Here is a 57,671-nt window from a genome sequence, read left to right on the forward strand (position 1 = left end):
CCATTGCGTTGTTAGCCGTGGCTTTCAACATGAGTATTCACACAGATTGCATGATTAGATTGTTAAAGAACAGTGACTCAGTGGCTTTCGCTTCACCTCGTCAGGGCTGCGCATTCTACGCTAGCCGCTTTGAAAGTCAATCGTTAATTTTAAGAAATTTTCGATTTTTCTTTCTGGTTAGAAACCTCAGCTTCTGACTCCCTGATACTGCCTTGCGCCTTGCGCCTTGCGCTGTGCCGTGTCAGTGGATGCGCATTATAGGGAGATTCGATTTTGGCGCAAGGCTTTTATGAATTTATTTTATCAGGGGCTCAGCTTGAGGTGCTCATCGATACTAAGAGCACCACCGATTCGTTTATCGATCACTAGATTTTGGTCAGTGTGGCAGCAAAAGCGCGCAGATCTTTCTCTACAAAATCGGCTTGTTCAATACCTTCTTGTGTTAATGCCTTTCCAGTTTCAACCAAGACATTGGTTGCCACGCCAGCCGCCTTACCTGCCAAGATGTCAGCGGTTTTATCACCAACAAAGTAAGATTTTGCCATATCGACATTTAACTCTTTGGCAGCCGTCAAGAGCATTCCCGGTGCAGGCTTGCGACAATCACATTCTTGTTTAAATTCAGCCACCACTGCTTCAGGGTGGTGTGGGCAGTAATATATCCCATCCAAATCAACACCTCTGTCAGCTAAAGACCAATCCATCCACTCGGTTAGATTATGAAATTCATCTTCAGTGTAATAACCTCGACCAATACCCGATTGATTAGTCACCAATATTAATAAATAGCCTTTTTGCTTTATTTCTTGGCATGCTTCAATGGCGCCATCAATAAACTCAAAGTCATCCACTTCATAGACATAACCATGATCGACATTCAATACGCCATCTCGATCGATAAATACTGCTGGTTTACTCACGTTACATCCCTATTATTGTTTTGCTTTGATTTTATAGTAGTCACGATACCAAGCAACAAACTGACTGATTCCTTGTTCAATCGGCGTCGCAGGCTTGTAGCCTACATCTTCGATTAGCGCATCGATATCAGCATAAGTGGCTGGCACATCGCCTGGTTGTATCGGCATCATATTCTTTTCAGCCGTCATGCCTAAACTCTGCTCTATTTGTTCGATAAAGTAGCCAAGTTCGACAGGCTGATTATTACCTATATTGTATACCCGATAAGGCGCTGAACTTTGTGCTGGGCTAGCGTGCTCTGGCGTCCATGAGCTATTTGCTTCAGGTGTGGTGTAGAGTGAGCGCACGACACCTTCCACGATATCGTCAATATAGGTAAAGTCTCGCTGCATCTTACCGTAGTTGAATACATTGATGGGCTTGCCATCGATGATAGCCTTAGTAAATAAGAATAAGGCCATATCAGGCCGCCCCCATGGACCATATACGGTAAAAAATCGTAAGCCAGTGGTGGGTAAATTGAACAAGTGACTATAAGTATGGGCCATTAATTCATTGGATTTTTTAGTCGCGGCATAAAGGGATACCGGGTGGTCGACACTGTGCTCTACCGAAAATGGCATTTGCGTATTCAAGCCGTATACCGAACTCGATGAAGCATAGACAAGATGTTTAACTTGGTTATGACGACAGCCCTCCAATATATTGACGAACCCCACGACATTTGAATCTATATAAGAGTGGGGGTTTTCTAAGGAATAGCGAACGCCTGCTTGAGCCGCTAAGTTAATCACGCCATCAAATTGTTCATCAGCGAACAACTTAGCGATGCCAACTCGGTCTTCAAGGTCCATTTTTACAAAGTTAAAGCCATCTCGCCCTTCTAACCGCGCTAATCGGTCTCGCTTTAATTGGGGATCATAATAATCATTAAGGTTGTCTAAGCCTACCACCTCATGGCCATCGTCGAGTAAGCGTAAACTAGTATAACTGCCTATGAAGCCTGCGGCTCCGGTAACAAGCACTTTCATGGAGGTTCCTTATCAGCTTGTTCAAATTGAAAAATTAAATCTTATCTGGCTCTCATTCTAGCCATTTGTCACCTTGTTGCCTATTCCCTCTGCTTCTTTGTTTCTGCTATAAATAATTGTCGCTATCACAAAAGAGGTCAAACATGGATATTTCCGGATTAAAAACACTCTATCGTCATCAGCAACTCGCCGAAGCCAACATCATCCCAGCCACCCATGGCGAAGGTTGGATTTTAGATTGTAAAAACAACGAAGGTGAAGGCGTCATTTTGACCGACAGTTTGGGCCGCGAGACCTGCTTTAAAAGCCATGAAATGGCGCTTTCTCAAGCCAACGAAATTGGTTTCAGTCAAGTCAATGTGCCTGAGTATTAACTCAGGCTTTTCTTTCTAAGCCCTATAAGCAGGAAGTAATGAAATATCATAAGATCCCGCACAGCGCCCTCGAAGTCAGCAAAATTTGTTTAGGTACCATGACATGGGGGGAACAAAACAGTGAGCAACAGGCCCACCAACAGCTCGATTTCGCCCTTGCTCATGGTGTCAACTTTATTGATACGGCGGAAATGTATCCCGTTCCGCCAAAGCCCGACACCCAAGGCCTGACCGAAAAATACATAGGCACTTGGTTAGCTAAAACCGGGCAAAGAGAAAAAATCATCCTTGCGTCCAAAGTAGCAGGTCCATCGAGTGGCCGCGGGGTCAATATTCGCCCTAATATGGCACTTGACCGCAGAAATATTCATCTTGCGGTAGATGAAAGCTTAGCGCGCTTACAAACAGACTATATCGATCTGTATCAAATGCATTGGCCCGAACGACAAACCAATTTTTTTGGCCAACTCAATTACCAATATGCCAGCGAAGAAACCTACACTCCCGTGGTCGAGACCCTTGAAGCCCTGCAAGAGCTGGTCAAGGCAGGTAAAATCCGCTATATCGGTATCTCCAACGAAACGCCTTGGGGCATGTCGCAATACTTACGCCTAGCCGAAAAACACAATCTGCCACGCATTGTGACGATTCAAAACCCTTATAATTTGCTTAATCGCACCTTTGAACAAGGCCTTGCAGAGTTTGCCCAGCGAGAAGGAGTGGAATTACTGGCATATTCTCCACTGGGTTTTGGCGTGTTGTCTGGAAAATACCTCGATGGCCAGCGTCCAGCTAATGCGAGATTGTCATTATTTGAACGCTTCCAACGTTACACCAACCCACAAGCCGAAGCGGCAACCCAAGCTTATGTTGAGCTAGCTAAAACGCATCAGTTAGACCCAAGTCAGATGGCTCTGGCTTTTGTGAATCAGCAACCGTTTGTTGCCAGTAATATCATTGGTGCGACAGACATGACTCAGCTCGCTAGCAATATCGCCAGTGTTGATCTTCAGCTTACTGACGAAGTTATGTCGACAATTAACCATTTATTTCAACAGTACCCAAATCCATGCCCCTAATTTAATCAACAAATGAGCTGACACCTCGCCAGCTCATTTGTTGATGGAATCTCAGTGAGACGCTCCCACTCCTGATTTAACTTTGCTACACTCTTTGCCCTGTTCAACCGAGGCGTAATTCAATGCGTAAAACCACTCTACTATCCACCTGCATATTGGTCAGTTTCGTCAGCGGATGCAGTAACTACCGCTTTCATTCTAATGTCGACAAAGAAAACTTTGAGCAATACTTTAAGCCTTCCCAAGTCAAGGTATATGAAAAAGCGGAATTAGCTGAGCTCAACTACATCCCACTAACCACAGTGGAGGGGTCCGTATGTAAACAGCTAGAGCATGAAGCCAAGCCTACGTTTGCAGATGCAAGAACCCAAGCTCGCCTTGCCGCCGCAGATGCCGGTGCCAACGGCATTATTTTTTCAAGCTGTATCGAGACCCAAGATGAAGTGTGCATTGAAGCAACCCTTTGTTATGGGCAAGCAATCAAAGTCGCGCAATAACATGGCCAGTATTTCGCTATCTGAAATAGGCCTGGTGGAATCACCTTATAGGCAAAAATTTGGCATTCCCAGGCAACCCGGGTTAGCCCCTGCCGCCAAAGGGAGAATTAAACTACTCGGTGAAGTCAACTCACCCGATGCCTTTAAATCCATCGAGCAATACTCACATTTGTGGCTGATTTTCGTGTTCCATGAAACCATGGCTCAAGGCTGGAAACCGCTAGTCAGGCCCCCGCGCTTAGGTGGCAATGTCAAAGCCGGCGTGTTCGCAACGCGCTCTACTTTTCGTCCTAACCCGTTAGGGCTTTCGGTGGTCAAAAATGAGGGCATTGAAATAATTAAGCGCCAAGTTTATTTAAACATTAGTGAACTTGATTTACTCGATGGTACACCCATCGTTGACATTAAGCCTTATCTTCCGTTTGCCGATGCCCTGCCCCATGCCAGCAGTGATTTTGCCCCCACGCCCCCCTCTACTCAAGTTGAGGTACACTTTGCTGAGTTGGCAAAACAGCAATTAAGCATCATTGAAGTGCGCTATCCAAAACTGCAAGTACTGATAGAACAAGTATTATTACAAGATCCTCGTCCCGCTTATAAACGTAACAAAGCCGATGACAAGGTTTACGCTGTCTCACTTTATGAATTTAACATTCGCTGGCAAGTCAACCATCACATCATCACTGTGCTTGACATAACTTGATAGCAAGCTAACAAAAAGCCTTGCTGTATTCAGATAGCCCTTTGCTGACTTAGTCGGCACTGGTAAACTCAACCCATTAAGAACATAACCAAAACGACAGGAATAAGATGCGTACCAGTAACTATTTACTTTCAACGGTGAAAGAAACACCAAGCGACGCTGAGATCATCAGCCATCAACTTATGCTACGAGCAGGCATGGTGAGAAAGTTGGCCTCAGGCCTATACACTTGGTTACCCACTGGCTTGCGCGTATTACGCAAAGTTGAAAACATCGTACGTGAAGAGATGGACAGAGCTGGCGCTATCGAAGTGCTGATGCCTGTGGTACAACCCGCTGACCTATGGCATGAAACGGGCCGGTGGGAAAAATTTGGTCCAGAATTACTGCGCATTAAAGATCGCCATCAACGCGATTTTGTATTAGGCCCAACGCACGAAGAAGTCATTACCGAATTAGTGCGTAAAGAAGTCGCGAGTTACAAGCAACTGCCGCTAAATCTATACCAAGTTCAAACTAAATTCCGAGATGAAGTTCGCCCTCGTTTTGGTGTGATGCGCGCGCGTGAATTCACCATGAAAGACGCATATTCATTCCACACCTCACAAGAGTGTTTAGAAAAAACCTATCAAACGATGTTTGACGCTTATTGTCGCATCTTTGATCGTCTCGGCTTAGAGTATCGCCCTGTTATTGCCGACACTGGCAGCATCGGTGGCAGTGCATCACATGAATTCCATGTACTGGCACAAAGCGGTGAAGACGATATCGTATTCTCAGATGCCAGCGATTACGCCGCCAACATTGAAAAGGCCGAAGCATTAGCGCCAAGCGAGCCAAGAGCAGCGGCGACCCAAGAGCTGACACAAGTGGCCACACCTGATGCTAAAACCATCGAGGAGCTCGTCGCTCAATTTGACGTAGCCATTGAAAAAACTGTGAAAACCTTAATCGTTAAAGCCGATGAAGAATCTGAGCATGAGCTCATCGCTCTGTTGGTCCGAGGCGATCACGAACTAAACGAGATCAAGGCGGAGAAAATTGAAGGTATTGCTTCACCATTAACCTTCGCCACGGAAGAAGAAATCCGTGCAGCCATTGGCGCTGGCCCAGGCTCACTTGGCCCTGTTAACCTACCTATTCCTGTGATAGCTGATCGCACCGTTGCAGCCATGAACGATTTTTCTGCTGGCGCTAACATCGATGGCCAACACTTCTTCGGTATCAACTGGGGTCGTGATGCAAATGAGCCTCAAGTTGCCGATTTACGTAACGTGGTCGCGGGCGACCTTAGTCCTTGCGGTCAAGGTACCCTGTCTATTGCGCGCGGTATCGAAGTGGGCCATATCTTCCAACTCGGTGACAACTATTCTAAGTCGATGAACGCCGCCGTGCTTAACGAGCAAGGCAAAAACCAAATAATGACCATGGGTTGTTACGGCATTGGCGTATCACGCATTGTGGCAGCGGCAATTGAACAAAACAACGATGAGCATGGCATTATCTGGCCAGAAGCGATTGCACCTTTTACTGTCGCTATCATCCCAATGAACATGCATAAATCTGAGCGTGTGGCCGAGGTTGCCGAGCAACTCTATCAAGGCTTACGTGAGGCTGGCGTGGATGTGCTATTTGACGATCGTAAGGAGCGTCCAGGTGTGATGTTTAAAGACATGGAACTAACCGGTATTCCCCACACGATTGTCATTGGCGACCGCAGCCTAGATAACCAAGTGGTTGAGTACAAAAACCGTAAACTAGGCAGCAAAGAAGAAGTCGCGGTTGATGCTGTGTTAGGGCAAATCTTAGCGCAGCTCAACTAAGCACACGCCTCGCATTAATCCTAAAGCAGGGACCTTATGTCCCTGTTTCTTTTTATCCTTTCTAACTATAACGCCTACTCTAGCAACAAATTAATTTCCCAAAGCTGTATTGAATATGGCTAAACTTAACGCATGAAAACAAAATCTTGTGCGTTGATTTTAACCGGAGGTGGGGCGAGAGCGGCCTACCAAGTAGGGGTATTAAAAGCCATAGCCGAGCTTTATCCCAGAAATCACCACTCGCCGTTTAATATTTTATGCGGCACCTCGGCAGGCGGCATCAACATTACTGCCCTCGCCTGCTATGCCAGTTGTTTTCGTCTGGGCGTAAAAAAATTGGACTTTATGTGGCGCAACTTCCATACAAATCAGGTTTATCAAACCGATATGCTTAAGCTCACAGGCAAAATGTTGTCTAACGTGTTTTCTAGTTTTCAGGCTGATTATGCCTACAAACCAGGCTTCTCACTGCTTGATAATTCACCGCTGCGAGAAATGTTAAACCGCTACATGGATTTTGAGCGCATTGACAGAAATATACTCGCTGGTGCCATTAATGCGCTAGCGATCACGGCATCCGACTACTCCACCGGCGATTCAATTAGCTTTTATCAATCCGATGGCAAACAACCTTGTTGGCAACGAGCCAGACGTAAAGGAGTTAGCACAGTGATCAACGCAGAGCATTTACTGGCAACTTCTGCAATCCCACTGCTATTTCCTCCCTGTCAGATAGGCCAAGATTATTTCGGTGATGGCTCTATACACCAACTGTCACCGTTAAGCCCTGCTATTCACTTAGGTGCCAAAAAAATCTTAGTGATTAGCTTAGAGCAACCACGAGTGAAGGCCAATGCGCCGCGCCATATCCCGAATGTATCTGAGATTTCCGGCCACTTGTTAGACACGATTTTCACCGACACTCTAAATTCTGACATTGAGCGAATGAACCGGATCAATAGCACCTTAGCCTTATTAGCCCAACATCAGTCTCATCCTATGCAACTCAGTACCATTGAAAGTTTTGTCATTAAACCAAGCCAAGGTTTTAATCAACTGGCCGATAAACACTATGATGCACTGCCATTGAGTGTGAAATTACTCCTACGTAGTTTGGGCATTAAAAAAGGCAGCGAGTCAACGTTGGCATCCTATTTAATGTTTGAACAAAACTACACCCGAGAGCTGCTGCAATTGGGCTATCAAGACGCTCAAAACCAAGTGCAATCCATCCAAGATTTTTTATTCAATTAAGCCCTAATGCCCATAAAGTAGATGTGATTCTGCCACTTCGATGTCTTTACTTTCGCCCGATAAAAGTAAAATATCGCCCTGTTTGACCGTTTCATCGATGTCGGCCGTTTGCAATATGTCTTCACCATTTCGGCGCCATTCAATTATATCTACCCGGTCGAGTGACAGCTTTTGTAAACTCCGCCCAAGGGCGATACTACCTGCAACAATTTCAACAGCATGTAACCGTTCACTGACATGCTCGACTTTATTTTCACTCGTCTGGCCATGGAAAAAACTATGTAAATGCTGATATTGACTTTCTCGCTCATGTTGCATTTTTTTGATGATTTTAGAAATTGGCACACCCGACATAAGTAAAACATGGGAAACCAACATCAGGCTCCCCTCCAACACCTCAGGGACAACTTCGGTTGCTCCGTTGGCCTTTAATTCTACAATATCCTTATCATCCTTAGTCCGCACCAGCACCTTCGCATCGGGATTTAACTTCGAGATAGTATTGAGCATACTTATGGTTTTCTTATGGTTATTAAAAGTGATGATGACCAGCTTAGCTTTAGTCACACCTAACATCAGCAAAATTTCTCGCCGACAAGCATCACCGAAAGCCACGGCCTCCCCCCCACTGACCGCTTCTTTGATGCGCAAAGGATCGCGATCCAGCGCAACATAACTGATGCCTTCTGCCTTTAAAAATCGCGCGATGGTTTGGCCTACCCGGCCATAACCACAAATGATCACATGCTCTGCAAACTCACCCGGCAATGGCTTTCGTTTCTTTAATAACGCTTCAGAGCTATGCAGTAAGTCGACACTGAATTGGTGGCTGTATTTGACCAAGCTTGGGGTAAGCGACATCGACACCACCCCCACCGCCACCACAATCGACGCCTGACCGGGTGTGACCAGTTGGTGTTTGCTCGCTAACGCCATTAGCACAAAGCCAAACTCTCCGACTTGACTTAACATCATACCAGCGGCAATGGCATCGGTGTGACGTTGACGTAGCACCACAGCAAGCCCAGATACAATTAACATTTTGACCAACATTAAAATGAGCACTAAACCAACTAACGCTAACCAATGCTCAAGTAGCACAGTTAAATCAATCAGCATACCTATGGTGACAAAAAACAGTCCCATCAACACATCACGAAACGGCCTTATATCCGCCTCAAGCTGATGCTTATAATGACTTTCGCTCAGCATCATCCCTGCCAAAAAAGCGCCTAAAGCCATGGATAACCCCAACAAATGTGTTAACACACCCGTTAACAGCGCAACCAACAAGGTGGTGAGCACAAATAATTCATCACTGTGATCACTGGCAATTTCATGGAACAAACGAGGCAAGCACCACTTACCCATCGCCAAGATCACCATTACAGCTAAGCAGCCCTTTGCCAGTGCGATCATCAAGGTTGTAGCGATGGCAACCGGCTCCATGTCCGCAACCGCTAAAATCGGCACCACGATTAATAGAGGGACGACAGACAAATCTTGAAACAGCAGCACACTGACCGCTAACTGGCCACGCCGGGTATGGATCTTTTGCTGTTCAGCTAACTGTTTAATGATAATGGCCGTGGATGACATGGCGAGGGCGCCAGCGATAACAATGGCAGGTTGCCAAGAGATACCAAACAACAAAGCAACAATAAAAAACAACAAAGAAGAGCAAAACACCTGCGCCCCACCCAAACCAAACACTAAGGTGCGCATCGATAATAATTTACTTAAGGAAAATTCCAGGCCTAATGAAAACATTAAAAACACGATACCCAGCTCTGCAATCAGCTCCATATCGTGAAAATCAGCAAAAAACGATAAGCCACTAGGCCCAATAATCAGCCCCGTAAACAAATAAGCAATAATGGCTGGCAAGGCAAGGCGGCGGAAAATTGCCACATTTATCACGGCCAATAAGAGTAAAAGCACAAACTCAAGCAAGTCGATTCCCCCTATAAGTAACTGTTTTAAGGTTAGCCAATAACCCTAAATTTATCTTTCTGAATAACGAATAATTAATGGCATATAACCTGCATGATAAAAAGTGATATTGAGAAAGTAGCCAAAGTGAGGAAAACATGGATAACTTGAGCCGAGTAACTAGCCTAAATGAGCCAGCCACATTATCCATTGCGTGTAACAATGGATTCACTCTGAGTAGTGATGACAAACTTGAGGTAATGGAAGCACTGCAACAAAGCCTAGAGTTGAAAGAATTGATGCGCAACTTTGCCACCCAAGCGGCACGTTTTGTCCAGTTTATTGGCATTCGCTTCCAGTCTGAACAAGGCTTTTTCACTGCCGATTTTAGAAAAAGCAGCGACTATATAGAAAACTTTGCGCTCAATACGCACCATGAACATCAACTCGGTTACATCAGTTATCGCTGCGCCACCCCTTTAGATGAGGGGTCCCTGTCATTGCTTGATGATCTACACCGCTTATTGCTTTTGCCATTGCAACATTGCCTACGCATGTCAGAGTTAAAAGCGATTTCGTTAAAAGATCATCTCACCGGCATAGGTAACCGAGCGTATTACGAAGAAAGTATTTCTCGCTCAATAGAGCATTGCAGTCGTGCAGAGCAAGGCTTAGCGCTCATGTTGCTTGATTTGAATGATTTCAAATTGATCAATGATAATTTAGGACATCAGGTTGGAGACCAAGCGTTAACTGCATTTGCAAGCGTATTAACCAAAGCCATCCGTCATTCTGATATGGTATTTCGCCTTGGTGGAGACGAATTCGCCATAATTTTGACACCTACGACAGCCGACTCCGCCACTTTGGTAGAGCAAAGAATTCGTAAGATGATCGCGGCCGATCCAACGTTAGCCGATCTAAAACTCAGCTCCAGTATCGGCTGCCATAACTGGCATCGTGGGCTATCGACCACTGAGCTGTTTCGTAAAGCAGACGTTGCCCTATACAAAGATAAGAAAAGAAAATAATACCCCACCTACAGAGCTAGGTAGATTAAGGTAATAATAAAATGGCCCTTCGCATCGGGCCATTTTTAACTCAACTTATAAGCTCAATAACAGCTTAGCGATGGTGCGCACACCATGACCTTTACCGCCCGCAGCCCATAAGTCATTCGGCACTTTTTGGTAAGCGCCTGATAAATCAAAATGTAACCAGTTTTTTTCTGGGTTGGCCACAAACTTAGACAAAAAGGCCGCTGCGGTGCTCGCACCAGCTGTGCCTTCGCCACTGCCAACATTGGCAATATCTGCAAACGAAGAGCTGATTTGCTCACTATGCCAAGGCGCAAAAGGCAATGGCCAAGCTTGCTCATTCACTTCGCGAGCACAAGTCAATGCTCGGTGAACCAGCTCGTCGTCCATACTCAGTACGCTGTTGTAGTCTCGGCCCACCGCCATTTTAGCCGCGCCCGTCAGTGTCGCCGCATCAATAATCACTTTGGGGTTCAATTCTCCAGCGGCAATCAAGCCATCGGCCATCACTAACCGGCCTTCGGCGTCGGTGTTTAAGATCTCAACACGCACGCCATTTTTGTAGGTAATGATGTCGCCCAACTTGTAAGCATGGCCACTGACCAAGTTTTCTGCACAGCATAAGAACAGCTTGACGCGCTTTTTTAACCCTTGAGTAATGGCTAAGGCTAATGCCCCCGTTAAGGTGGCCGCACCGCCCATGTCACTTTTCATCACCGACATACCGTCGCTGGATTTTAGGCTATAGCCGCCTGAGTCAAAGGTGATCCCCTTACCAACAAGGGCGATATCATAAGGGGCATTGGCATCACCCGTAGGGTTGTAGTCAAGCTGTAACATGACCCCCTTGCGTTCACTGCCTCGACCCACTTGGTAGATCCCGACATATCCTTGCTCAAGTAGTTCATCACCTGTGACATAGCGATAACTAATATGCTGGCTGTCTAATTCCGATAGAAACTCGGCGGCTTGCAAAGCGAGTTGGCTTGGGCCTAGCTCTTCTGGGGTTTTGTTAATGGTTTCACGCACCCACTCCGTTGTCAGCTTAACGGTATTGAGCCAAGATGCATCTTCATCAGATACTTGGCCCCAATCAATATTCGCGCCGGTTTTAGCGTTATAAAAACCTTGGTTAAATAGCCAACGCCACTCGTTAGTCCAATGGTCACCTTTTAATATGACGCTTGGGATCCCCATATTGGCCAATTTACGAGCCGCTTTTTGTACTTGACGCGGCGTATCTTGAGCAGGGTCAAGGTGAATATACGCTTGCTCAGCTGCAAAGCTTAACAGCGCCCCTTCCCCCCACAGAGCTGGGGCGGGATCCAGACTAAGGTAAACAGCAAAAGACATGATCATGGTTCCTTAAAAATAAGTCAGACAATCAGCATACCTAAGCAGGGCCAACAGGTGAAGAGATATCTAAAGCAGAGACACAAAACAATAAAACACAGGGGAGCAAGATGAAAAAAGCGCCCACAAGGAGGCGCTTTAAAAAGAGTGGCTTAATGGCCTTCTGATACAATGTTGACGGTATATTTAGGAATATCCACAACTAAATCCTCGTCGGCTACTTCAATTTGGCAGCTCAAACGCGATTCGGCTTCTAATCCCCATGCCTTATCTAACATATCATCTTCAAGCTCATCACTTTCTTCAAGTGAATCAAAGCCTTCACGTATGATTACATGACAAGTGGTACAAGCGCATGACTTCTCACAAGCGTGCTCTATATGGATACCATTGCGCAACGCAATCTCTAACACGTTATCCCCTTGATTAGCATCAATTGCTAAGCCATCGGGACATAACTCTTCATGAGGTAAAAAAATAACCTTTGGCATACTACACCTTATCGACAGATTGTCCTTTCAGCGCATCACGAATGGACTGGTCCATCCGACGCGCGGCAAATTCAGAGGTGGCAATATCAAGCGCTTCAATTGCCAGCTTTATTTTCTTCTCGTCATCGCCTTCGCTGGCCTGTTTTAACTCAGCCATCGCTTGCTTGATTTGTGCTAATTCCGCGTCACTTAATAGGCTTTGCGCATCTTTACCTAAGGCTGCAGCAATAGACTCTAAGGCGCGCTCAGCTTCCACTTTTTGCTCAACCAACATACGAGCGCGTATATCTTCCTTGGCGTGCAACATCGACTCTTTCAGCATATCAGCAATTTGGGTATCCGCTAAACCATAAGAAGGCTTCACTTCTATCTGTGCTTGTACCCCTGAAGATTTTTCCATTGCTGTAACACTTAATAATCCATCGGCATCAACTTGGAAGGTAATGCGGATATGGGCCGCCCCGGCCGCCATGGGTGGAATACCAGTTAGCTCAAAACGCGCTAACGAGCGACAATCCCCCACCATCTCGCGCTCCCCCTGAGTCACGTGTACCGCCATGGCGGTTTGGCCATCTTTGAAGGTGGTAAATTCTTGAGCTCGAGCAACAGGGATTGTGGTATTGCGAGGAATAATTTTCTCTACCAAGCCCCCCATGGTTTCAATGCCAAGAGACAAGGGGATCACATCTAGCAGTAGCATTTCAGAATCGGGCTTATTGCCCACTAAAATATCCGCTTGGATCGCTGCACCGATGGCAACCACCTTATCGGGATCAATACTAGTAAGTGGCTCAGCGGAAAAATATTCACCCACTTGCTCACGCACATAAGGCACGCGGGTTGAACCGCCTACCATGACAACCTGCTGTACATCGGCAACAGATTGATCCGCATCTTTTAAGGCTCGGCGACACGCAATTAAGGTTTTTTTCACTAAGCCAGCAATCAGTTCATTGAAGTGCTCACGTGTCAGCTCGATATTTAAATCAAGAGACGCCACTGTGATGCTGACTTTATCTGCTGCTGATAACGCCACCTTTGCCTCACAGGCCGCTTGTTTGAGCTCTCGTTGCAGTGAATGAGAAAACGGTGCACTGATGTTAGCTTGCTCAGCTAACCAAGCGACCACTTTATCATCAAAATCATCACCACCTAAGGCAGAATCACCGCCGGTTGCCAGTACCTCAAACACGCCTTTATGTAAACGTAATATAGAGATATCAAAAGTACCGCCGCCTAAGTCATACACAGCGATAACGCCCTCTTGACCCGAATCTAAACCATATGCAATGGCCGCCGCTGTCGGTTCATTAAGTAAGCGCAATACATTTAAGTTGGCTAATTTGGCTGCATCTTTGGTTGCTTGGCGCTGAGCATCGTCAAAATAAGCAGGAACGGTGATCACTACACCTTGTAGCTCATCACCTAAGGTTTTAACCGCAGTGTGATTTAAACGCTTTAAAATCTCACTGCTCACTTGCACAGGATTCACTTCACCTGCACGCGTTTTAATCGCAATACTATCAAGCTCACCAAAATGATAAGGCATCTGTGCTTGATTAATATCGGCTAGAGATTTGCCCATCAGGCGTTTTACTGACACTAAGGTGTTTGCCGCATCTTTAACTGCAAAATCAAGAGCCTGTGCGCCAACTAGAATGTCACTGTCACCATAATGCACCACGGATGGGATAATATCTTGACCAGATTCATCCACTAAGGTTTGAGCTAAACCACTGCGAACACTGGCAACCAAAGAATTTGTTGTACCAAGATCTATCCCCACCGCCAATTTACGCTGATGAGGAGCCGCACTCTGACCAGGCTCAGCTATTTGAAGTAACGCCATATAAATTTATTCCAGGAGGGATTCTTCTAATAGTTCAAGCTCTTGCTGCAGCTTGAACATAAATTTTAACTTTCGTACCAATAAAGCCGCATCCTGATAGCTTTGTGCGGCCAATGTGGTGACGAGTTGTTGCTGTAGCGTATCTTGATGGCAAGCGAGCTGTTTAGCAAAAGCAGAAATTTCACTATCGGGATCACGACTTTGGGCAATCTCTTCAAGTTGCTCGCGCCATTCCATTTGCTGCATCAAAAACGCGGGATCACGCAGGGTTTGTTGTTCGTGCTGCAAGTCAACACCAGCGAGGCTAAGTAGGTACTCCGCTCTTCTTAATGGAGACTTCAAGGTTTGAAAGGCATCGTTGATTTGTGATGCCTTTTGCATGGCCGCGAGCTTGTCGCTTTGTGACGCTGTCGCAAACTTATCTGGATGGAACTGCATTTGCAGCTCCCGATAAGTTTTTGAAACAGAGGCGAGATCAACCGTGTAATCAGGCTTTAAGCCAAATAATTCAAAGTAATTCACAACGCCCCTTAAACACTAAAACTTTCGCCACATCCACATTCGCCTTCAACATTGGGGTTATTAAATTCAAACCCTTCATTTAGGCCTTCTTTTACAAAGTCTAATTGCGTACCGTCAAGAAAAGCCAGGCTTTTGGCATCAACGATAACTTTCACCCCATTTTGCTCAAACACTTCATCATCAGGATTAAGTTCGTCAACGAACTCAAGTACATAAGCCAAACCTGAACAACCTGACGTTTTGACGCCTAAACGTAGACCTATGCCTTTGCCACGGTTTGCTAGAAAGTCACGCACCCGAGATTCTGCCGGTGGAGTCATCGTTACTGCCATTATACTGCCTCGTTTTAATTACGCTTTTTTACTCTTGTAGTCATCAATAGCTGCTTTAATTGCATCTTCTGCAAGGATCGAGCAGTGAATTTTAACAGGTGGTAATGCTAATTCGGCAGAAATATCGGTATTTTTAATTGCCGCCGCTTCTTCAAGGGACTTACCTTTAACCCATTCAGTCACAAGTGAACTGGATGCGATGGCACTGCCACAACCGTATGTTTTGAACTTCGCATCTTCAATAATGCCGTCATCGCTGATTTTCAGCTGTAGCTTCATAACATCACCACATGCTGGTGCGCCCACTAACCCAGTGGCAACTTGTGGGTCATTTTTTTCAAAAGAACCAACGTTACGTGGGTTCTCGTAGTGATCAATTACTTTATCGCTGTAAGCCATACTCTATTACTCCCATGCTTAAGATTGTTTACTAAAGGTTATACCTAGACAATTAGTGGTGTGCCCACTCAACCTTGCTTAAGTCAATCCCTTCTTTGAACATGTCCCATAAAGGTGACATTTCACGTAAACGACCGATATTTTTATTTATAATTTCAATTGCATAATCAATCTCTTCAGCGGTAGTAAAACGACCAATACTGAAACGAATTGAGCTGTGCGCTAATTCATCATCACGACCTAAGGCACGCAGTACATATGAAGGCTCAAGGCTGGCTGAAGTACAAGCACTACCTGAAGAAACAGCTAAGTCTTTTAGCGCCATCACTAACGACTCACCTTCAACATAGTTGAAGCTGACGTTTAGGTTACCCGCTACACGCTGTTCCATGGAGCCATTAAGGTACACTTCTTCCATGTCTTTCACGCCGTTCCATAAACGCTCGCGCAGAGCCAAAATACGCTTAGACTCTTCAGCCATCTCAAGCTTAGCGATACGAAATGCTTCGCCCATGCCCACAATTTGGTGAGTAGGTAAGGTACCGCTGCGCATACCACGCTCATGGCCACCGCCGTGCATTTGCGCTTCTAAGCGAATACGAGGCTTACGACGAACGTAAAGTGCACCAATGCCTTTAGGGCCATATATCTTATGGGCAGAGAAGGACATAAGATCCACTTTCAATGTCTGTAAATCGATAGGCAGTTTACCTACACTTTGTACCGCATCAACGTGGAAATAGACTTTGTTTTCACGACATAATTCGCCGATGGCTTCAATATCTTGGATCACACCTATTTCGTTATTAACATGCATGATACTAACCAAGATAGTGTCTTCGCGCAGCGCTTGTTTCACTTGATCTGGGGAGATAATGCCATCGCTGTCCGGCTCAAGGTAGGTCACTTCAAAACCGTCGCGCTCTAATTGACGACAAGGATCTAGAACTGCTTTATGTTCCGTTTTTGCCGTTATAATGTGTTTGCCTTTTTTACCGTAAAATCCTGCAATCCCCTTGATTGCAAGGTTGTTAGCTTCCGTCGCACCAGAAGTGAACACAATTTCACGCGGGTCTGCATTGACCAGTTCTGCAATTTCATTACGTGCGATATCAACCGCTTCTTCAGCCTGCCAACCAAAACGGTGAGAGCGTGAGGCAGGGTTACCAAAATTGCCATCCAAGGTAAGGTATTGCATCATCTTTTGTGCAACCCGAGGGTCAACCGGTGTGGTTGCAGAATAATCGAGATAAATTGGCAACTTCATTTTGTTCTCCATAAAAGCACATCTTCGACAGTGCTTGACACATAGCTATAAGCGAAAATTCACTTCCAATTGTTCTAATTTATTAACCAGTGCGTTCTCTTTCACTGAAGGCGCACTGGCTGATTTCATCTTGTTATCTTGCGCGACGGCAATCTGTCTTACCTCGGCGTTATTCACTAACTCAAACAAGCTAATACCGTCTAAAAAATCACTGATACGATCACTGAGCTGATTCCACAGTGAATGGGTTAAACATTGTACCCCATCTTGACAAGTACCTGAGCCTAAACATTTACGCGCGTCAACCGACTCATTAACGGCATTAATGATCATTCCAATAGAGATATTTTCTCCATTTGTTCCCAGCAAATAGCCGCCACCTGGGCCTCTCACACTGGTCACTAATCCTTCTTTACGTAGCTTTGAAAACAGTTGCTCTAAGTAAGACAAAGAAATACCTTGTCGCTCAGAAATTTCTGCCAACGGCACTGGGCCTTTACCTGTGTGTAGGGCGACGTCTAGCATGGCTGTCACCGCATAGCGCCCTTTAGAAGTCAGTCTCATTGCATGTCTCAGTTGTGAACATGCGCACATTATCAAATACCAGACTAATTTAGTCAAGTATAAAACCAACCAATTTACTCAGGTATTATTCTGCTGGTTTTGAGCCTTTCTTTTGTGGCCGCTTAATGCCTTGAACAGCCTTATCGACGGAAGTTAACATCCCCCTCAGAATATTGAGCTCTTGAGATTCGGGTCTCGCACGATTAAAAAATCGACGCAACTTGTTCATGACCTGCCCTGGGTGAGAAGCAATAATAAATTCTACTTGGGTCAAAGTGGTTTCTAAATGCTGATAAAAACGCTCAAGCTCGGCCGTCAATGGATATTCTTGCTCGCGCTTTGGCCATTGCTTTTGTGCTAACAAAGTCATGCGCACTTCATAACACAAGGTTTGCACTGCCATGGCAAGGTTAAGGGATGAGTATTCTGGGTTAGCCGGAATATTGACATGAAAGTGACAACGTTGCAGTTCTTCATTGGTTAAACCGGTGCGTTCACGACCAAATACCATGGCCACGCGTTTATCTTGCCCTTCAATCACTAACTTTTCAGCCATTTCTCTGGGGCCAACCATGGGCCAATTTAGCGTACGTGAGCGCGCGCTAGCTCCCACCACCAATTGGCAGTCTGCAATAGCATCTTCTAAGCAATCATAGATAGTGATATTTTCAACGACATCAGCGGCCCCTGCCGATAGTGCCACAGCGTGGCTATCCACTTCACAGTCAGGTGTTACCAGTACGAGATCATGGATACCCATGGTTTTCATGGCCCTCGCGGCACTGCCTATGTTACCTGGATGGGAGGTACCAATTAATACAACGCGTACATTTTCTAACATCTTACTGCTCGACATTAATTCCAAAAACGCGGATTCTACCACAGCAACGAACGTAAAAAACGACTTTTATTTCTTTACTATCACAACATCGGTTGTTATCATCCGCCGCCGTAAATTTATACAACGTTCTTTAACATCTAGTGGTGAATCCGATATGCATCCTATGCTAAATATCGCGGTACGCGCAGCGCGTAACGCAGGTAATGTTATTGCAAAAGCTTATGAGCAACTTGAAAAAGTTGAAGTACAACAAAAAGGGTCTAACGACTTTGTGACTAATGTTGATAAAGAAGCTGAGCTAGCCATTATCAACACTATCCGTAAATCTTACCCTGAGCATTCTATCGTCGCTGAAGAAAGCGGAGAATTAGCAGGTAGCGACAACGACTACCAATGGATTATCGATCCACTAGATGGCACGACTAACTTTGTTCGTGGCGTCCCCCACTTTGCCGTCTCTATCGCACTGCGCGTAAAAGGCAAAACAGAACAAGCCGTTGTTTACGATCCCATCAACAACGAGTTATTTAGCGCAACGCGTGGCGCTGGCGCCCAATTAAACGGATACCGTATCCGTAGCACCCAGCCGAAAGAGCTCAAAGGCACCTTACTTGCCACTGGTTTCCCATTTAAGCAAAAGCACCACAGTGAAGCTTACTTCAATATCTTTGCTGACCTGTTCACCGATGTTGCCGACATGCGCCGCGCAGGCTCTGCAGCGTTAGATTTAGCCTATGTTGCAGCAGGCCGTTTTGATGGTTTCTGGGAGCTCGGCCTTAAGCCTTGGGATTTCGCCGCGGGTGAACTGATCGCAAAAGAAGCAGGCGCTATCGTGACTGACTTCGCTGGCAACCATGATTACCTAAAATCAGGAAACTTAGTGGTTGGTGGTCCTAAAGTGGTTAAGCAACTGCTTAGTAAAATTCGTCCTCACCTTACCGAGTCAATGAGCCGCTAAACGCAGCCTCAGGCAAAGGTTTTGGACATCAAAAAAGGCGATATTTCTATCGCCTTTTTTGACTGTAAATCAGGATCATCTACTCGGTAATCTCATAACCCGCTTCTTTCCAACCGCGAAAGCCGCCATCCATACTGATGACCTTGGTGTATCCCATTTGTTGTAGATTATCAACGGATAAAGCCGAGCGAAAACCACCGCCACAATAAACCACAATCTCGGTGTCTAAATCTGGGCAGCGCTGCTCAATATCACGCTCTAAAATACCTCGCCCCAGATAAATGGCACCTGGAATATGGCCTTTGGCCCATTCACTTTCTTCTCGGTTATCGATCAAGACAAAGTCGCGCTTGCTATCAAGCCACTGCTTTACCGTCTCGACATTGGTTTCTTGGATCCGCGCTCTGGATGCATCGACCAGCGCAAGAAAACGTGTACTGTGTTGCATAAATTCCTCGTGAATTGTTTTTAGTTATGCGTTTCATCTTACTCAGAATCTGCAGCAATAACCACCTAATGAACCAGGTAGTTTAGGTCAAAAAAAACCCGCTGACGCGGGTTTTAAAACAATTGCTGCCAATCAACCTTAAACAACAGGCTCTTGATCGGCGCCTTCCTTCTCTACTTCTACTGGGATCATATGCTCACGAGAAATGCCAAGCCTGATGGCTAATGCACTCGCAACGTAAACCGAAGAGTAAGTACCGACTAAGATCCCCACGAGTAATGCCGTTGCAAAGCCGTGGATCATCGCGCCGCCTTTCACAAACAAAGCGATTAATACAAACAAGGTCGTACCAGAAGTAATCAAGGTACGGCTTAGTGTTTGAGTCAATGAGATATCGACGATCTCTTCTGGCCCACCCTTACGCACTCGGCGAAAGTTTTCACGGATCCGGTCAAATACGACTATGGTATCGTTTAACGAGTAACCGACCACCGCGAGCACCGCAGCAAGTACCGTTAAGTCAAACTCAAGTTGAAATAACGAAAAGATACCTAAGGTTAAGACCACGTCGTGTCCCAGTGCAGCCACCGAGCCTAATGCGAGACGCCATTCAAAGCGCATACTGACGTATAACAAGATACAAGCCAGTGCCACAATAATGGCCAAGCCACCGTTTTCGGCCAGCTCCGCGCCCACGTTAGGTCCCACAAATTCAATCCGGCGCATATCCACGCCCGCTTCGATAGACTCTTGTAAAGCATGCAAAATTTGCTGGCCAATGACCTCGCCTTTCACCCCTTCACGAGGAGCCACGCGAACCATCACTTCTTTAGTACTGCCAAAATGTTGCACGATAGCATCATTAAAGCCTTTGCCCGCTAACACCTCACGCACTTGATTCAAGTCCGCAGGATGTTCAAAGCCCACCTCAATCAAGGTTCCGCCGGTAAAGTCCAGACCCCAGTTAAAACCTTTGACTGCAATCGTAGTGATTGAGGCCAAAACGAGGATCAGCGACAAAATAGACGCAGGCTTAGAGAAGCGCATGAAGCGGATAGTATCGCCAGGTTTTAATATTTGAAACATAGTTGATACTTCCCGTTAAATTGACAGCTTCTTGAGACGTTTGCCGCCCCAAAGCAAGTTAACAATGGCACGAGTACCTACGATAGAGGTAAACATGGACGTCGCAATACCTATCATCAGCGTCACCGCAAAGCCTTTCACGGGGCCGGTTCCCACAGCAAACAAGATGAAGGCCGTGATCAAGGTCGTGATGTTGGCATCGGCAATGGTTGAGAACGCATTACCATAACCTTCGTTAATAGCTTTTTGAATACTCTTACCTTCTAATAGCTCCTCACGGATACGTTCAAAGATAAGTACGTTAGCATCCACCGCCATACCCACCGTTAATACGATACCGGCGATGCCCGGTAAGGTTAAGGTTGCACCTGGTACCATCGACATAATACCGACGATCATGATGATGTTAACGAACAAAGCGGTATTAGCGACTAAACCAAATGCACGGTAGTAAATCGCCATAAAGATCACCACGGCTAGCATACCGTAGATCATCGCGGCCATACCGTTATCGACGTTCTGCTGACCCATGCTTGGGCCGATGGTACGCTCTTCAACAATTTGGATAGGTGCAATTAGGGCACCCGCGCGCAATAGCAAGGCAAGGTTGTGTGCTTCGGCTGGGTTATCAATCCCCGTGATACGGAAGCTGCGGCCAAGCTGTGCTTGAATGGTTGCGACGTTGATGATCTCTTCGTGTTTAACCAGTTTACGCTTACCGTTTTCATCTTCTTGGCCAGTGGGTAACCATTCAATAAACAAGGTCGCCATTGGCTTGCCTATGTTATTTTTGGTTACACGCGACATCTTCGAGCCACCTTGTGAATCCAAATCGATGTTCACTTGCGGACGGCTGTATTCATCCATACTAGAGCGAGCACCAACAATATGATCACCGGTCAACATGATTTGCTTTTGTAACACAAAAGGCTGGCCATCACGGTTTTGATAAACCTGAGATGTCGCAGGTAAACGGCCTTCGACAGCATCACGGACGTCGGTTTTCTCGTCAACTAAGCGAAATTCCAGCATGGCTGTTGCGCCCAAGATCTCTTTCGCTTGTGCCGTATCTTGTACACCCGGTAGTTCCACCACGATGCGATCTGCACCTTGGCGTTGTACTTGCGGCTCGGCAACACCTAGCTGGTTAACACGGTTACGAATGATGGTGATGTTTTGCTCTAAGGCGTAGTTTTTGGTCTCTTTGAGCTTATCTTCACTCATTGCGACTTTTAATAAATACACGCCTTCACTTTCATCATCATCGAACACAAAACCAGGGTATTTAGGTTTTAAGAAGGTTTCGGCATCGCTGCGGGTTTGCTCATCGGCAAAACGTATGATGACACCGTTGGTTTTAGCATCTTCACGCACCCCACGGTAACGGATTTTTTCCTCACGCAGCTCAGAACGAAAATCGCTGACCATTTGCTCTTTGGCTTTGGCTATCGCCGCATCCATGTCCACTTCCATTAGGAAATGAACCCCGCCACGTAAGTCTAAACCGAGTTTAAGCGGGCCTGCACCTATCGCCTCAAGCCAAGCAGGTGTTGCAGGCGCTAGGTTTAAAGCAGTGGTATATTGTGCGCCGAGTAAATCAGAAATCAGCTCTTTTGTTTTTAGTTGATCATCGCGATTAACAAGACGAACTAGGTAGCGACCTTCTTCTAAAGACGAACTTTTCACTTCGATATTGGCTTGCTCAAGGGCGTCGTTAATCTGGCCAGCAATGGCCAACTCAACTTCCGCACCGCGCTTACCGGATACTTGAACGGCAGGATCCTCGCCGTAAAGGTTAGGTGTTGCGTAAAGTAAACCTATGGTGATCACCGCGATCACCATAATGTACTTCCACAACGGATATTTGTTTAACACTGTAAACGTCCTTGTAGACTTATAAAGACTTTAGCGTACCTTTAGGCAGTACTGCGCTAACATAGTCTTTTTTAATAACAACTTGATTGCTCTCATTAAGTTCAATCGTGATGTAGTCGTTTTCGTCAGTTACTTTAACGATACGGCCAACTAGTCCACCCGATGTTAACACTTCATCTCCTTTTGCAAGTGATGACATCAGGTTTTTATGCTCTTTCACACGTTTGTTTTGTGGGCGAAAAATCATAAAGTAAAAAATGGCAGCAAAGACAACCAGCATGAAAATCATAGACATACCGCCACCTTCGGCGCCTGCTGCTGGAGTTGCATAAGCGTTAGCAATAAAAAAGCTCATTATTTTTCCTCGTACTTAACGTAAAAATTATTTTTCTTCTAAAGGCGGAACCGGCTTACCGATCTTGCCATAAAACTCAGTCACAAAGTCGTCTAATTTACCTTGCGCGATAGCATTGCGCAAACCTTCCATCAAACGCTGATAATAACGTAAGTTATGAATGGTGTTTAACCGCGCCCCCAAAATCTCATTACACTTGTCTAAATGGTATAAATAAGCCCGAGAATAATTTTTACAAGTGTAACAATCACATTCGGGATCCAGAGTATTCGTGTCTTCGCGATGCTTGGCGTTGCGGATTTTTATCACACCTTCCGATGTAAACAAATGACCATTACGTGCATTTCTCGTTGGCATCACGCAATCAAACATATCGACGCCGCGGCGCACGCCCTCAACTAGGTCTTCTGGTTTACCCACGCCCATTAAATAGCGCGGTTTGTCGGCAGGAATTTTGGGGGCGATGTGCTCAAGAATGCGGTGCATATCTTCTTTTGGCTCGCCCACAGCAAGGCCGCCAATAGCATAACCATCAAAACCAATATCGGTTAAGCCTACGAGAGATACATCACGTAAATGCTCATAGACCCCACCTTGGATAATGCCAAACAGTGCATTCGGATTTTGTTTGGCATCAAATTGCGCGCGGCTACGCTTAGCCCAGCGCAATGACAACTGCATTGATTTCTCAGCCTCGGCTTCGGTCGCTGGATAGGGCGTACATTCGTCAAATATCATCACGATATCTGAGCCTAAATCGTATTGAATATCCATCGAGCCTTCTGGGCTTAAAAAGATCTTCTCACCATTCACAGGGTTGCGAAAATGCACCCCTTCTTCGGTGATCTTGCGGATATCACCTAAGCTAAACACCTGAAAGCCGCCAGAATCCGTTAGGATTGGGCCTTGCCAGTTCATAAAGTCATGTAAATCACCGTGCTTGCGCATAACGGCTTGACCAGGGCGCAGCCACAAGTGAAAGGTGTTGCCCAATAAGATTTGCGCGCCCGTGTCAGCCACTTCTTCTGGCGTCATGCCTTTTACCGTGCCGTAGGTACCAACCGGCATAAAGGCGGGGGTTTCAACCGTACCACGTTCAAAGACAAGGCGGCCACGGCGGGCTCGACCATCGGTGTTTAATAGTTCGTATTTCATGATTACCTCTTCAAGTCAGAAAAACAGTCCAACCGAATTTGGGTGTAAAAAGGGTGACTTATTCAGCCACCGTGTTTATCGCATTAGCTTTTCGCGTCAAGAACATGGCATCACCGTAACTAAAAAAACGGTATTTATGCTCTATCGCACTCGCATAGGCAGGCATTATATGCTCATAACCGGAAAAAGCGGAAACCAGCATGATCAAAGTTGACTCAGGTAAATGGAAATTAGTGATCATGGCGTCCACTAATTGAAATTGGTAACCTGGGTAAATAAAGATTTGGGTGTCATCAAAAAAAGGCGCCAGTGGTTTACCCTGTGCAAGGGTTGCCTGAGCGGCACTTTCCAGTGAGCGCACCGACGTTGTCCCAACGGCAATAACACGGCCTCCACGTGCACGTGTTGCATTAATTTGGTCGACAACCTCTTGCGGCACTTCGGCATATTCAGAGTGCATTTGGTGTTCAAGTACATTATCCACCTTCACCGGTTGGAACGTACCTGCGCCAACATGTAAGGTGACAAACGCTTGGTCGATGCCTTTCGCCTTGAGTTTATCCAATAAGCCTTGATCAAAATGCAAACCCGCCGTAGGGGCGGCTACAGCTCCCGGCTTTTTGTTGTAAACCGTTTGATAACGCTCTTTATCTGAATCTTCATCCGGTCGGTCAATATATGGCGGCAATGGCATGTGACCAATGCTCTCCAGTACTTCAAGTACGGTTCGCGTATCATCTAGCTCAATTTCAAATAAGGCTTCATGGCGCTGTCGCATCACAGCATTGACCGTGCCTTCTAAAATCAATTTATTACCCGGTTTGGGTGACTTAGAACAACGAACATGGGCCAAAAAGCGCTTGTCATCTAAAATGCGCTCAACTAAAACTTCGAGTTTACCGCCCGACTCTTTTTGCCCAAACATTCTAGCTGGGATCACGCGGGTATCATTAAATACCAGCAAATCACCTGGCAATAATAAGTCAATAATATCGGTAAATTGCTTGTGTGCTATTTCACCTGTGTTGCCATCAAGGGTGAGTAATCGACTTGAAGTACGCTCAGGGTTGGGATAACGAGCGATCAACTCATTAGGTAGTTCAAAAGAAAAATCGGCTACTTTCATTACTGCATACCAAGATAAAAGAAGGCGGTTAGTCTAGGCTTGGGCCTTTTTAATATCAAGTTTTGTATCAGGGAAATCACCACATGAGCCGCAAAGTAAGTCCAGTAAGACACTTAGGTCACCCAATTGGACAAGTGCGTGTCATCACCTCATCGGCGGCCAGAACAATCAGATCGCAAGCATGAGATCAATAACAGACAGGCTAACCCCCACCAAACCATGACGCCGCCACCTCCCCTTGAGACAGGCGCAACCCGGTTATCAGCATGAGCTGCGATACTAAAAGCCAGACGAGCAACGGCACCATTATCACCAAAAGCGGCTAACTCGATTTGATGCACTTGTAAAATATCCCCCACCATAGCCAAATTAAGGGTGCAGCTTTGCTGTGGCATAAGCTCATGGCCAATGCACCCCTGCTCCGCTTCTAAAATGCCTTCCGGAGACAGCTGAACCTGCGTGATCACCACCGCTTGATCTGACGTGTTGGTTAATGTGATGGGTTGGCTCAGTCCCTTGTTAGGTTCATCAGCCTGCTGCTCAAATATCGGGGCATTGCCCCATAATAAAGGCGCTTGCTGCTGCGCAATCCAACTAAGGTATTCAGGAACATAAGTAAAGGCCGCTGGCAGCCCCGTTAAACCACATGCATCAGCAGCCCCAAAACTGACAATACCAAACTGCAGCCTCCCTTCGTTCGTTTCTGTCATCACTGGGCCGCCCGAGTCACCAAAGCAAGTATCCTGCAGGGCTTGCCCTCCGGCGCAAAATACCGCATTGGGCAATGGGCTATACGGACACGGTTGGTAATTGAGACTGACTTGCTTGAGGTAATTAGGGTAATGATCACCTGCTTGGTTATCCGCCCCCCAACCGTAGGCGGTAAAATCCGTATTTCCGAAACTGAATTGGCTCAAACTGCCCGAGCCTAAACGATTGTACTGGCTATTGATAGGATTAATTACATGCAGTAAAGCAATGTCATGGCTTAGGCTGACAGGATTAAACTGTGGGTGAATAATGACCCTGTTAACCTTAGCTCTGCGGTTATAATCCGTTGACCCACTAAGTTCAGTCGCATTAAAAAAAACTTCCAGTTGACTGTCCTCAACACCATCGCGATTATTGTCTTGGCCCTCTGCATTTACGCAGTGAGCGGCGGTTAATAACCAATGGGGAGATAACAAACTGGCACCGCAAAAGTGATAAAGGACATTTCCCCGCCAAACCTGCAAACTCGCTATCCCCACATTCAACTCGGTCACGGCGCTACCACCGACAATTCGCGGCTCAGCATGAGCGGCTTGGCTCACCAGCGTGATGCTTAACATAACCACATTAATGACACCGACACGGCTTAAACAGTTGAACACAGCCATAACCTCACTCCAACAAACCCAATGACCGCGTTGACAACAACGGCGATCACACAGTGATTGCTTAAGCTTAGGCTCTTCACCCTAAATGCTGGCGAATAAATGGTCATTTCCAAGTCAAAAATAGAGGCCGGTAAAGATGTAAAAAATAACTGATATAACAGTGATTAAGCTCATAAATATGATATTGATCAACAGCAAGTTACGCTTCCTTGACTAGATTTAAAGTAACTAAGTAGGAGGGTAAATCATGATTACTGTTGCCGATATTATGACGTCAAGTCTTTACACCCTGAGCCCCCAAGACACCCTTGCCCAAGCAGCCACCTTGATGGCCGAAAAGCGCATTCGCCACATCCCTATCCTCGAAAAGGAAAAATTGGTTGGCCTGATTTCTGAACGTGACTTACTGGCTGCTAAACAATCAACGGTGATTAAAGACACAGGTGAGCATTCACTTTGGTCAACTATCGCACTGCACAAGGTAATGACTAAAAACCTCACCACGGTTGATCCTAAAGCCAGTGTTAAAGCCGCCGCGCTGTATATACAGCAACATAAATTTGGCTGCTTACCCGTTGTCAAGCGAAACAAATTAATCGGCATTATTACCGACACCGATTTTGTTGCGGTAGCCATTAATCTGCTTGAATTGGAAGAATTACATGAACATGAGGAAATTTGAGTGTAATTTTATTTCATTAAAAAGCATGATATTTAAGCGAGTTAGGTAAAACATTAGGCTTATTTGATGGGGTTTTCATGTATTTAGTGATAAAACTACACTTTTACCTTGCATTGTGAGATCTATCACATTAATATTCGCCCCATCATTTATCGACGTATTGATTAGCAAGCCAATGCGGGCACTTCGGAAGTGCGGCAAGATAAACTCCATTAGGCAACATAGGATTTGATCGCTTGATGTAACAGGTTGAATGCCTGTTAGACTATTCCTTGTTTTTTAACCCTGCTTAGATAGCAGGGTTTTTTTTTGCCTACCTGAATGATGCGAAGCAGCCTTGCTCTAACCAATCTTGTTGCCGTTTGTTCACCTCTAGTTTTAGAATCTGGTCATAGTCACTGGCATGTTGTTCCATCAGCGCCTCCAATAAAGCGATCCGCTTGGCTATCCAACGGCAACTGGGGGACAAGTCTTGGTGTAAGGAAAACACCTTGTCTAAGTCAGCCGTTGGCTGATATAGCTCAGGCGCCTGCGTTGGTACTGGCTCTGACACAGTATCAATACTAATTTCAAACTCCATAAAACGCTTTTTCTGCCTGACTTCCGGGGCGGGGGGCTTATCGGTGTAATGGATCACCCCTTTTTCATCTATCCACGAAAATACCGTCTGCGCCGAAGCCATGCCGATCGTCAATATTAACCATCCAACCAACAGAACATGTTTTGCCATCTTACTCTCCAAGGGCAGCTATTTGGATTTCACTGCGCTTGCCAATTGCGTGGCTGTTTAGACATAAAATCAGTTATTTATACTATAGTTTAGAAACGGCATTGAAGAAACCAATCAGCTGACTTGGCAGCTTATTAGACAATTTAGTCGAAACGACCTTAGAATTGATGGGAGCTATCTATATGGGTAAATTATCAAAGAAGCATTACCTAAAGTCACTGCTTAAATTGCAAACCGAACTGGTCACCTTGCAACAATGGGTCGTTGCGAAACAATTAAAGGTCGTGGTCATTTTTGAAGGTCGCGATGCGGCTGGCAAAGGCGGTGTGATCAAACGTATTACCGAAAAACTCAACCCTAGGGTATGCCGTATCGCTGCCCTGCCCGCCCCCAATGACAGAGAAAAAAGCCAATGGTATTTTCAGCGCTATGTGACCCATTTACCCGCCGGGGGGGAAATCGTCTTGTTTGATCGCAGCTGGTATAACCGTGCAGGCGTTGAACGGGTGATGGGGTTTTGTACTGAAGATCAATACTTAGAGTTTTTGCATTCTTGCCCCAAGTTTGAACGCATGCTTACCCAATCGGGCATTATCTTAATTAAATATTGGTTTTCGGTTTCCGATGAGGAGCAAGAAAAGCGCTTTCTTGATCGTATCCACGATCCATTGAAACGTTGGAAGTTTAGCCCCATGGATCTTGAGTCACGTAGTCGCTGGGCCGCCTACTCCGAGGCAAAAGACGAAATGTTTGCTTACACTGACACCACATCAAACCCTTGGTGGGTGGTGAACTCAGACGATAAGAAGCGAGCTCGACTCAATTGTATCAGCCACCTACTCAATCAAATTGACTATCAAGCATTACCCGAGAAAGAAATCGTTTTACCCCCTTTAAATAAAAAGGCGCAAGAAAAGTACCTTCGTGCGCCTATAGATAGTCAAAATTTTGTCCCTGAAGTGTATTAGCTATTTCACTTCAAAGTATGGGTTAAGCAATGACTCTTGGTGGTTGTACAACAAGGCAGAGCCGTCAAGTTGACAAACGGTGGCCCCAGCTCGTTCAGCAACGCAATGTCCTGCACCGGTATCCCAATTCATGGTTGGTCCAAGACGCGGATACACATGGGCGATGCCTTCAGCCACCATACAAAACTTGAGCGAGCTGCCCACTGGCACCATTTCATAGTCACGAAAGCGTTCAAGGTAAGCGGCTAGATCTGGGCTTGGATGTGAGCGACTCCCCACCACTTTAATGGTTTCGCCCGCAACCGGTGCGACCACTTTCAGCGGTCGGGTTTCACCTTGATGGGTTAAAAATGCGCCTTGCTCATCAGCAAAATATAACTTATCTAAAACCGGTGCATAAACAACGCCTAGCACAGGTTTATTTTGGTGGATAAGCGCGATGTTAACGGTGAATTCGCCATTTTTCTTGATGAATTCCTTGGTGCCATCAAGGGGATCAACCAGCCAAAAGGTGGTCCACAGCTGACGCGTTTGCCAGTCGATGTCCGCTGCTTCTTCAGACAGAATTGGAATGGCTGGCGTTAGCGCTTGCAAGCCTTTCACTATGATTTTATGAGCGGCAAGGTCGGCTTCCGTCAACGGAGATTCATCTGATTTAGTCTGAACCGCAAAATCACGTTGATAAATGTCCATGATGGCAGCGCCGGCAGCTACTGCAATGTCGCATACATCCGCGATCGGTTTATCGATTAATGTAGCCATGTTGCTCCAAGTATTGAATGATTTGATCAACGGCTTCAGACAATGGACGTTCGCCATTCTCTACCTTAATTTCTGGATTTTGCGGCGCCTCGTAAACCGAGTCGATGCCGGTAAAGTTAGTGATCTCGCCCGCTCTGGCTTTCTTATACAAGCCTTTAGGATCCCGTTGCTCACAAATATCCAAAGGCACGTCAACGTACACTTCGTTAAACTCGCCCGCAGGTAATAATTGACGCACCATTTCGCGCTCGGCGCGATGCGGTGAAATAAATGCCGTTAACACGATTAAACCCGCATCCACCATTAGCTTAGCGACTTCACCGACACGGCGAATATTTTCTTTTCTATCGTCGTCAGAGAAACCTAAATCGCCACATAAGCCGTGACGGACATTATCACCATCGAGTAAGTAAGTATGAACACCTAATTGGTGTAAGCGTTGCTCTACAGCGCCAGCTACCGTTGACTTACCCGCGCCACTTAGACCGGTAAACCAAAGTACACAGGCTTTTTGCTTTTTCTGTTCGCTGCGCGCCTCTTTATCGATGGCATGTTCATGCCATACTACATTTTCATCTGCCATGGGCATCCTTGTATTAATTCGTTAAAACGGGAAAAGCCATATGATCATCGACAATGCGGTGACGGAGTACACCAAGGAGATCGGAATGCCGATACGTAAATAATCCTTCAGCTGATAATTACCCGCACTGTAAACCATTAAATTTGTTTGGTAGCCATAAGGGGAAACAAAGCTACAACTGGCCGCAAAAATCACTGCCATGATAAATGCTGTCGGATCAACGCCATAACCAACGGGGATGCTGTAAGCAACAGGAAAGGCTAACGCTGCCGCCGCATTATTCGTGATCAACTCGGTCAGTAACAAGGTAAATAGATACACCGCAATAAGCGCCCCTATTAACCCCCAATCCGCAAAATAGGTATGGACAAAGTTGCCCATCATTTGTGCTAAGCCGCTGCTGGTTAACAATTGTGCTAAGGTTAATGCCGACCCCACAACCACCCAAATATCAAACGGAAAGCGTCGCTTCACTTCATTCCAAGTAATCGAGCCAGAAAGTACACAGCCGATAAGCAGGACCAGTAACCCTTTTAAAAGGGGTACCATTTCAAGTACGGCGAGGCCAATCACAGCTGCAAAGCCTAACATCACCCCCGTGCTGCGATATTTATCTAATCGAGTGCTGGCATCCACACCACTGACCACTACAAACTCTCGATTTAGCCGCTTAACCTTATAAAAGTCGCGCCCAGGTGCCAGTACTAAGGTATCCCCTTCGCGTAAAATAATATTACCTAAACCACCTTGCAAAGGGGTATGGCCGCGACGAATAGCCACCACCACAGCGTCAAACTCCTCACGAAAATGACATTCCTTAATGCTTTTACCTTTTATCTCTGCACTGTGACTCACAATCACTTCTACCAAGTTTTGACCTTTCAACTGGTTTTCTGCAAATAAGTCTAAACCGGGGAAGTCTTGTAATATGCCCACACTATGTACGGCACCACAAAACAGTAATATGTCATTTTCTGCTAATACATCTTCCGGAGAGACCGGACAAATGCGTTTGCCATCACGGATTATTTCCGCCAAAAAGAGTTGTTGTAGGTTACGCAGATTGTTTTCGGCAACGGTGCGCCCTATCAAAGGCGAGCCAGCGTTGACTTTAGCTTCTAAGAAATAATCCGCTTCTTCGGGGGTATCGGCTTGTGTATCCGGCAGTGACGGACTCAAAAGCATGATCATGACCAATCCCACCACAAACACCACAATGCCGATCAGGGTGAAGTCGAAAAAGCCAATACTGGGTAACCCTGCGTCCATCACAAAACTATTGACGATCAAGTTAGTCGAGGTGCCAATTAAGGTTAAGGTGCCACCAAATATCGCAAAATAGGAAAGGGGAATTAACAAACGTGAAGGCGGATGATTGCCGTTGCGTTTGATGGCGCCAATTAATGAAGCCACCACCGCGGTATTATTGGTGAACGACGACAAAAAAGCCGTCGATACACCCATTTTCAATAACACTTGCAACATGCTACCCGTAGACAGCTGTTGGCTGATCCAAGAGATCAGCCGTGTTTTTTCTATTGCCGCTGATATCATCATCAGCAGCACCAACACCAATAGCGAGGAGTTGGAAAAGTTAGCCATCATGCTCGGTAATTCGATCATGCCGGCTAGGTAACAGACGATAACGGTGACGCCAAACAGCAGAGCTGGTTTTAACTTAGACGCTATCAATAGCGTGATCAGTACAGCTAAAACACCTAATATCCCTATCTGGTCTAGCGTCATGTTCCATTACTCCGCTAGCTTACTGATATCAAGCGCCTGCCAGTGTGGGAAGTGCTTGCGAACCAAGGCATTAAACTCCAGTTCAAATTCACTAAACTCATGATTAAGCGCTTTAGCATCTGCCGCCTTAGTGATCATACCCGCACCTACGGTAACGTTGGTTAAACGGTCGATAACAATAAAGCCACCGGTGTCACGTACATCTTGGTATAAATCGAATGCCACTTGCTCTTCTAACTGCACCACACAAGAGGCAATCTCGTTCAGTTCAAGTTGCGTCGCCTGTGATTGCTCTAGGGTATTCACGTCGACTTTGTAGCTGATGCTTTCAATAAAACCAGGGGTTTTCTTACTCGCTAATTTAAAGTCATATTGGCGACCCGGTACCATGGCATCGTCTGCCATCCATACCAAGTTGGCTTCAAACGCACTACTTAACTGCGCTTCTGCACCCGTTTTAACGATCACGTCGCCACGGCTGATATCGATTTCATCTTCAAGGGTGATCGTCACCGCTTGTCCGGCAAATGCACTGTCTAGTTCACCATCAAACGTGACAATGGATTTAACCGTTGATTTTTTACCTGAAGGCAGTGCCGTGATCGCATCGCCCTTAGCAATTGAACCGCTAGAAATCGTCCCTGCAAAACCACGGAAGTTAAGGTTTGGACGGTTAACGTATTGCACTGGGAAACGGAAATCTTGTTTTACTAGCTCACCTTGAACCTGAACCTGCTCTAAGATGTTCAGCAGTGGCTCACCTTGATACCAAGGCATGGCTGGGCTCTTAGAAACTACGTTGTCGCCTTTAAGGGCTGACAGCGGTACGAACTTAATATCGCGCTCACCCAAGCCTTTAGCGAACTCAAGGTAATCTTTCTTGATTTCTTCAAAACGAGCTTCAGAAAACTCAACCAAGTCCATCTTGTTAATGGCTACAACGAAATGCTTAATACCCAGTAACGAGGCGATAAAGCTGTGGCGTTTAGTTTGGGTTAATACGCCGTAACGCGCATCCACTAGAATAACCGCTAGCTCACAAGTAGAGGCACCTGTTGCCATGTTACGCGTGTATTGCTCATGCCCTGGGGTGTCAGCAATAATGAACTTACGCTTAGCCGTCGAGAAGTAACGATATGCTACGTCAATGGTAATACCTTGCTCGCGCTCGGCCGCTAGACCGTCCACTAATAGGGCAAGATCAAGCTCTTCGCCTGTGGTCCCCATTTTTTGGCTGTCAGAATGCAGTGATGCAAGCTGATCTTCATAAATTTGCGCACTGTCGTGTAGTAGACGACCAATGAGGGTACTTTTACCGTCATCCACGCTACCACACGTCAATAGACGTAATAAGCTTTTGTGTTGTTGTTGGTTTAGATATTCTTCAATACCAACGCTGCCAATTTCTTCTGCAATTACCGTATTCATGTTCTGTTCCCTTAGAAATAACCTTCGCGTTTCTTCAGCTCCATCGAGGCTGCTTGGTCACTGTCGATCAAACGACCTTGACGCTCACTGGTCTTGGCTAGCAACATTTCTTCGATGATTTCAGTTAACGAGCCCGCCTCTGATTCAATCGCGCCCGTTAGTGGGTAACAACCAAGGGTACGAAAACGCACTTTCTTCATTTCAGGTACTTCACCTGGCTCAAGTGGCATACGCTCATCATCAACCATGATCAAGGTGCCATCACGCTCAACAACAGGTCGCTCAGCAGCAAGGTACAGTGGAACAATTTCGATGTTTTCTAGGTAGATGTACTGCCAAATATCTAACTCGGTCCAGTTAGAAAGTGGGAAAACACGGATGCTTTCGCCTTTGTTCACTTGGCCGTTATAGGTGCGCCAAAGCTCAGGACGTTGGTTCTTTGGATCCCAACGGTGGTTTTTATCGCGGAAAGAGTAAACTCGCTCTTTAGCACGTGATTTTTCTTCATCACGACGCGCACCGCCAAAGGCTGCATCAAACTTGTGTTGGTTTAGCGCTTGCTTAAGGCCTTGGGTTTTCATGATATCGGTATGCTTTGAACTGCCGTGTACAAACGGGTTAATGTTCATGGCTAACCCTTCTGGGTTTTTATGAACAATCAGGTCAAAGCCGTATTTTTCTGCGGTGCGATCGCGAAATTCAATCATTTCTCTAAACTTCCACGTGGTATCCACATGCAGTAAAGGGAATGGGATCTTACCTGGATAAAATGCTTTACGGGCAAGATGCAGCATCACTGATGAATCTTTACCGATCGAGTACATCATCACAGGGTTGTCGAACTCGGCAGCCACTTCACGAATAATGTGGATACTCTCAGCTTCCAACTGTTTAAGGTGTGTTAACCTTTGTTGGTCCATTTTCTACTCCGTTAGGCAAGATTAACTAAAGATTGGGCATCGGTTTGCGATGATTGCTCACCAAACCAATTTAGCTTGTCAGCTAAACTCACAACTTCACCAACAATGATCAAAGCCGGTGGTTGCACCGTTTTCGCCATCTCTGGTAACTGTTCTAGTTGCCCGGTAGTTACATTTTGATCGGCCCGTGTCCCTTTTGACACGATCGCCACCGGCGTTGCGGGGCTACGACCGTTCAATGTTAAGTTTTGGTATATTTTTTCTGCTTGCAACAAGCCCATGTAAAACACGGTGGTTTGATGCTCGCGGGCAAGGCTAGACCAATCAATGGGCTCCCCCTGCTCTTTACAATGCCCAGTCACAAACGTCACCGACTGCGCATAATCTCTATGGGTTAAAGGAATACCAGCATAGCTAGCACACCCTGAAGCGGCGGTCACGCCCGGTACCACTTGAAAATCAATACCGTGCTCAACCAGTACTTCTAACTCTTCACCGCCGCGACCAAAAATAAACGGATCTCCGCCCTTTAAACGCACCACTTTGTTGCCTTGCTGGGCATACTTAACCAACAATTCGTTGGTCGTTTCTTGGATCACGCTATGACGACCCGCTTCTTTACCGACATTAACCAGTTGTGCATCTCGGCGCACTAAAGCCAACGTCTCTTGTGATACCAATTGGTCATACAGTACCACATCGGCTTGCTGCATTAATTGCAGTGCTTTTAGCGTAATTAATGAGGGATCGCCAGGGCCTGCGCCCACCAAGGCGACTTCGCCTTTGACATTAAAATCAGCTAATTGCTCATTCATTAGCTCACGAGCTTGCTGCTGTTTGCCCTTCTCGAGCAAACCAGCGACCGCGCCAGTATTAAAAATATGCTCCCAATAGCGACGGCGGCCTTCAACAGTCGGCAACGCTTGTTGAACTTTAGCTCTAAATTCACCTGCTAATCGAGCCAGTGGGCCAAGATAATTGGGTAGCAAGGCTTCAAGTTTAGCGCGGATCAAACGCGCTAACACTGGGGTATTGCCCCCACTGGATACCGCTACAACAATAGGCGACCTATCCACTACCGAAGGCAGAATAAAGCTGCCCGCCTCAGGCACATCGACCACGTTAGCAAAAATGCCCTTTTCATTGGCATCATTAGCCACCTGCAAATTGACTTTGGCATCATTGGTGGCGGCAATCACCAGCCAAGCCCCGATTAGGCTTTCGCTACTATAGGCTTGACGTATCAAGGTAAGATTAGGATCCTTGATGGCACTTAATTCAACACAAAACTCACTCGAATGGACGACGACATTGGCTTTTGCTTTCAATAAATACCGCACTTTTCTCAACGCAACGCTACCACCACCTATCACTAGGCATAAGCGCTGTTCAAGTTTTGTGAAAATGGGTAAATAATCCATGTAGACGTCCTTACTGCTTTGGTCTGCAACTATAATTTGAGATCTATATCCCGTAAAATAATATAAATGACTCTTTTATTCCTTAATGGAATAAAAAAACTATTTTTTATAATCTGATACCCATTAAGAACATAAGGATTTTACCTGTGACCGAGCTGCTACACCATGTAAATCAGTGGCATTGGCTGGCTTTTTCGTTATTAATGTTATTACTAGAGCTTAGCAGACTAAAAGGCTGGTCATTTGTGGTCGGCGCAGCGGCCTTTTTCGTTGGCTTAACCCTGCATTTTGAGGTGATGACATGGCCATTTCAATGGACGCTATTCTTCATTGGCGTACTGATTTTTGCCTTCATCCGAGCACTGGTCGTGAATATGAAGTCATCCGGTTAACATAAAAAAAGCGCCTTGCGGCGCTTGGTTGTGCTGGTTCAGGCTATATGCCACTGCCATCCACTTCGGTATCCGCTTCATGTAAACCACATTCGCGTTTAAGACCGAAGAAACGCGTTTCTTCTTCTGTCATGCCCGCTTCCAGTGGGCGTGAAGTTTGCACATCACCAACCGAGACATAACCTTGATCCCATAACGGGTGATAAGGCAGGTCAAAGTCTTTCAAGTAGTAGTGCACGTCTTTGTTGGTCCAATCTATGATTGGCAAAAACTTAAAACAACCATTTTGAATACTCAGTACTGGCAAGCCTTCACGACTAGAAGACTGACTGCGACGTAACCCCGAGAACCAAGTTTTGACCTTAAGCTCTTTAAGGGCACGTTTCATGGGCTCAACCTTGTTTATCTGGTTGTAGCGGGTGATCCCTTCTACGCCCTGCTCCCAAAGTTTGCCATAGCGTGCTTCTTGCCACGCAGGGCCTTGCTCGGCGCGGTAAACTTTCAAATTAAGGTTTAATCGCTCGGTTAACTCATCAATAAATTGATACGTTTCAGGGAATAAATACCCCGTGTCGGTCAAGATCACTGGTGTATCTTGACGTTCGCTGCTGATCATATGCAATAGCACTGCAGCTTGAATACCAAAGCTAGAAGACAGAGCGAACTCGCCATCTAGATTAGCGTAAGCCCACTTCACTCGCTCAACAGCCGTCATCTGCTCCAGTTCAGCATTGACCTCTGCCAGCGCTAACGCGCGCTCGGCAGAGTTTAGCTCAAGCAGTGCAGCTAAGTCTAAATTAGGCATAGAAATCCCGTGATGCAATTACAACTTCTTCGACAATGCCAGCACGGATAGTAAAGTCACCAAAGCCTTCGTTTGGTAGACGCTCCGTGGCCCAGCGACCAATTAAGCCATCAAGCTCATCCAGAATTTGTGCTTCGTCAGCATTCTCAATGTACATTTTTGGAATGCGGGTACCTTCACGGTTCCCCCCCAACAAAATGTTGTATTTACCCGGGCCCTTGCCCACCAAGCCAAACTCGGCCAGTGCGGCGCGGCCACAACCATTTGGACAGCCTGTCACACGGAGCACTAAGTGCTCATCGGCCACGCCATATTTATCTAACATGGCTTCCACTTCGGTCACAAGACCCGGAAGGTAGCGCTCGGCTTCAGCCATCGCCAATGGACAGGTTGGGAAAGACACACACGCCATCGAGTTTTCGCGTTGCTTGCTTAGCTCTTCGGTTTTTAAACCGTGCTCAACGGCTAATTGCTCAATTTGCGCTTTATCTTCTTCCGCCACACCCGCAATGATCAGGTTTTGGTTCGCGGTTAAACGAAAATCGCCTTTGTGCACCTTAGCTATCTCACGCATACCGGTTTTAAGCGGCTTGCCAGGGAAGTCTAAGATACGGCCATTTTCGATAAACAGAGTGAGGTGCCACTTGTTGTCGATACCCTTGATCCAACCGATGCGGTCACCACGGTATTCAAACTTGTAATCTTCACTTGGCGCAAATTGAATGCCACTGCGGCCTTCAACTTCGCCTTTAAACGCTTCAACGCCAACACGCTCGATAGTGTACTTAGTCTTAGACAGATGACGATCGCAGCGGTTACCCCAGTCGCGTTGTACCGTAACAATGGCTTCAGCAATGGCAATCACGTCTTTTTTGGCGATAAAACCAAAATCGTCCGCTTTACGAGGGTGAGTACGCTTGTCGCCATGAGTATGACCTAGACCTGCACCCACTAACACGTTGTAACCAATCAGCTCGCCGTCACGCACGATGGCCACAAAGCTAATGTCGTTAGCGTGTACGTCAATGTCATTTTGCGGCGGCATAACAAACGCAATTTTAAACTTACGCGGTAAGTAAACATTTGAATACAATGGCTCACTTTCAGCTTCGTTACTCGCTACTTTTTCGCCATTGAGCCAAAGATCAGCAAAACCTTTGGTGTTAGGTAAAAAGTGCTCGCTGGTTTGTTTGGCCAGCTCGTACATCTCGGCGTGGAATTCAGATTCCACCGGGTTAGAGGTACATAAGGTGTTACGGTTTACGTCACCCGCGGTAAAGATAGAGTCGATACCGACTTCATCCAGACCTTGGAAAATAGGACGTAAATTACGCTTTAAAATACCGTGGTATTGGAAGGTTTGACGCGTGGTCAAACGAATGCTGCCAACCATGGTGCGCTCTTGCGCGTATTTATCAATTTGTAGCCATTGCTCTGGGGTACAGATACCACCAGGCATACGGGCGCGCAGTAAGAAGCTATGACGTGGATCTAGCTTTTGCTTTTTACGCTCACCGCGCAAGTCACGGTCATCTTGTTGATACAGACCATGGAACTTGATCAGTTGAATATCATCTGGGCTGAAACCACCATAAACTTGATCATCTAGGGCTTCAGCTATGGTACCGCGTAAGAAATTACTTTCGGTTTTAATGCGTTCGTTGTCCGATAACGCGCGTCCATCTAGGCTATTGTCTGGACTTGGTTTAGGCTCATAGCTCATTAGTATACATCCCTCTGATAACGCTTAGCACGACGTAACTCACTTACGTATTCTTCGGCTTCTTCGAAGCTCTTATTAGCTTGCTCTTGTACAATTTTCACCAAAGCATCATTCACATCTTTGGCCATGCGGTTCGCGTCACCACAAATATAGAAGTGCGCGCCTTCTTCAAGCCATTGATACACTTCTTTGGCATTTTCTAATAAACGATGCTGAACATAGACTTTCTCTTCTTGGTCACGTGAGAAAGCCACATCCATCTTAGTTAACAAACCCGAATCTAGGTAGCTACGCCACTCGACTTGGTATAGGAAGTCTTCGGTAAAGGTTTGGTCACCAAAGAACATCCAGTTTTTACCATTAGCGCCTTGGGCATCACGCTCTTGCATAAAGGCTCTGAACGGTGCCACCCCTGTACCTGGGCCAACCATGATCACCGGCGTTTCAGGATTCGCTGGTAGGCGGAAATTATCATTGTGTTCAACAAAGACTTTCACTTCCCCGCCTTCTTCTAGGCGTTTTAGGAAGCCCGTAGCACCACCGCTGCGAGGCTCGCCTTGGCTGTTTTCAAATTCAACCATGCCAACCGTTAGGTGCACTTCTTCATCCACCTCTGCTTGGCTTGATGCAATGGAATACAAGCGAGGGGTAATACGACGCAACATGCCCACTAACTGCTCAGCGGTTAGAGTGACATTTTTCTTCACCGATAGAATATCTAAGATCTGATTGCTGTTAGCGTATTCACGCGCAGCTGCTTTATCGGCCGCGATTTTCGCTAATTTTTTACTGCCTGAAAGTTCAGCAAATTTTTCAACAAAGCCAGGATAAGATTGTGTTAACTCGAAATTTTTAATCAAAGCATCGCGAATGCTGAACTTGTTACCATCTACTTCAACTTCTTCACTGCCCGTTAGGCCTACTTGTGCCAGCACTTGGTCGACCAATTTCGGATCGTTTTCGAACCAAACGCCTAGCGCATCACCCGCACGGTATTGAATACCCGAATCTTCAAGGGAAATCTCAAAATGGCGTACGTCTTTGTTTGAGTTACGGCCGGTAATTTTCTGATTCGTTGCCAGAGTGGCTGTGTATGGGTTTTTCTTATCGTATTGACTTGCTGCAAGAGGCGCTGGCGCCGCAAAACCCGCAACAGGTGCCGCTGTGGCAGCCGCTGGCGTAGATAAAGTCTCTGCCACTAGGCTCAAGGCTTTATCGCCCCACTCTTTTGCAGGACCTTCGTAGTCCACGTCACAATCAATACGATCTAAAAAGCTTGATGCGCCCGTTGCCGCTAAACGCTCGTCAAAATCTTTACCCGTTTGACAGAAAAACTCATAACTTGAGTCACCCAAAGCCAGAACAGCGTATTGTAAGTTAGGTAATTTAGGCGCTTTTTTCGAGCCCAATAGCTCATGAAGCTCAGCGGCATCATCAGGTGCTTCGCCTTCACCATTGGTACTGACAACAATAATAAGGTGCGTTTCACTCTTAAGATCTTTTGGCTTGTAGTTAGCCATCGATTTAAGTTGTACAGGTAAACCTTGCGCTTTGGCACTGGCGGCTAATTCTTCAGCAACGCCTTTCGAATTACCGGTTTGTGAACCGTATAGCACGGTAAGTTGGCCAGCAGGCGCGGCGCTCACTGCACCCGTTGCCACCGCACCAGCGCTCACCACTGCGCCACCTTGGCTGATTCCTGACAAGTATCCACTAACCCAAGCAAGTTGGTTTGGATTTAACTCAGCGATTGCCTGTTGCAACTGGTTTAGTTGCACATCTGACAATGGGCTGGTTAACGAAGAGAGTTCCTTTAACAGCATGGCTATTGATTCCACTATCCCAATATGAATTGCGAGACAGTTTACTGGCTAGGAAGAATAACAACAAAGAATAAATAGGGATTTTTTATAATAAAAAGGAATAAGAAATCAGTTCCTAATAATGTCGAAATGAGGAGGGTAAACCCCCTCATAAGCAATGGCTTAAGCGACTTAAAAGTTAACTTCTATGCCAGCAAACGCGCCACTATAGTCCGATTTAATCTTGCCACTGTCTTTGATTTTAACATCTTGATAGCGGTACCCCCCACGTAGGGTAATAGGTAACATTCCCTCTGAGTTAAGGGTATATCCCACACCAACTAACGCATCAGACGCTTTATCATCAGTGACAGCGCCCCCAGCCAGTTCCGAGAAAACACTGATTTGGGTACTCGGGATATGGAATTTAGCCGCACCATACAACAATGGAATAGTACTACTGACACTCTGATTTGAAAGGGTATGCAAGTCGCCATCCATAAATTTGAGGGTCATCCCTAAATCAATCTCAAACAACTCATTATCAAACACTTGATAGTAAAAAGTGGTATCAATGCTAGACAGGTTTAAGGTGACATCACTGGCTGACGAGTGACCTTTGGCATCAAAGTCAGCAAACGCGAGTTTAACATTTGGCAACAAAATGATGCCATGCTCAATGGCAACATAGCCATTGAAGCGCCAGTCATTTTTTAAACTAAGGCTATCTCCATTAAGCTCACCATCAGTAGTAGGCTTAGCTAAATCAAGCCCCGCAAAAATTCCCCAGTCATCAGCCATCGCTGACGTTGAACAAGCAGCCAAAAGTAAGGTGGCGGTTAAGTGTTTCTTCATGTTGTACTCTTTACACTGTTATTTGGCGCGTATTGTAACTAGGTTGATATTGCAAGCAATGCTAAAACACCGCCAGCGTGATAGTTTTATATTTTTTAGACAAACAAAAATGGCGCTGTATTTGCGCCATTGATAAAAGGAAGCAGTGAATATCACTAGCCTTTAGAAAGCAGCTCTGACAAGTCAATAACCGCAGCATTAGCGCGAGAGATATAGTTAGCCATCACCAATGAATGGTTTGCCATTACCCCAAAACCACTGCCATTTAAAATCATCGGGCTCCAAACCGTTTCTTGGGTCTCTTCAAGCTCTCGAATGATCTGCTTAACGCTCACTTCGGCATTCTTCTTAGCCAACACCCCTTTGAAATCCACTTCAACCGCTTTCATCAAATGCAGCAGGGCCCAGCTAGCACCGCGTGCTTCATAAAATATGTCATCGGTTAAAAACCAAGAGGTTTTCACTACTTCTTCTTCTGGCATATAGGTAGATTGCTCGGCTGAGCTATCACCCGCTAGACCATCATTAATAATGTTTCGGCCCACACTCGCACTGAGTTTTTGCGATAAGCTGCCCAGACGGCTTTGCACTTCTTTTAGCCATGCAGCGAGGTTATCGGCACGAGCGTAAAACTGCACATCGGGTTGGTCAGGATCGGCTAAACGCGTGCGGTAACGGTAAAGCGCTTCGATGGCTTCTCGGTATTCGGCTTCTGCGCTAGGGAGGTGCCAGCTTTTGTTATCGATATTAAATTTGGGTTGCGCAATTTTGAGATCTTTATCTTCCACCGATTGACTTTGTGAGCGGCTGAAGTCCTTACGCATAATCAAAGAGAAATCGCGTACTTGTTCCAATACGCCTAACTCCCAAGCGGGCATGTTGTCCATCAGTACGCCCGGCGGCATGACATCATTACTTAAATATCCACCCGGTTTGTCGAGCAAGGTTTCAGCCACCATGATCAAGGTCGTGGTCGTGGTGTAGCCTACCACTGGCTTTTTGCCTTCATTATTAGCTTCTTGTTTTGACTTAGCGACCAGCTCAGAAATTTCCATCACATCGGGCTCGCTACTCCAATAGACAGAGACGCCGTACCCGAGAATAAAAATGAGGGCAAGGACAGCTAACACGCGTTTAGTTGTAATATATTCCATGATTAACCTTAATGATCGTGATTCATTTTGGCAGGCTTGCCATTGATTGACTTAACAGGTGCGGTAAATGAAACGGTTTCACCTGATGCAAACGTTAATGTAAACTCAACTTCCTGATCTTCTTTTAATGGGCCGTGTAATCCCATCAACATAATATGATAACCGCCGGGTTGAAGGGATACCGTCTCCATAGGGCCCACCTCAATGCGCTCTACTTGACGCATTTTCATCATACCATCGGCCATGATGTGATTATGTAATTCCACTTTTTCAGCAATATCACTGCTCGCCCCCACTAAGGCCACCGCTTCTTTACTATGGTTCATCAGCTGCAAAAAGGCCGCGCTATTTTGTGCATTGGGTGGCGTCGCGCGTACATAGGCGTCATGGATCATTACTTGCGCCTGAGCGAGTCCCGACAACAACATCATTCCCAATACACTTAGCGATAATAACTTTTTCAATTTAATGTCCTTAATAAAGTATCGTTATGCAGTCAATTTAATCTAAAGCAAAGGTTAGCTCAAGGTTTGAAACACTTACCTACAAGGATTTACAGCGCTTTTCACTTACTAGCCAATACACTAAGCCAGCCAACAACAGCCAAGGCGCCCATTGGATCAGCACACCAATAGCACCAAAAATCAACATTAATGCAAACGTAACCAAGAGCACTGTGACACAGCCAAGTAAAGTAAAACCCGTTAATGCCATCGCACCGATCACCAACAACAAACCAATTAACTCAAACATATTGCCTCCACTGACACTTAATCATCATTCAACCTGATGTATCAAGAACTAGGCCAACATTGAACGATTCGCAACACATTGATAATTAAAAGGTAAAAATACTTAACCTGTAAATGCGCCATAACCTTGGCTAAATTAACCAATTACATTAGTGAAACTAACCAACTTATTTAAGGCGCACAAAAAAGCCAAGCTATATCGCTTGGCTCAACACTTGTATCCGCCCTTTAGAAAAAACGACTAAGGGCGCAAGGCGCGCTCACCACGTGCAATACCACACACACCAGAGCGAACCACTTCAACGATTTCTGTGGCCTCGCCGAGTGCGGCAATAAACGCATCGAGTTTTTCTGTGGTTCCACTGAGCTGCACGGTATAGACGCTTTGAGTCACATCCACAATCTGGCCGCGGAAAATATCAGCATTCCGCTTCACTTCATCACGCTTCGCTCCTGTTGCTTTCACCTTCACCAGCATCAGTTCACGCTCGATATGAGCGCCGTCGGTTAACTCACACACCTTGAGCACATCCACCAGCTTATGCAGTTGTTTAAGGATCTGCTCAATTTTACGCTCATCGGCGTGGGTGGTGATGGTCATCCGTGATAAGGTAGGATCATCGGTCACCGCCACGGTTAGCGATTCAATGTTATAACCGCGCTGCGAAAACAGTCCTACCACTCGTGATAATGCGCCGGCTTCGTTTTCAATTAAGATAGACAGGATACTGCGCATTAGGTTCTCTCCGTTTTACTTAAAAACATATCTTGCATGCTGCCAAATTTAATCTGCATCGGGTAGACATGCTCTTCAGGATCAACCGCGATATCAAGAAATACCAAACGGTCTTTCATGGCAAAGGCTTTTTCAAGTGCGGGCTCAAGCTCTTCGGGCTTATCCACGCGAATACCCACGTGATGATAAGCTTCGGCAAGCTTAACAAAGTCAGGCACCGAATCCATGTAAGAGTGGGATTGACGACCTTCGTAGAACATCTTCTGCCATTGTTTCACCATACCCAATGAGCGGTTATTCAATGAAATGATCTTCACTGGGATGTTGTATTGCATACAAGTCGACAACTCTTGAATATTCATTTGGATTGAGCCATCACCGGTAATACAAGCTACTTCTTCGTCAGGCAGCGCTACTTTACAGCCCATCGCTGCAGGGAAACCAAAACCCATGGTGCCAAGCCCACCTGAGTTGATCCATTGGCGCGGCTTTTTAAATGGGTAATACAAGGCACCAAACATCTGGTGTTGGCCCACATCTGAGGTGATAATGGCATCGCCTTTAGTCACTTTATAAAGGGTTTCAATCACTTGCTGAGGCTTGATCACCTTGTCAGACTTTTCATAAACCAAACATTCACGAGCACGCCAAGTGTCAATCAACTGCCACCAAGGCGCTAAATCTTCTTGCTCTTTTGCCGCATCCATTTCCGTCATCATTTCTTGCATTTGACGCAGAACCACTTCAACTGAGCCGACAATCGGGATATCTGCGTTAATGATTTTCGAAATCGAGGTAGGATCTATGTCTATGTGCATGATGGTGGCATTAGGACAGAATTTATCGACCGCGTTGGTCACGCGATCATCAAAGCGCGCGCCCACTGCAAAAATAAGATCTGAGTTGTGCATCGCCATATTGGCTTCATAAGTGCCGTGCATACCCAGCATGCCCAAAGACTGCTTATGCGTCCCCGGAAATGCACCTAAGCCCATTAAGGTGGTTGCCACGGGCAAATTACATTGTTCGGCTAACTGGATCACATCCGCCGAAGCTTCTGCATTGATTGCACCACCACCTACATACAACACCGGACGTTTAGCCGCCATCAAAGCTTTAACCGCGCGTTTGATTTGCCCTTTGTGCCCACTTAATGTTGGGTTATATGAGCGCATCTGTACCGATTCAGGGTACTGGTAAGGAAATTTTAACTTAGGATTTTGCACATCTTTAGGTAAATCCACGACCACAGGCCCCGGGCGCCCAGTGGCAGCTAAATAGAAGGCTTTTTTAATGGCAACGGGAATATCCTCAGCCTTTTTACACAAAAAGCTGTGCTTAACCACAGGACGAGAAACCCCTATCATATCGGTTTCTTGGAACGCATCATCACCGATGAACCCCGTCGGCACCTGACCCGAAAGCACCACCATAGGAATCGAATCCATATAGGCGGTCGCAATCCCAGTGATACAGTTAGTGGCGCCTGGCCCTGATGTCACTAACACACAGCCCACTTTACCTGTCGCACGGGTATAGCCATCAGCCATGTGAACCGCGGCCTGCTCATGGCGAACGAGAAAATGCTCAATATCGCTGCATTGAAATAGCGCATCATAGATATCCAACACTGATCCACCCGGATACCCAAAAATATGTTTTACGCCCTCGTCCTGCAATGATCTGATCACCATTTCAGCACCCGACAACATTTCCATAAGCCCTCCCGTCTGAGTTTATGATTTACTTGATAAATAGATTGAGGCCTTTGATAAGGATCAAATGGCAATAGTGCTCGCCAGTGTAATAATTTTTTCCTTTACACGTCTATGCTTTTTTAATATTTAGCCACAAAAAGTAACTAATTATAAACCCGCTCTCGCTCTATATCAGAGGTCAACCAGCCACACTCAGCGCGCACTTTCCTAGACCTCACTACGTAAGCCCTTGCTTTAAAGGTGGAACGTGAAGAAAAAAGAAAGGGCCGAAAGGGCCCTTATCAGACATATGTATTCAATTGTAACAAACCAGCGAGTGAACAATTGACATGGAATAACGCATACTATTTGGCGAATACTGCTTAGCTAATAAAGCTTGGCTAAAACAGCTCAACACTTAAAGCTAAGCCAACATGGCTTAATTAACATTCATTACTAATCATTCACCCAACAGCCACTCATTGCACCTCATCTTCCCTCAGGCTCATTGCTCTGGCACTTCGGGCTCTGATAACCAAATGGAATGGTTTGGGTCTAACTCTTCTGACACTGAAATACTCACGCCCATATCGCGAAGCTCTTGCAATGTGAGGTTATCAGCTAACGTCATTACTTCGCCATTTTCATTACTAAATTGCATAAAGCACCCCTATTTGACTCAATGATACCTCTTAAAGAATGGCACATACTGCTCAACTTGCCATGCTTAATGCCTTGCACCTTATAACCTTTTAAGCTTTAGTGATAATCTTATCCACTAAGAAAAGCCTTGCGTTACATTTAGCCATGTTTAAAGCACTTCTTAGCCTCGTAGCGCGATATCCCAAGCTAAGGAGGCCGATTTATTCGCCCCTTGTTCTGGCAATTGGTCCAATACATTTTCCGGGAAAACCGTAGCACACCATAAGGTATCAACAAGCTGCTGAAAAGGTTGCTCTCGGCCCCCCTTGATCCAAAGAGCAAGAGCCTTGGCCACATCAGGAAAGCGCACCTTCCCAGCACTTTCAGTGGGCAACCAAGCTGCAACCTCTGCTTGCTCTAAACCGTGCATTTTCGTCGCCAACCCCATCATTTCTAGGGTTGCCACATTAGATTGCTGTTCAAATTGACCATGTAATGGCTTTAACAACATTTTTTTACCAAGTTGCATCGCTTCGGAAGGCAGCTCAAACCCGCCATTGGCAATCACCCCCGCACAATCATGCAGATCTTGTTGAAACCCTTCTCGGCTCAGCTGGCGGATGGTCACGTTCTCGACTTGCTGGTTTTTGGCATCAGGGTGGTAACAGTAAAATTGATGCGTAGAGAAGCGACGTAATAAATCGACAACCTGGCTCAGTGATTCAAAAGGTAGGTAAACCAGTATTTTGTTTTCAACTTGCTGGTCACTGGACAGCATATCAACTATCGGGGGCAAAATAGGACAACCAAAGTGATACCAATGCACACCAATGGGGTGTTGAGTTGGAGCAAAACACTTCATTAGCAAAGCATTGGCCATATTAAAATCCACTTTCGGCACCTGATGCCGAAAGGCATTTTGATGAGACAAACCAATAGTCGGCACACCCTTACGCTTGGCAGCCCAAGCCGAAACAGGCTCAAAGTCATTGAGAACCAAATCGTAATCTTGCACATTGAGCTGGTTAATATCACTAAAGAGTTGCCTTGGCCGGCTTTCTAATAACGTCTTGACAGGATTGATCTTGCCGTTAGCAGAATTAAAGGTCAGGCCTGTAAAAGTGCGATAATCTCCAAACGTAGCCATATCAAAATAGGCATCTGGCGCTCGACCAGTAAATAAGTAATCAACTTCTAAGCCAACTTCATGTAAGGCTCTCGACATTTTTCGAGCCCGAGTGATATGCCCATTTCCCGTGCCTTGCACGCCGTAAAGAATCCGCATTAAAATGCTCCAGTAAGCCAAAAAGTGAAATAGGCAAATCCAACACCTAACCCAGCCCCAACCAAAATATCACTGACAAAATGAACCCCTAATAACACCCGTGATATCGCCACGCCACTCGCCCAAATAAACACATAAGAGAATAAAGGGGGATAAAACCACGCCAGCTCTGTTGCCATTAAAAAGGCAGCCGCACTGTGCCCAGAAGGCAAGCTATATTGGTCAGAGGGTTTAATAAAACAAGGTAAATTAGTGGGTCGATTACGCTTGAACAACCGCTTTAGCAACATATAAATCGGCAGCCAAACAGCAAAGCCGACTAAGCATGTGCTAAAAAATTCAGTTCCCGCACTGGGCTCGAAACACAACAACAATAAGCCAAGTAAAAAATACAAATGACCATCGCCAGTACGAGAAATACCTTTGCAAATAAACGCAACTTGGCGGTTGAATCGGTGCGCTAAGCAGTAGTTAGAAAGCGCATAATCGATTGCTGCAATGCCTTGTAATTTCATCCACAGCCCACATTTCTATCAATTTACTCAATAGTAGAAACAAGCTATGACAGTAAAGTGACGAAACTAGGGCATATTGATGACATTGTTCAGGCGAGTGCGGACTCAGTCAGCAAAACCAATAAAGCCAAGTCGATGCCCTTGGCTTAGTGTATAAGAAACGAAAAAGAGGGGATGACGCAGGGACGCCAAATTGCGTAACAATCAAGGCTATTTTACCGCCACCGCACGCAATGCAAAGCTCGCTACAAATTCACCTAACGCCATAAAGTCTTTGCCTTTGGGGTCGTTATCATCATGAAGACCAAAGTAGTTAGGCATGGTAAAGGGGTGAACCATTAAGCTCAACAGCACAACTTGTAACTTGGCTAAATCAAGAGCCGGATCAATTTGCTCTCTGCGTTGCAGATCGGCCAACATGCGTTGAAAGCGAGGTAAAATGCCTTCACGCAGAAACGTATTAAGATAGCTTTGCCCCACTTCAGATTCATTTTGCATAATTCGCATCAGTAAAGGAGGAAACTCCGGAAAGCGTGCCATGGTTTTATAAAAGGCCATTATCACATCGGCCAAGTTATTTTTTTCGGGTTGAGCAAGACGACGGCTTAAATCATCATCAAAAGGTTTTAAGGTCTCCGACAGCATGGTCAGGTAGAGGTTTTCCTTATTACCGAAATAGTAATGGATCATGGCCAAATTCGTGCCCGCATGCTCAGCAATCGCACGAGTTGTCACCTTACGGTATTCTTCACTGACAAAACAATGACGAGCGCTTTGTAATAACATATCTCGGGTATCAGAAGCGCCTTCTGGTCGACCCGGTTTACGTTTAGCCACATACTGTTCCTTAAGTGCTGCCATTTCTACCATCTCCTATAAAGTGATGAGCCATGCATTAAAAATAGAACAAAAATCACATTAACGTGAGATTATCAAATGAACATCACGTTACGTATAGGCAATTACACCTATCCCTATCACCCAAATAAAACCCCTAACCCTGTGGCTACCGGTTTAGAACAGGCAGTGATAAACTTGACTCGCTAGCTAAAAAAACGTATCTATCCATACTGTTAAGCCACACTCTTTTAGCAGTAACCAAGCACCAGGTCGGTTACCTGCCATCTTGGCTTAACAACATCGGCCACAACCAAGTGAACAGATTATAATAAAGCCAAACAGCCATTAATGATGCTGTGGCAATTTACGAGGGAAGATTTATGACAGATCAAGTGATCATTTTCGACACCACGTTACGTGACGGTGAGCAAGCCCTTGCCGCGAGCCTAACGGTTAAGGAAAAACTGCAAATAGCCCTTGCCCTGCAGCGCCTTGGTGTTGATGTGATGGAGCTGGGTTTTCCTATTTCTTCGCCAGGTGATTTTAAATCAGTACAAACCATTGCAGGCCAGCTCACCACCAGTGTGCCTTGTGCCCTCGCCCGTGCGCTCACCAAGGATATCGATGCCGCGGGTGAAGCCCTAAAAGTGGCCGAGCGGTTTCGTATTCACACCTTTATTTCAACGTCCACCATCCACGTTGAAAGCAAATTACGCCGCGGCTTTGACGATGTGTTAGAAATGGCAGTGAAGGCGGTTAAACACGCTAAAAATTATACCCCCGATGTTGAGTTTTCCTGTGAAGATGCGGGGCGCACGCCTATCGACAACTTATGTCGTATGGTTGAAGCGGCCATCAAAGCCGGTGCCACGACCGTTAATATTCCTGATACCGTGGGTTACACCGTACCCAGTGAATTTGGCGGCATCATTCAAACCTTGTTTAATCGCGTGCCTAACATTGACCAAGCCGTGATCTCGGTGCATTGTCACGACGATCTGGGGTTATCGGTAGCTAACTCAATTGCGGCAGTACAGTACGGCGCAAGACAAATCGAATGTACCATTAATGGCATCGGTGAGCGCGCGGGTAACTGCTCCCTTGAAGAAATCGCCATGATCTTAAACACCCGTAAAGATCAACTTGGCCTGCACACCAACATTAAACCGACCGAAATTCATCGCACCAGCCAGCTGGTTAGCCAGTTGTGTAATATGCCAATCCAGCCCAATAAGGCCATCGTGGGCGATAATGCCTTTTCCCACTCATCAGGCATACACCAAGATGGTGTGCTTAAGTCGAAAAACACTTATGAAATCATTACCCCAGAGAGCATAGGTTTAACCCAAAACAACCTTAATTTAACCTCTCGCTCCGGCCGCCATGTGATCAAGCACCGAATGGAGCAACTGGGCTACACGGATTCTGACTACAAGCTTGACGACCTTTACGAAGACTTTTTAAAACTGGCCGACAAAAAAGGCCAAGTCTTTGATTATGATTTAGAAGCACTGGTTTTCTTCAATAATATTCACGAAGAGCCAGAGCACTATCACCTTGATTACCTCAGCGTGCAATCCGGCTCTGGCGTGCTGGCAACGGCCACCGTGAAGCTAGGCATGGGTGAAGATAATCACATGGTTGAAGCCGCGACGGGCAATGGCCCCATTGATGCCGTGTACCAATGTCTGAACCGCATTGCCGGTTACGATATCAGCATCGACGACTACAAAATCTCATCTAAGGGCCAAGGTAAAGACGCCCTCGGCCAAGTGGATATCGTGGCCCGTTATCAAGGCCGTAAATTCCACGGTATCGGTCTAGCAACGGATATTATCGAGTCGTCTGCGCTGGCCATGGTTCACGTACTGAACCATATTTATCGCGCCCAAGCAGTAGAAGAGAAAAAACAAGCAAGACTGGAAATCAACGACCAAGTCTAGCGGGTGTATTTATTTAAACATTGAACAAGGGGCATTTAGCCCCTTTTTAGTGTGGCTTGCTCTGGGTTTATTTAAGCTCGGTTAACTCAACCGCTAACACAGATTTATCACCTTGAGCAGAAATACGAATAATATTGGCTTTACCGCTTAATGGCGGCGCGGTGGCCGTGCCTTGGCCAAGATGCACTTCAATCTCATCGCCAACTTGATAAACCGAATCAGCAACTTCAATCGACATCCCCGTGGCGCTTAAATCCAAACAAACCCCTTGGCGGGTTTGGCCATTAAAATGTATCTGCAACGGCGACTCAATAGCCATACGACGAAACGCACGGCGGTCATTAATGGGCGTGATCACATAAGCTCCTTACACCTGCTCTATTCTATTGACTATTGATAAAAGTGAATCACCACACCACTCGGGTCAAGAAATATCTCAAACCTTGCTTGAAGTTTGCGAGAAGGATAAAAAAAGCCGTTAAATGGCCCAACATATTGGGCCATGTCTGAAAGTTAAAGGTTTTCCTCTGCAAACGAAGCCAAGCGGCTTCTCACCACACCATTGAGGTAAATATTGGCGCTGCCTTCAAAGTGTTTAAAACGCTCAACAATATAAGTTAAGCCCGACGTCACCGGGGTAAGATAGTTGCTGTCAATTTGCGCCAAATTACCCGAGCAAACTAACTTAGTCCCCTCCCCGCAGCGGGTAATAATGGTTTTTAGCTGAGATGCGGTTAAATTTTGACATTCATCGAGCAACACAAAGGAGTTTTGAATGCTGCGACCGCGCATAAAGTTGACCGATTTAAATTGAATATTGGCCTGCTCCATAATGTAATCTAATGACCCATTGGGGCATTCATCATTTTTGTGTAGTACCTCTAAGGTATCGGTCACCGCGGCCAGCCAAGGCATCATTTTCTCTTCTTCTGTGCCCGGTAAAAAGCCGATATTTTCAGCAATATCAGGGGTATTTCGCGTCACTATCACCTTGTCATAAATGCCCTTTTCAATCACTAATTCAAGGGCGGCGGCCATGGCTAGCAAGGTTTTACCACAGCCCGCTGGGCCGGTTAAAATCACGAGATCGATATTAGGATCAAGTAGTGCGTTAAGGGCCATGCCCTGATAGACATTTTTTGGGTGTATTCCCCACGCATGGCGCGACAGCAACCTATCGCGGCCTAAATCAAGTAAACGCGCCTTGCCTTCTTCATGGCCCACCACTTTTGCCGCAAACAGCTTGGTTTCATCAATCAGGTATTCATTGATATAGGTATTTTCTAAAATGGTCTCATCGACTTGATGCCAAGTGTCTCGGCCATCCGTGGTGGTGTCGCAATTTTCAACTTGATCCCAAAAGCTGCCGCTGAGCTGCCTAAAGCCCTTTGCCAGTAAATTAATATCATCAATCAGTTGGTCAGTGCGGTAATCCTCAACCAGTTTTAAGCCTGCCCCTTTGGCCTTTAAACGCATGTTAATGTCTTTGGTCACCAGTACCACGGCCGCTGGCGCCTTGCTTTGCTGTAACCTCAACGCCACATTTATAATGCGATTGTCCGGCTCGTCTTCGGTAAATACCGCCAAGTTCGTGGCCATATTATGATCGGCAAAAATACTAATTCGGCCCGTTTCAGCCTCTTCCAGTTTTGACAAGGCAACACCTTCAATGATTTCTTCTGGCGTTGCATCTTTAAAGATATCTTCTAAGGCGCGAATGGCCACCCTAGCATCGCGACTCACATCCTTTTGCCTGTCTTTAATGCGGTCTAGCTCCTCCAACACGGTCATGGGGATAATTACGTTATGCTCTTGGAAAGAATAAATTGCGAGGGGTTCATGCAGTAACACATTGGTATCGAGAATAAAGTATTTACATTGATCGCGGTTCGCCATAGGCACTCTCCTTACGCTCCAATAAACGGCGCTGAACTAAACCCAGTGGCAGCCCAATCGCGTGGAGCCATACTGTCAGCTTAGTTGATGAATCCCTACTCTAGCCAAACATTGATGTCATTTTTATGACTGGTCAATCAAATTAACCAAGATTGCCAACTCCGGCTTGTTTTTGCGCTCCAACATTTTCATTTATCTCATATTAGGTAGAATAACCGCAAAAGATGAGGACTCACACCATGCGTATTCGAATTATTCCTGTCACCCCATTTCAACAAAACTGCACCCTATTAATTTGCGAGCAAACCAACAAGGCCGCCGTTGTCGATCCCGGCGGTGATGTTGACCAAATTCTGCAAGCCATTGAAGAAGAACAGGTTGAGGTTGAAAAAATCTTGATCACTCATGCCCACCTAGATCACGCAGCGGGTACTCACAACCTAGCCACTACCTTAAACGTGCCCATCGAAGGGCCACATAAAGACGACATCTTTTGGATTGATGGTTTTGCCATGCAAAGCCAAATGTTTGGCTTTGGCCCAGTGACTAAGTTCACCCCCGACCGCTGGCTAGCGCAAGACGACACAGTGACCTTTGGTAAAGTGGAATTACAAGTGCTCCATTGCCCCGGCCACACCCCAGGTCATGTGGTGTTTGTTGACCATAACAGCAACCAAGCCCTAGTTGGCGACGTGCTATTTAGAGGCTCAATCGGTCGTACCGACTTCCCCATGGGCAACCACGATCAATTAATCAGTGCCATCAAAACCAAACTTTGGGTGCTGCCCGATGACATGGAATTTGTCAGCGGCCACGGACCTAAATCTACCATAGGCAAAGAGAAGAAAACCAATCCGTTTATTTTTTAAGGGTTATGCAAGTTGCATGCTTTTTCTTAGCATCAAGTATGCAACTGTTGCTGCGTAGAGGTTAACGGCTTGCGTGGTAAAGGGAAGCTCCCCCCCTGCTCAATAAGTGGGTTGTAAACTGGATGAGAAAGCGCTACTCACCTGCATGGCATATGTCGATTTAAATCCAATACGAGCCGATATCTGCCAGCACATCGAAGAGCAAGAATTCACCTCGATTTATGAGCGCATACAGCAATTTAAAGCAAAACAAGATGCCCATCAGGTAACCAAATCCGAGCTGTTACCTTTTGAACGTCAATTTGATTCACGCCAGCCCCATGAAATACCGTTCTATTTTGAAGAGTACCTGCAATTAGTAGACTGGACAGGGCGAGCCATTCATGATGATAAGCGTGGCTATATCCCCACCCATCAACCAAAGCTTTTGCACGAGCTGGGCATAGAGCAAGATAGCTGGCTGCAACTTGTCAGCCACTTCAGCCGTAGCTTTGGTAGCGCTGCGGGCAGCTGGGAACACCTCACCATGGAGTAACAGGACACCCATCTCTTTTTGCGCTAACTCACGTTCTGAGCCATAGTTAATAAACCACTTATTGAGCAGGATGTGGCCATGACTTTATCTCGCGAGCAGTTGATTTGCCCTGAATCAACGCCTTACTATCATGTCACCAGCCGCTGCGTGCGTCGCGCTTTTTTATGCGGCATCGACCACTACACCCAGCAAAGTTACGAACATCGTAAGCCTTGGCTGCTGGATAAAATTAAACAACTCGCCAGTATTTTTACCATAGATATCTGTGCTTACGCCATTATGAGTAATCATTACCACCTGATACTACACATTAATTTAGCTGATAACCGTGATTTATCGGATGTTGACGTCGTGGAGCGCTGGCAGCAATTGTTTGCTATGCCCATGTTGGTAGATGATTGGAGAGTAGGGAAAGAGCAAAGCACTGCTGAGCAAGAAGTCGTTGCAGAGCTGATAGAAAAATGGCGCAGCCGCCTTAAGGACATCAGCTGGTTTATGCGTTGTTTAAACGAAGATATCGCCCGCAGAGCCAACCAAGAAGACAAGTGCAAGGGCCATTTTTGGGAAGGGCGATTTAAAAGCCAAGCCTTGCTGGATGAGAAAGCGCTACTGACCTGCATGGCTTATGTCGATTTAAATCCAATACGAGCCGATATCTGCCAGCACATCGAAGAGCAAGAATTCACCTCGATTTATGAGCGCATACAGCAATTTAAAGCAAAACAAGATGCCCATCAGGTAACCAAATCCGAGCTGTTACCCTTTGAGCGCCAATTTGATGTACGCCAACCCCATGAAATCCCATTCTATTTTGAAGAGTATCTGCAATTAGTAGACTGGACAGGACGCGCCATTCGTGATGATAAGCGTGGTTACATTCCCGCAAATCAACCAAAGCTTTTGCAAGAGCTGGGCATAGAGCAAGATAGCTGGCTGCAACTTGTCAGTCATTTTAGCCGTAGCTTTGGCAGCGCTGCCGGCAGTTGGGAGCACCTCACAGCACATAGCATCCGAACAGGCCACTGCTGGACCCGCGGTCAAGCAGCATGTAACCGACTGAGTGGATTTGGATAATATTTTCCAGCTGCATAAGCTAACTGCATCACTTGCTTAACAGGCAGGATTGCTCACACCTAAAAATCACACATCAACTCAAGACTAGGTCTTTCTAACAACATGTTAGCCTAACCTTCCATCCATTAATGAATCAGCAGTGAATCTTTAAAGCAGATCTAGCCTTTTTCGCTGCCTTTTTGCGCCATCAAATAGCTTGTTTATTTAGATGGCTGTCCGTTATTTGTTGACTTGTCAGTCATTTTAGCCGTAGCTTTGGTAGCGCTGCAGGCAGCTGGGAACACCTCACCGCACATAGCATCCGAGCAGGCCACTGCTGGACCCGCGGCCAAGCAGCATGTAACCGACTGAGTGGATTTGGATAATATTTTCCAGCTGCACAAACTAACTACGTAACTTGCTTAACAGGCAGGATTGTTCACACCTAAAAATCACACATCAACTCAAGACTAGGTATTTCTAATAACATGTTAGCCTAACCTTCCATCCATTAATGAGTCAGAGGCGAATATCTAAAGCAGACCTAGCCTTTTTCGCTGCCTTTTTGCGCCATCAAATAGCTTGTTTATTTAGATGGCTGTCCGTTATTTGTTGTCGGTATTTGTTGCGCCCGAAATCTATCCACATACAACCCTAAATTGTTTTCAAAAAAACTTAGAGTTGCATCAGCTATGTCAGGTGACAACTCTAGATCCTCAAGGCAAAACAAATTTGAAGCGGAATCGACCCCTATAATTTCAATTACATCAATAACTGTAAGTTCTAAATGGCCAACGGACCCTTCTCCTAGTGGCAGTGAATCGTTTGAGAGCACTACTACCTCTCCTTTTTTTGGCACTTCAGCAACCCACACTTTACCTGATATACTAGCGTATGCTTCTGGGATGAAAACCGAAAAGTCTATTGCAATATCCATCTTATTTACCTTATTTCAACGGGCCTTTAGGCACATACAAAGAACTCGATAAAGCAATTTCTGCTGACATATCAGAGTAACAGGACACCCATCTCTTTTTGCGCTAACTCACGTTCTGAGCCATAGTTAATAAACCACTTATTGAGCAGGATGTGGCCATGACTTTATCTCACGAGCAGTTGATTTGCCCTGAATCGACGCCTTACTACCATGTCACCAGCCGCTGCGTGCGTCGCGCTTTTTTTATGCAGCATCGACCACTAGACTAAATAGCGGACACCCACCAAAATAGCCTGAACATAATATGCTAAACGACCTGCCACAGACAGAGCTATATTCAAAATGACGCGATGATGCCAGCTTATGCCAAGCCGGCTATTTATTTTGATTATTAGGTAGCCGCAAGTTCAATGTCGAATACTCAGTGAACCCACTCAGCCGATTGCATGCTACTTGTCCGAGCCTCGGCCACCCACCAAAATTGATGCAAATCATGACTAAGGTAAACCCCTATTGCGAACAGATCTCGTTTATGCGATTTTGTCGCTATTGCAATTTTGGGGATAACAGCATGAGTAATAGCGTTCACGTCCACGATATTTTAAACCTGATGGAAGCTTCTCAAGCCACTTACACTAACGAGACGTTAGCCACGGCATTACATCAAGCATTTGGCGCCGATGCTAAGTATCGCAGCTGTAAGGTTCAAGGTATGAGTGCGCAAGAAGCCATTGAGTTTCTAAAGCACAAAGGCAAGTTTGAAGGCAGCGAGACCGAGTTTAAAAAAGCGCCGGGCCACTGCTGTTCACATCATTAAGCACTTCTAATAACCCAACGACAGCCCTCACGGCTGTCGTATTTGTTTTAATCTCTTCTAACTCACCTAAACATACCAATAGCTAACCACGGCCGACACACCCGAGACACTGCACAGGGTTAACGACATATAACGGATCTGCTGTTTTGAAAACAGGTGATTGGTTTTTCGCGCTAGGTAATACCCCGCCATACAAGCGGGGATCAGCGGCAGGGTCAACTCAACATGATGCCAGCTTAAATAGCCTGCGCCGCCCTGAACCAGTAACGACAAAATTGAGCTGACCACAAAAAAGGCAGAAAGATTGGCGCGAATGGCATTCGCCTCGGCGTGTTGTAACAACAAGGCCATGGGCGGCCCACCAATGCCAGCACTGGTGCCAAACAGGCCGGAAAAAAATCCCGCCACGGCTAAGCGATTTGGCGTGGGCTGGATCCTAACCGGCAACAAGCTAATGAGCACAGCGGCCATCACCGACAAACCGATAAGCAAGGTGAGCTGAGCGCTATTGACCCAAAGCAGCACCACACCG

Annotated in this window: 59 protein-coding genes (1 of these 59 running past the window's edge); 16 read left to right on the forward strand and 43 right to left on the reverse strand. The window is 46.0% G+C overall.

The features are described 5' to 3' along the window. Nucleotides 1-365: 365 nt before the first annotated feature. Both gmhB and K6Y21_RS04865 read right to left on the reverse strand, forming a co-directional pair. Nucleotides 366-920, reverse strand: coding sequence for a D-glycero-beta-D-manno-heptose 1,7-bisphosphate 7-phosphatase (gmhB, locus tag K6Y21_RS04860; RefSeq protein WP_233070651.1), 555 nt, complete (start codon nt 918-920; stop codon nt 366-368). A 12-nt stretch (nt 921-932) separates the two neighbouring features. Continuing rightward, nucleotides 933-1,952, reverse strand: a complete 1,020-nt coding sequence (locus K6Y21_RS04865; RefSeq protein WP_233070652.1) for an NAD-dependent epimerase — start codon at nt 1,950-1,952, stop codon at nt 933-935. A gap of 143 nt (nt 1,953-2,095) precedes the next feature. On the opposite strand from K6Y21_RS04865, the gene K6Y21_RS04870 reads away from it, so the two are divergent. The 6 genes from K6Y21_RS04870 to K6Y21_RS04895 all read left to right on the forward strand — a co-directional run bounded on the left by K6Y21_RS04870 (nt 2,096) and on the right by K6Y21_RS04895 (nt 7,682). Beyond that, nucleotides 2,096-2,326: a hypothetical protein gene (locus K6Y21_RS04870; RefSeq protein WP_233070653.1), complete on the forward strand. Its 231-nt coding sequence runs from the start codon at nt 2,096-2,098 to the stop codon at nt 2,324-2,326. Nucleotides 2,327-2,364: 38 nt separating this feature from the next. Continuing rightward, complete coding sequence (locus tag K6Y21_RS04875; RefSeq protein WP_233070654.1) at nt 2,365-3,405, forward strand: NADP(H)-dependent aldo-keto reductase; 1,041 nt, start codon at nt 2,365-2,367, stop codon at nt 3,403-3,405. Between the two features lie 122 nt (nt 3,406-3,527). Further along, entirely contained in the window at nt 3,528-3,902 is a 375-nt protein-coding gene (rcsF, locus tag K6Y21_RS04880; RefSeq protein WP_233070655.1) for an Rcs stress response system protein RcsF, read from the forward strand. Further along, entirely contained in the window at nt 3,874-4,605 is a 732-nt protein-coding gene (gene tsaA, locus K6Y21_RS04885; RefSeq protein ID WP_233070656.1) for a tRNA (N6-threonylcarbamoyladenosine(37)-N6)-methyltransferase TrmO, read from the forward strand. Before rcsF ends, tsaA begins: the two co-directional genes overlap by 29 nt. Before the next feature lie 107 nt (nt 4,606-4,712). Continuing rightward, entirely contained in the window at nt 4,713-6,428 is a 1,716-nt protein-coding gene (locus K6Y21_RS04890; RefSeq protein ID WP_233070657.1) for a proline--tRNA ligase, read from the forward strand. 132 nt (nt 6,429-6,560) lie between these two features. Further along, a complete protein-coding gene (locus K6Y21_RS04895) occupies nt 6,561-7,682 on the forward strand; it encodes a patatin-like phospholipase family protein (RefSeq protein ID WP_233070658.1) in 1,122 nt (373 codons plus the stop codon). A gap of 3 nt (nt 7,683-7,685) precedes the next feature. Here the strand turns inward: K6Y21_RS04895 and K6Y21_RS04900 are convergent, their stop codons facing one another. Beyond that, nucleotides 7,686-9,635: a cation:proton antiporter gene (locus K6Y21_RS04900; protein WP_233070659.1), complete on the reverse strand. Its 1,950-nt coding sequence runs from the start codon at nt 9,633-9,635 to the stop codon at nt 7,686-7,688. 137 nt (nt 9,636-9,772) lie between these two features. On the opposite strand from K6Y21_RS04900, the gene K6Y21_RS04905 reads away from it, so the two are divergent. Further along, nucleotides 9,773-10,645 carry a GGDEF domain-containing protein gene (locus K6Y21_RS04905; protein ID WP_233070660.1) on the forward strand — a complete coding sequence of 291 codons (873 nt, stop codon included), beginning with the start codon at nt 9,773-9,775 and terminating at the stop codon, nt 10,643-10,645. A 75-nt stretch (nt 10,646-10,720) separates the two neighbouring features. Here K6Y21_RS04905 and pepB read toward each other — a convergent pair whose 3' ends face one another. From pepB to trmJ, 9 genes are all read right to left on the reverse strand, one after another. Next, nucleotides 10,721-12,010, reverse strand: coding sequence for an aminopeptidase PepB (pepB, locus tag K6Y21_RS04910; protein ID WP_233070661.1), 1,290 nt, complete (start codon nt 12,008-12,010; stop codon nt 10,721-10,723). Between the two features lie 146 nt (nt 12,011-12,156). Then, on the reverse strand, nt 12,157-12,495 hold the full coding sequence (gene fdx / locus K6Y21_RS04915; protein WP_233070662.1) for an ISC system 2Fe-2S type ferredoxin: 339 nt from the start codon (nt 12,493-12,495) through the stop codon (nt 12,157-12,159). A gap of 1 nt (nt 12,496) precedes the next feature. Continuing rightward, on the reverse strand, nt 12,497-14,344 hold the full coding sequence (gene hscA / locus K6Y21_RS04920; protein WP_233070663.1) for a Fe-S protein assembly chaperone HscA: 1,848 nt from the start codon (nt 14,342-14,344) through the stop codon (nt 12,497-12,499). A gap of 6 nt (nt 14,345-14,350) precedes the next feature. Continuing rightward, nucleotides 14,351-14,866: a co-chaperone HscB gene (hscB, locus tag K6Y21_RS04925; protein WP_233070664.1), complete on the reverse strand. Its 516-nt coding sequence runs from the start codon at nt 14,864-14,866 to the stop codon at nt 14,351-14,353. A gap of 8 nt (nt 14,867-14,874) precedes the next feature. Further along, nucleotides 14,875-15,198, reverse strand: a complete 324-nt coding sequence (gene iscA / locus K6Y21_RS04930) for an iron-sulfur cluster assembly protein IscA (protein ID WP_233070665.1) — start codon at nt 15,196-15,198, stop codon at nt 14,875-14,877. 18 nt (nt 15,199-15,216) lie between these two features. Then, the gene (gene iscU, locus K6Y21_RS04935; protein ID WP_233070666.1) at nt 15,217-15,597 is read right to left on the reverse strand and encodes a Fe-S cluster assembly scaffold IscU; all 381 of its coding nucleotides are present in this window, start codon (nt 15,595-15,597) and stop codon (nt 15,217-15,219) included. 52 nt (nt 15,598-15,649) lie between these two features. After that, on the reverse strand, nt 15,650-16,864 hold the full coding sequence (locus tag K6Y21_RS04940) for an IscS subfamily cysteine desulfurase (RefSeq protein WP_233070667.1): 1,215 nt from the start codon (nt 16,862-16,864) through the stop codon (nt 15,650-15,652). A 45-nt stretch (nt 16,865-16,909) separates the two neighbouring features. After that, entirely contained in the window at nt 16,910-17,428 is a 519-nt protein-coding gene (gene iscR / locus K6Y21_RS04945; protein WP_233070668.1) for a Fe-S cluster assembly transcriptional regulator IscR, read from the reverse strand. 85 nt (nt 17,429-17,513) lie between these two features. Next, entirely contained in the window at nt 17,514-18,269 is a 756-nt protein-coding gene (trmJ, locus tag K6Y21_RS04950) for a tRNA (cytosine(32)/uridine(32)-2'-O)-methyltransferase TrmJ (RefSeq protein WP_233070866.1), read from the reverse strand. A 154-nt stretch (nt 18,270-18,423) separates the two neighbouring features. On the opposite strand from trmJ, the gene suhB reads away from it, so the two are divergent. After that, the gene (gene suhB / locus K6Y21_RS04955) at nt 18,424-19,227 is read left to right on the forward strand and encodes an inositol-1-monophosphatase (protein ID WP_233070669.1); all 804 of its coding nucleotides are present in this window, start codon (nt 18,424-18,426) and stop codon (nt 19,225-19,227) included. Between the two features lie 79 nt (nt 19,228-19,306). Here the strand turns inward: suhB and K6Y21_RS04960 are convergent, their stop codons facing one another. The 7 genes from K6Y21_RS04960 to K6Y21_RS04990 form a co-directional block, all read right to left on the reverse strand. Next, entirely contained in the window at nt 19,307-19,675 is a 369-nt protein-coding gene (locus tag K6Y21_RS04960) for a rhodanese-like domain-containing protein (RefSeq protein ID WP_233070670.1), read from the reverse strand. Between the two features lie 138 nt (nt 19,676-19,813). Next, nucleotides 19,814-20,761: a protein translocase subunit SecF gene (gene secF / locus K6Y21_RS04965; protein WP_233070671.1), complete on the reverse strand. Its 948-nt coding sequence runs from the start codon at nt 20,759-20,761 to the stop codon at nt 19,814-19,816. A gap of 15 nt (nt 20,762-20,776) precedes the next feature. After that, a complete protein-coding gene (gene secD / locus K6Y21_RS04970) occupies nt 20,777-22,636 on the reverse strand; it encodes a protein translocase subunit SecD (protein ID WP_233070672.1) in 1,860 nt (619 codons plus the stop codon). A 19-nt stretch (nt 22,637-22,655) separates the two neighbouring features. Next, complete coding sequence (gene yajC, locus K6Y21_RS04975) at nt 22,656-22,991, reverse strand: preprotein translocase subunit YajC (protein WP_233070673.1); 336 nt, start codon at nt 22,989-22,991, stop codon at nt 22,656-22,658. 27 nt (nt 22,992-23,018) lie between these two features. Continuing rightward, on the reverse strand, nt 23,019-24,146 hold the full coding sequence (tgt, locus tag K6Y21_RS04980) for a tRNA guanosine(34) transglycosylase Tgt (RefSeq protein WP_233070674.1): 1,128 nt from the start codon (nt 24,144-24,146) through the stop codon (nt 23,019-23,021). A 58-nt stretch (nt 24,147-24,204) separates the two neighbouring features. Continuing rightward, the gene (queA, locus tag K6Y21_RS04985) at nt 24,205-25,272 is read right to left on the reverse strand and encodes a tRNA preQ1(34) S-adenosylmethionine ribosyltransferase-isomerase QueA (protein WP_233070675.1); all 1,068 of its coding nucleotides are present in this window, start codon (nt 25,270-25,272) and stop codon (nt 24,205-24,207) included. 149 nt (nt 25,273-25,421) lie between these two features. After that, the gene (locus tag K6Y21_RS04990; RefSeq protein WP_233070676.1) at nt 25,422-26,651 is read right to left on the reverse strand and encodes a S1 family peptidase; all 1,230 of its coding nucleotides are present in this window, start codon (nt 26,649-26,651) and stop codon (nt 25,422-25,424) included. 247 nt (nt 26,652-26,898) lie between these two features. Between K6Y21_RS04990 and K6Y21_RS04995 the strand changes: the two genes are divergently transcribed. After that, complete coding sequence (locus K6Y21_RS04995) at nt 26,899-27,333, forward strand: CBS domain-containing protein (protein WP_233070677.1); 435 nt, start codon at nt 26,899-26,901, stop codon at nt 27,331-27,333. A gap of 313 nt (nt 27,334-27,646) precedes the next feature. On the opposite strand, the gene K6Y21_RS05000 is transcribed toward K6Y21_RS04995, so the two are convergent. Further along, nucleotides 27,647-28,063, reverse strand: a complete 417-nt coding sequence (locus K6Y21_RS05000; RefSeq protein WP_233070678.1) for a DUF4124 domain-containing protein — start codon at nt 28,061-28,063, stop codon at nt 27,647-27,649. 182 nt (nt 28,064-28,245) lie between these two features. Here K6Y21_RS05000 and ppk2 point away from each other — a divergent pair, with 182 nt between their 5' ends. Then, entirely contained in the window at nt 28,246-29,031 is a 786-nt protein-coding gene (gene ppk2 / locus K6Y21_RS05005; protein ID WP_233070679.1) for a polyphosphate kinase 2, read from the forward strand. On the opposite strand, the gene cysQ is transcribed toward ppk2, so the two are convergent. The 6 genes from cysQ to cysG are packed head-to-tail and all read right to left on the reverse strand — an operon-like array spanning nt 29,032 to nt 35,891. Next, the gene (gene cysQ, locus K6Y21_RS05010) at nt 29,032-29,793 is read right to left on the reverse strand and encodes a 3'(2'),5'-bisphosphate nucleotidase CysQ (protein WP_233070680.1); all 762 of its coding nucleotides are present in this window, start codon (nt 29,791-29,793) and stop codon (nt 29,032-29,034) included. After that, on the reverse strand, nt 29,774-30,376 hold the full coding sequence (cysC, locus tag K6Y21_RS05015) for an adenylyl-sulfate kinase (protein WP_233070681.1): 603 nt from the start codon (nt 30,374-30,376) through the stop codon (nt 29,774-29,776). The genes cysQ and cysC overlap by 20 nt, the downstream gene beginning before the upstream one ends. A 21-nt stretch (nt 30,377-30,397) precedes the next feature. Further along, complete coding sequence (locus K6Y21_RS05020; RefSeq protein ID WP_233070682.1) at nt 30,398-32,122, reverse strand: SLC13 family permease; 1,725 nt, start codon at nt 32,120-32,122, stop codon at nt 30,398-30,400. A gap of 6 nt (nt 32,123-32,128) precedes the next feature. Further along, nucleotides 32,129-33,550 (reverse strand): sulfate adenylyltransferase subunit CysN, encoded by a 1,422-nt coding sequence (cysN, locus tag K6Y21_RS05025; RefSeq protein WP_233070683.1) that lies wholly within the window; start codon nt 33,548-33,550, stop codon nt 32,129-32,131. An 11-nt stretch (nt 33,551-33,561) separates the two neighbouring features. Continuing rightward, on the reverse strand, nt 33,562-34,470 hold the full coding sequence (gene cysD, locus K6Y21_RS05030; protein ID WP_233070684.1) for a sulfate adenylyltransferase subunit CysD: 909 nt from the start codon (nt 34,468-34,470) through the stop codon (nt 33,562-33,564). Between the two features lie 11 nt (nt 34,471-34,481). Beyond that, on the reverse strand, nt 34,482-35,891 hold the full coding sequence (gene cysG, locus K6Y21_RS05035; protein ID WP_233070685.1) for a siroheme synthase CysG: 1,410 nt from the start codon (nt 35,889-35,891) through the stop codon (nt 34,482-34,484). 146 nt (nt 35,892-36,037) lie between these two features. Here cysG and K6Y21_RS05040 point away from each other — a divergent pair, with 146 nt between their 5' ends. Further along, nucleotides 36,038-36,283, forward strand: coding sequence for a hypothetical protein (locus tag K6Y21_RS05040; RefSeq protein WP_233070686.1), 246 nt, complete (start codon nt 36,038-36,040; stop codon nt 36,281-36,283). Nucleotides 36,284-36,326: 43 nt separating this feature from the next. Here K6Y21_RS05040 and K6Y21_RS05045 read toward each other — a convergent pair whose 3' ends face one another. From K6Y21_RS05045 to K6Y21_RS05105, 13 genes are all read right to left on the reverse strand, one after another. Continuing rightward, nucleotides 36,327-37,088, reverse strand: coding sequence for a phosphoadenylyl-sulfate reductase (locus K6Y21_RS05045; RefSeq protein ID WP_233070687.1), 762 nt, complete (start codon nt 37,086-37,088; stop codon nt 36,327-36,329). Next, nucleotides 37,081-38,811: an assimilatory sulfite reductase (NADPH) hemoprotein subunit gene (gene cysI, locus K6Y21_RS05050; protein ID WP_233070688.1), complete on the reverse strand. Its 1,731-nt coding sequence runs from the start codon at nt 38,809-38,811 to the stop codon at nt 37,081-37,083. Before cysI ends, K6Y21_RS05045 begins: the two co-directional genes overlap by 8 nt. Next, nucleotides 38,811-40,634, reverse strand: a complete 1,824-nt coding sequence (locus K6Y21_RS05055; protein ID WP_233070689.1) for an assimilatory sulfite reductase (NADPH) flavoprotein subunit — start codon at nt 40,632-40,634, stop codon at nt 38,811-38,813. Before K6Y21_RS05055 ends, cysI begins: the two co-directional genes overlap by 1 nt. Before the next feature lie 171 nt (nt 40,635-40,805). Beyond that, nucleotides 40,806-41,468: a TIGR04219 family outer membrane beta-barrel protein gene (locus K6Y21_RS05060; protein ID WP_233070690.1), complete on the reverse strand. Its 663-nt coding sequence runs from the start codon at nt 41,466-41,468 to the stop codon at nt 40,806-40,808. Between the two features lie 155 nt (nt 41,469-41,623). Continuing rightward, complete coding sequence (locus tag K6Y21_RS05065) at nt 41,624-42,622, reverse strand: DUF2333 family protein (protein WP_233070691.1); 999 nt, start codon at nt 42,620-42,622, stop codon at nt 41,624-41,626. 8 nt (nt 42,623-42,630) lie between these two features. Further along, a complete protein-coding gene (locus tag K6Y21_RS05070) occupies nt 42,631-43,086 on the reverse strand; it encodes a copper chaperone PCu(A)C (protein ID WP_233070692.1) in 456 nt (151 codons plus the stop codon). 79 nt (nt 43,087-43,165) lie between these two features. Continuing rightward, the gene (locus K6Y21_RS05075) at nt 43,166-43,375 is read right to left on the reverse strand and encodes an envelope stress response protein PspG (protein ID WP_233070693.1); all 210 of its coding nucleotides are present in this window, start codon (nt 43,373-43,375) and stop codon (nt 43,166-43,168) included. Nucleotides 43,376-43,615: 240 nt separating this feature from the next. Further along, nucleotides 43,616-44,110 carry an acetolactate synthase small subunit gene (ilvN, locus tag K6Y21_RS05080; RefSeq protein WP_233070694.1) on the reverse strand — a complete coding sequence of 165 codons (495 nt, stop codon included), beginning with the start codon at nt 44,108-44,110 and terminating at the stop codon, nt 43,616-43,618. Continuing rightward, the gene (locus tag K6Y21_RS05085) at nt 44,110-45,828 is read right to left on the reverse strand and encodes an acetolactate synthase 3 large subunit (RefSeq protein ID WP_233070695.1); all 1,719 of its coding nucleotides are present in this window, start codon (nt 45,826-45,828) and stop codon (nt 44,110-44,112) included. The genes ilvN and K6Y21_RS05085 overlap by 1 nt, the downstream gene beginning before the upstream one ends. A gap of 484 nt (nt 45,829-46,312) precedes the next feature. Then, nucleotides 46,313-46,468: a hypothetical protein gene (locus tag K6Y21_RS05090; RefSeq protein ID WP_233070696.1), complete on the reverse strand. Its 156-nt coding sequence runs from the start codon at nt 46,466-46,468 to the stop codon at nt 46,313-46,315. Between the two features lie 162 nt (nt 46,469-46,630). Continuing rightward, nucleotides 46,631-47,734, reverse strand: a complete 1,104-nt coding sequence (locus K6Y21_RS05095) for an MJ1255/VC2487 family glycosyltransferase (RefSeq protein WP_233070697.1) — start codon at nt 47,732-47,734, stop codon at nt 46,631-46,633. After that, nucleotides 47,734-48,249 (reverse strand): phosphatase PAP2 family protein, encoded by a 516-nt coding sequence (locus K6Y21_RS05100; RefSeq protein WP_233070698.1) that lies wholly within the window; start codon nt 48,247-48,249, stop codon nt 47,734-47,736. The genes K6Y21_RS05095 and K6Y21_RS05100 overlap by 1 nt, the downstream gene beginning before the upstream one ends. Before the next feature lie 210 nt (nt 48,250-48,459). Continuing rightward, nucleotides 48,460-49,110 carry a TetR/AcrR family transcriptional regulator gene (locus tag K6Y21_RS05105; RefSeq protein ID WP_233070699.1) on the reverse strand — a complete coding sequence of 217 codons (651 nt, stop codon included), beginning with the start codon at nt 49,108-49,110 and terminating at the stop codon, nt 48,460-48,462. A 359-nt stretch (nt 49,111-49,469) separates the two neighbouring features. Between K6Y21_RS05105 and leuA the strand changes: the two genes are divergently transcribed. Beyond that, the gene (gene leuA, locus K6Y21_RS05110; RefSeq protein WP_233070700.1) at nt 49,470-51,032 is read left to right on the forward strand and encodes a 2-isopropylmalate synthase; all 1,563 of its coding nucleotides are present in this window, start codon (nt 49,470-49,472) and stop codon (nt 51,030-51,032) included. A 67-nt stretch (nt 51,033-51,099) separates the two neighbouring features. Here leuA and K6Y21_RS05115 read toward each other — a convergent pair whose 3' ends face one another. Both K6Y21_RS05115 and K6Y21_RS05120 read right to left on the reverse strand, forming a co-directional pair. Continuing rightward, on the reverse strand, nt 51,100-51,390 hold the full coding sequence (locus tag K6Y21_RS05115) for a PilZ domain-containing protein (protein ID WP_233070701.1): 291 nt from the start codon (nt 51,388-51,390) through the stop codon (nt 51,100-51,102). Between the two features lie 155 nt (nt 51,391-51,545). After that, nucleotides 51,546-52,928 carry a PhoH family protein gene (locus K6Y21_RS05120; RefSeq protein ID WP_233070702.1) on the reverse strand — a complete coding sequence of 461 codons (1,383 nt, stop codon included), beginning with the start codon at nt 52,926-52,928 and terminating at the stop codon, nt 51,546-51,548. Nucleotides 52,929-53,167: 239 nt separating this feature from the next. Between K6Y21_RS05120 and K6Y21_RS05125 the strand changes: the two genes are divergently transcribed. From K6Y21_RS05125 to K6Y21_RS05135, 3 genes are all read left to right on the forward strand, one after another. Then, nucleotides 53,168-53,797, forward strand: coding sequence for an MBL fold metallo-hydrolase (locus tag K6Y21_RS05125; RefSeq protein WP_233070703.1), 630 nt, complete (start codon nt 53,168-53,170; stop codon nt 53,795-53,797). A 145-nt stretch (nt 53,798-53,942) separates the two neighbouring features. Next, nucleotides 53,943-54,332 (forward strand): hypothetical protein, encoded by a 390-nt coding sequence (locus K6Y21_RS05130; RefSeq protein WP_233070704.1) that lies wholly within the window; start codon nt 53,943-53,945, stop codon nt 54,330-54,332. A 78-nt stretch (nt 54,333-54,410) separates the two neighbouring features. Then, nucleotides 54,411-55,406 (forward strand): transposase, encoded by a 996-nt coding sequence (locus K6Y21_RS05135; RefSeq protein ID WP_233070705.1) that lies wholly within the window; start codon nt 54,411-54,413, stop codon nt 55,404-55,406. A gap of 565 nt (nt 55,407-55,971) precedes the next feature. Here the strand turns inward: K6Y21_RS05135 and K6Y21_RS05140 are convergent. Continuing rightward, nucleotides 55,972-56,322, reverse strand: coding sequence for a hypothetical protein (locus K6Y21_RS05140; RefSeq protein WP_233070706.1), 351 nt, complete (start codon nt 56,320-56,322; stop codon nt 55,972-55,974). Between the two features lie 571 nt (nt 56,323-56,893). Between K6Y21_RS05140 and K6Y21_RS05145 the strand changes: the two genes are divergently transcribed. After that, nucleotides 56,894-57,139 (forward strand): YecH family metal-binding protein, encoded by a 246-nt coding sequence (locus K6Y21_RS05145; RefSeq protein WP_233070707.1) that lies wholly within the window; start codon nt 56,894-56,896, stop codon nt 57,137-57,139. Nucleotides 57,140-57,205: 66 nt separating this feature from the next. On the opposite strand, the gene K6Y21_RS05150 is transcribed toward K6Y21_RS05145, so the two are convergent. After that, on the reverse strand, nt 57,206-57,671 hold the 3' portion of the coding sequence (locus K6Y21_RS05150; RefSeq protein ID WP_233070708.1) for a sulfite exporter TauE/SafE family protein. It continues 263 nt past the right edge of the window; the window shows 466 of its 729 coding nt (coding positions 264-729); the start codon falls outside the window, past its right edge; it ends in the stop codon at nt 57,206-57,208.

This window comes from Motilimonas eburnea, assembly GCF_021295345.1.
Classification (GTDB): domain Bacteria; phylum Pseudomonadota; class Gammaproteobacteria; order Enterobacterales; family CBDFNC01; genus Motilimonas; species Motilimonas eburnea.

What these genes read in the sequence shown, in the direction of transcription:
- K6Y21_RS04865 (WP_233070652.1), bottom strand. Translation starts at nt 1,952, where the DNA reads ATGAAAGTGCTTGTTACCGGAGCCGCAGGCTTCATAGGCAGTTATACT.
- K6Y21_RS04870 (WP_233070653.1), top strand. Translation starts at nt 2,096, where the DNA reads ATGGATATTTCCGGATTAAAAACACTCTATCGTCATCAGCAACTCGCC.
- K6Y21_RS04875 (WP_233070654.1), top strand. Translation starts at nt 2,365, where the DNA reads ATGAAATATCATAAGATCCCGCACAGCGCCCTCGAAGTCAGCAAAATT.
- rcsF (WP_233070655.1), top strand. Translation starts at nt 3,528, where the DNA reads ATGCGTAAAACCACTCTACTATCCACCTGCATATTGGTCAGTTTCGTC.
- tsaA (WP_233070656.1), top strand. Translation starts at nt 3,874, where the DNA reads ATGGGCAAGCAATCAAAGTCGCGCAATAACATGGCCAGTATTTCGCTA.
- K6Y21_RS04890 (WP_233070657.1), top strand. Translation starts at nt 4,713, where the DNA reads ATGCGTACCAGTAACTATTTACTTTCAACGGTGAAAGAAACACCAAGC.
- K6Y21_RS04895 (WP_233070658.1), top strand. Translation starts at nt 6,561, where the DNA reads ATGAAAACAAAATCTTGTGCGTTGATTTTAACCGGAGGTGGGGCGAGA.
- K6Y21_RS04905 (WP_233070660.1), top strand. Translation starts at nt 9,773, where the DNA reads ATGGATAACTTGAGCCGAGTAACTAGCCTAAATGAGCCAGCCACATTA.
- pepB (WP_233070661.1), bottom strand. Translation starts at nt 12,010, where the DNA reads ATGATCATGTCTTTTGCTGTTTACCTTAGTCTGGATCCCGCCCCAGCT.
- fdx (WP_233070662.1), bottom strand. Translation starts at nt 12,495, where the DNA reads ATGCCAAAGGTTATTTTTTTACCTCATGAAGAGTTATGTCCCGATGGC.
- hscA (WP_233070663.1), bottom strand. Translation starts at nt 14,344, where the DNA reads ATGGCGTTACTTCAAATAGCTGAGCCTGGTCAGAGTGCGGCTCCTCAT.
- iscA (WP_233070665.1), bottom strand. Translation starts at nt 15,198, where the DNA reads ATGGCAGTAACGATGACTCCACCGGCAGAATCTCGGGTGCGTGACTTT.
- iscU (WP_233070666.1), bottom strand. Translation starts at nt 15,597, where the DNA reads ATGGCTTACAGCGATAAAGTAATTGATCACTACGAGAACCCACGTAAC.
- K6Y21_RS04940 (WP_233070667.1), bottom strand. Translation starts at nt 16,864, where the DNA reads ATGAAGTTGCCAATTTATCTCGATTATTCTGCAACCACACCGGTTGAC.
- iscR (WP_233070668.1), bottom strand. Translation starts at nt 17,428, where the DNA reads ATGAGACTGACTTCTAAAGGGCGCTATGCGGTGACAGCCATGCTAGAC.
- trmJ (WP_233070866.1), bottom strand. Translation starts at nt 18,269, where the DNA reads ATGTTAGAAAATGTACGCGTTGTATTAATTGGTACCTCCCATCCAGGT.
- suhB (WP_233070669.1), top strand. Translation starts at nt 18,424, where the DNA reads ATGCATCCTATGCTAAATATCGCGGTACGCGCAGCGCGTAACGCAGGT.
- K6Y21_RS04960 (WP_233070670.1), bottom strand. Translation starts at nt 19,675, where the DNA reads ATGCAACACAGTACACGTTTTCTTGCGCTGGTCGATGCATCCAGAGCG.
- secF (WP_233070671.1), bottom strand. Translation starts at nt 20,761, where the DNA reads ATGTTTCAAATATTAAAACCTGGCGATACTATCCGCTTCATGCGCTTC.
- yajC (WP_233070673.1), bottom strand. Translation starts at nt 22,991, where the DNA reads ATGAGCTTTTTTATTGCTAACGCTTATGCAACTCCAGCAGCAGGCGCC.
- tgt (WP_233070674.1), bottom strand. Translation starts at nt 24,146, where the DNA reads ATGAAATACGAACTATTAAACACCGATGGTCGAGCCCGCCGTGGCCGC.
- queA (WP_233070675.1), bottom strand. Translation starts at nt 25,272, where the DNA reads ATGAAAGTAGCCGATTTTTCTTTTGAACTACCTAATGAGTTGATCGCT.
- K6Y21_RS04990 (WP_233070676.1), bottom strand. Translation starts at nt 26,651, where the DNA reads ATGGCTGTGTTCAACTGTTTAAGCCGTGTCGGTGTCATTAATGTGGTT.
- K6Y21_RS04995 (WP_233070677.1), top strand. Translation starts at nt 26,899, where the DNA reads ATGATTACTGTTGCCGATATTATGACGTCAAGTCTTTACACCCTGAGC.
- K6Y21_RS05000 (WP_233070678.1), bottom strand. Translation starts at nt 28,063, where the DNA reads ATGGCAAAACATGTTCTGTTGGTTGGATGGTTAATATTGACGATCGGC.
- ppk2 (WP_233070679.1), top strand. Translation starts at nt 28,246, where the DNA reads ATGGGTAAATTATCAAAGAAGCATTACCTAAAGTCACTGCTTAAATTG.
- cysQ (WP_233070680.1), bottom strand. Translation starts at nt 29,793, where the DNA reads ATGGCTACATTAATCGATAAACCGATCGCGGATGTATGCGACATTGCA.
- cysC (WP_233070681.1), bottom strand. Translation starts at nt 30,376, where the DNA reads ATGGCAGATGAAAATGTAGTATGGCATGAACATGCCATCGATAAAGAG.
- K6Y21_RS05020 (WP_233070682.1), bottom strand. Translation starts at nt 32,122, where the DNA reads ATGACGCTAGACCAGATAGGGATATTAGGTGTTTTAGCTGTACTGATC.
- cysN (WP_233070683.1), bottom strand. Translation starts at nt 33,550, where the DNA reads ATGAATACGGTAATTGCAGAAGAAATTGGCAGCGTTGGTATTGAAGAA.
- cysD (WP_233070684.1), bottom strand. Translation starts at nt 34,470, where the DNA reads ATGGACCAACAAAGGTTAACACACCTTAAACAGTTGGAAGCTGAGAGT.
- cysG (WP_233070685.1), bottom strand. Translation starts at nt 35,891, where the DNA reads ATGGATTATTTACCCATTTTCACAAAACTTGAACAGCGCTTATGCCTA.
- K6Y21_RS05045 (WP_233070687.1), bottom strand. Translation starts at nt 37,088, where the DNA reads ATGCCTAATTTAGACTTAGCTGCACTGCTTGAGCTAAACTCTGCCGAG.
- cysI (WP_233070688.1), bottom strand. Translation starts at nt 38,811, where the DNA reads ATGAGCTATGAGCCTAAACCAAGTCCAGACAATAGCCTAGATGGACGC.
- K6Y21_RS05055 (WP_233070689.1), bottom strand. Translation starts at nt 40,634, where the DNA reads ATGCTGTTAAAGGAACTCTCTTCGTTAACCAGCCCATTGTCAGATGTG.
- K6Y21_RS05060 (WP_233070690.1), bottom strand. Translation starts at nt 41,468, where the DNA reads ATGAAGAAACACTTAACCGCCACCTTACTTTTGGCTGCTTGTTCAACG.
- K6Y21_RS05065 (WP_233070691.1), bottom strand. Translation starts at nt 42,622, where the DNA reads ATGGAATATATTACAACTAAACGCGTGTTAGCTGTCCTTGCCCTCATT.
- K6Y21_RS05075 (WP_233070693.1), bottom strand. Translation starts at nt 43,375, where the DNA reads ATGTTTGAGTTAATTGGTTTGTTGTTGGTGATCGGTGCGATGGCATTA.
- ilvN (WP_233070694.1), bottom strand. Translation starts at nt 44,110, where the DNA reads ATGCGCAGTATCCTGTCTATCTTAATTGAAAACGAAGCCGGCGCATTA.
- K6Y21_RS05085 (WP_233070695.1), bottom strand. Translation starts at nt 45,828, where the DNA reads ATGGAAATGTTGTCGGGTGCTGAAATGGTGATCAGATCATTGCAGGAC.
- K6Y21_RS05090 (WP_233070696.1), bottom strand. Translation starts at nt 46,468, where the DNA reads ATGCAATTTAGTAATGAAAATGGCGAAGTAATGACGTTAGCTGATAAC.
- K6Y21_RS05095 (WP_233070697.1), bottom strand. Translation starts at nt 47,734, where the DNA reads ATGCGGATTCTTTACGGCGTGCAAGGCACGGGAAATGGGCATATCACT.
- K6Y21_RS05100 (WP_233070698.1), bottom strand. Translation starts at nt 48,249, where the DNA reads ATGAAATTACAAGGCATTGCAGCAATCGATTATGCGCTTTCTAACTAC.
- K6Y21_RS05105 (WP_233070699.1), bottom strand. Translation starts at nt 49,110, where the DNA reads ATGGCAGCACTTAAGGAACAGTATGTGGCTAAACGTAAACCGGGTCGA.
- leuA (WP_233070700.1), top strand. Translation starts at nt 49,470, where the DNA reads ATGACAGATCAAGTGATCATTTTCGACACCACGTTACGTGACGGTGAG.
- K6Y21_RS05120 (WP_233070702.1), bottom strand. Translation starts at nt 52,928, where the DNA reads ATGGCGAACCGCGATCAATGTAAATACTTTATTCTCGATACCAATGTG.
- K6Y21_RS05125 (WP_233070703.1), top strand. Translation starts at nt 53,168, where the DNA reads ATGCGTATTCGAATTATTCCTGTCACCCCATTTCAACAAAACTGCACC.
- K6Y21_RS05130 (WP_233070704.1), top strand. Translation starts at nt 53,943, where the DNA reads ATGGCATATGTCGATTTAAATCCAATACGAGCCGATATCTGCCAGCAC.
- K6Y21_RS05135 (WP_233070705.1), top strand. Translation starts at nt 54,411, where the DNA reads ATGACTTTATCTCGCGAGCAGTTGATTTGCCCTGAATCAACGCCTTAC.
- K6Y21_RS05140 (WP_233070706.1), bottom strand. Translation starts at nt 56,322, where the DNA reads ATGGATATTGCAATAGACTTTTCGGTTTTCATCCCAGAAGCATACGCT.
- K6Y21_RS05145 (WP_233070707.1), top strand. Translation starts at nt 56,894, where the DNA reads ATGAGTAATAGCGTTCACGTCCACGATATTTTAAACCTGATGGAAGCT.